We start from the raw sequence: 57671 nt of genomic DNA, 5'->3' as shown, positions 1-57671 counted from the left end.
TTGGATTTGTCTTCAAAGAACAAGTCACGTTCGTTCTCATACACGTCCATACCCAGAGCGCCAATTTTTTGCTGTTTCAATGCATCAATCGCTGCTGAGGAGTCAATCAGGCCACCACGGCTGGTGTTGATGATCATCACGCCATCTTTCATTGCCGAAAAAGCGTCGGTGTTCAGCAAGTGATGGTTTTCCGGCGTCAGCGGGCAGTGCAGGGTGATCACGTCAGACTGTGCGTACAGGGTTTTCAGATCGACATATTCGGCACCCAACTCCAGCGCCTGCTCGCTTGGGTATGGGTCATAGGCCAACAGTTTCATGCCGAACCCTTTGAGAATACGCATGGTGGCGACACCAATTTTACCGGTACCGATTACCCCGGCAGTGCGGTTATGCATATTGAAACCGATCAACCCTTCGAGCGAGAAATTGGCATCACGGGTGCGTTGGTAGGCGCGGTGAATGCGGCGGTTAAGGCACATCATCATCCCTACCGCATGCTCAGCAACCGCTTCTGGTGAATAGGCCGGTACGCGCACCACTTTGATGCCCAACTCTTTGGCGGCATCCAAATCCACATTGTTGAAGCCCGCACAACGCAGAGCCAGGATCTCGACGCCTAATGCTGCCAGCTCTTCGAGGACTTCACGGCTACCGTCGTCGTTGACGAAGATGCAGATGGCTTTACAGCCAGCGGCGTTTTTGGCGGTTTTTTTGCTAAGCAGGAAGTCAAAGAACTCCAACTCATAGCCAAACTGCTGATTCACCAGTTCGAGATATTTACGGTCATACTGTTTAGTGCTGTATATCGCCAATTTCATCGTGGTTTCTCCCGCGTGATTTTGTGATCAATTTAACAGATTTTTGTAAATTCTACAATTGGTTAGCCCGTTTAGGTAACGCTAAAAAGTGGTATGCACCATCACTTGAAGCGGTATCAATTAAAGGTAGCTGGTGACGCTCAAACAGGGAGGATATTCATTGCGTGCAGGAAGGTAAGGGAGGTTGCTCAGCAGAGGCTAAAAAAAATCCCCACGGGGGTGTGGGGAATGGCTTCTCTAGTATAGTTAGCTAGCAGCTGACTTTTGTTAGAATGCTTGCAAGACTATTAATTATCAAAGGTAACGACAATAACAAAAGTCCGAAATAGGTCTCATTCATGTGATGAATATGTAACTAAAACTTACAGTCACCACAGCAATAGCTACAAAAAGGCCGTAAGGGGGTATCTTCGTCGGCCTTGACTTCACCCTATGTCAAATTCATGCCATCATTATTGCTAATTCAGGCATAGACTTACCCTAAACGGCCCTTGGTCCGAAAATAGTGCCTAACTCAGGAATGAAGCAATCATTTAATGACTAAGCGATTGAAAGTATTCATAGGGATTGTGGTGAGCACGCTGATCCTGCTGCTGGCGCTCTGGCAAACGTTGCCGCGTTGGCTACCGCGCGTGCTTTCTCACTGGCTGCCTCAAGGTAGCCAGTTGGTTTTGCAGGGCAAACTGCACTGGCAACAAGGGGCATTGCAGTTGGATGGCGCCCGTTTTTTGGCGCAGGACTGCTTACTTGCCGCCGTCGGACCATCCCGATTGGCTTATCAGCAGGGACGTTGGCAACTGGTCAGCGACAAGCTGACTGTCGATACCGCCTGTTTATCAAAATTGCCTACCAGTGACGCCAACAGTACGCCGCTGGCATTAGACCAATTACAAAAGCAATTACCGCTACTGGATGTCACCATCAAGGATCTTGCCGTGACCCCGTGGCAATACTATGCCGGAAAATTGCAGGTGCGCAGCTCCGCAGAAGGTCAGCATGTCCAGTATCAAGGGCCAAACATCAGCGTTGACGCGTTATTGGACCAACATCAACAATTAACACTCAACGATCTGACCTTGGCTGCGCCCAACAGTCAACAACCACTGCACCTGACCGGTAAGATCGCCATTCCGCTGGATTTGGACAGCATCCCGGCTCAAGGAGCCCTACAGGGCGAGATGCAGACCGGCTATCTGAAAAAACCGTTGCTGTTGGATATGCGCTGGCAACAGCAGCAGGGGGTGCTGACGCTGACGGAAAAGGGAGAAGACAAACCTTTGGCGACGTTGCCGTGGGAAATTAACCCGCAGCAGGTCAGTATTACGCAGGGTGAGTGGCATTGGCCATACAGCCAACAGCCGCTTAACGGTGGGGTGAGCATTGCGCTGCATGACTGGAGCAAAGGGTTTGATGAAACCCAGATCAGCGCTCGTTTGAACGTTATCACCGACGGCCACAACGGCAAAGGCAATGCGGTGCTGACGTTGGGACCGGGCAAGATCGGGCTGATCGACAGCAATCTGCGTTTCCAACTGACCGGTCAGGCGAATCTGGCCGACTTTTCAATGACCGCCTCGATTCCCGGCATCATCAGCGGCACTATCCTTAACCCGACGCTGGTATTACAGCCGGGGTCGTTGTTGCGCCTGTGGGGTAACGCCACGCCAGAAATGAAGCTGGAAGAGGCACGTTTGCCATTGGCTGGCGTAAAAGTCACGGCTGCCGGTATTACGGGGCGTTTGCAGGCCATTATTAACGCCAGTGACAGCTACTGGGGCCGTTTCAAACTGCATCTGGATGGCAAGGCACAAGATTTTTGGCCGGATCACGGCAATTGGCAATGGCGCTACTGGGGCAATGGGCAGTTGCCACCGCTGCAAGCTGCCTGGGATGTCGCCGGCAGTGGCAGTTGGCAGGACAGCACGCTGATTCTTGATCGCCTTTCTACCGGTTTTGATCACTTGAAGTACAGCATCGTGACGGTAGACGCGCCACGCCTTAGTCTCAGCCAACCATTGCGATGGCAGCGTGATGAACAAGCACCTGCGTTCAATGGTGAAGTGCAACTGGTTTCAGGCAAGGTGAGTTTCACCAACGGGGGGTATTTGCCGGCCCCTGTACTGTCACTGCAACTCCAGGGCAAAACGCCGGACAGCTTCCAATTACAAGGAAAGCTGCAAGCGGAGAAAATTGGGCCGATCGCGTTACGTGGCCGCTGGGACGGTGAGCGTCTACGCGGAGAAGGCTGGTGGCCTAAACAATCGCTGAACGTGTTCCAACCGCTGATTTCACCCGATCTGAATATCAAACTGCGCGATGGCGAGTTTTATGCCCAATCTGCATTTTCCGCGGCGCGGGAACAAGGTTTTGAAGCTGGCGGTCACTGGGTGGTGAAAAATGGTGGCATGTGGCTGAAAGACGGCGAGATGAGTGGGCTGGACTTTGTCATGTCTTACCGGCTGAAAAACCATCTGTGGCAGTTGGGTGCCAAGCGACCGGTGATGTTGCGGATCAAATCGTTCAGTAACCTGTTCGATATGCAGAATATCACTGCCGATCTTCAAGGTACCTATCCTTATAGCGATCCCGCGCCGCTGACGTTGAGTAATGTTGGTATGGACGCATTGAATGGGCATATCAGCCTGTCGGCACTGCGAATGCCCCAGCATGACGCTGCGGTGTTGAAGTTAGACAAGGTAGATCTCAGTGCTTTGTTTACCGCGCTGAAGCCAAAACAGTTTGCGATGTCCGGACGTGTTGATGGCGAGTTACCCTTGTACCTGAATCACCCTAAATGGCTGGTACATAACGGTTGGATCGCTAACTCAGGCATGTTGACGCTACGGCTGGACAAGGACATGGCCGATGCGATTGGCAGCAATAATCTGGCGACCGGTGCAGCGATTGATTGGCTGCGCTATATGGAGATCAATCGCTCTCAGGCTCGCGTTGATCTCGACAACCTCGGTGAGTTGACGCTGAAAGCCCGAATTGACGGCGTCAATCCGCAAAAAAGCGCCAAACGAGAGGTTATCCTGAACTATAGCCATCAAGAAAACGTGTTTCAGCTTTGGCGCAGTTTGCGCTTTGGCGACAATTTACAGGAGTGGCTTGAGCAGGCCCTCTCAAAACCTGGGGAACAACCATGAAAATTATTAGCGGACCTTTGCTGGTTGCCGCGCTGAGCATGTCTATGCTGAGTGGCTGCGTGCCGCGCATCGAGGTCGCGACACCTAAAGATCCGATCACCATCAACATGAACGTGAAGATCGAACACGAGATTCACATCAAAGTGGATAAAGATGTAGAGAATCTGCTGAAAGACCAAAGCGGTTTGTTCTAGGAGCCAACATGAAAAAACGTTACTTAGGCTTGATTGGCGCCGGTTGGTTGTTCAGCAGCATGGCGATGGCACTGACACTTGATGAGGCCAAACAGCAGGGGCGTGTGGGTGAAACGCTCAGCGGTTATATCGCACCGGTGAAGCAGGATGCTGAAACACTGACACTGGTGAAAAATATCAATGCCGGGCGCACCGAGAAATACCAGCAAGTCGCGGATGGCAACCATATTGCTATCGACGATGTAGCGCGTATGGCGGGTCAGAAATTGGTGTCGCGTGCCCCCGCTGGGGAGTATGTGCGGGGCATTAACGGCCAGTGGCTGAAAAAATAAAAAAAGCGCGCCATCAGGCGCGCAATAAAATACAGCATTGGATTTTTATGAGGGTAGTGCAGGTTTGACAGGACTTGGGTCATTCTGTTGTAGCTTTGCAGGGGCATAACACCCCTGCGTGGGTCATCAGGCAGCGACAACCTGTGCCAGCACGGCCTTGGCATCGGCTTGCGCTTTAGTCGCGACGTCTGGGCCGTAGGCGATGCCTTCCGCGAACACGAACTCAACGTCAGTGATACCGATAAAGCCCAGGAACAGACGCAGGTAAGGTTCTACCAGGTCAGTTGGTGTACCTTTGTGAATGCCGCCGCGGCTGGTCAGGATGATGGCGCGTTTACCTTTCACCAAGCCTTCAGGGCCATTTTCGGTGTAGCGGAAAGTGACGCCGGCACGGGCAATCAGGTCGAAATAGTTTTTCAGCTGGGTCGGGATGTTGAAGTTGTACATCGGTGCTGCCATAACGATAGTGTCATTGGCCTGCAGTTCAGCGATCAGCTCATCGGACAACGCCAGTGCTTCGATTTGACGCGGAGTCAGCGGCGCATCGGAAGGGCGCAGCGCGCCAACCAGTTCACCGTCCAGCACCGGAATCGGCTGTGCAGCCAAGTCACGCACGGTGATGGTGTCGTTGCCATGGGTATTGGCCCACTGTTCAACGAAGAAATCGGCCAGTTGGTTTGACTGAGAATAGCCCGCCAGGATGCTTGATTTGAGAACCAATACTTTGCTCATCGGTAATTCCTTACGTTATGACAGTGACATCAGGACGAAGCGTCCCTTGCATGCAGTACACTGTATTCACATTTTTTCACCAGTGATAGCGCAATATTTCGAGACCTTTGTTCGATTTTATTGAATAAGCTGTTGAGACATAAACTGCGGGATTATGGGGAGAAAGCGGCTTGTGATATTCTGCGCGGCTAAAGCTGAAAAATGGCTAAAACATCATTATACCGTTGCTAATGCTTGATACAGCAGCGATGAAACAAGGAATACCGAACGTGAAATCTCCGCTCGCGGCATTGTCTGCCCAACTGGGCGAGCTGATGCTCCGTGATCAACAACGCCTGCAACGTCGGCTGCAGGGCGCACGAAAAATCAAAAATCCCGATGCTCAGTTGACGGCGGCTGTTGAAATCGAAAGTGACATAGCCACTGCGCTGCGTAAAGTGCAGTCTCGTGCGGCGACATGCCCAAAAATCACTTACCCGGAAAACCTGCCCGTCAGCCAGAAAAAGCAGGATATTCTGCAGGCCATCCGCGACCATCAAGTGGTGATTGTCGCCGGTGAAACCGGCTCGGGGAAAACCACCCAGTTACCGAAGATCTGCCTGGAGTTGGGGCGTGGGGTGAAGGGGCTGATTGGCCATACTCAGCCACGACGTTTGGCAGCACGTACTGTCGCAAACCGTATTGCCGACGAGCTGGAAACGCCGTTGGGCGGGAGCGTCGGTTATAAGGTGCGCTTTAACGATCAGGTAGGGGAAAATACCCTGGTCAAGCTGATGACCGACGGTATCCTGCTGGCTGAAATCCAACAGGATCGGCTGCTGATGCAGTACGATACGCTGATCATCGATGAGGCGCATGAACGTAGCCTGAACATCGACTTCATCCTCGGTTACTTGCGTGAGTTGTTGCCAAAGCGCCCTGATCTTAAAGTGATCATCACCTCGGCGACTATCGATCCACAGCGATTTTCGCGTCATTTTAATAACGCACCAATTATCGAAGTCTCCGGGCGTACGTATCCGGTGGAGGTGCGTTATCGTCCCGTGGTGGATGACGCAGATGATACCGATCGCGATCAACTGCAGGCGATTTTCGATGCGGTGGATGAGCTCGGCCGCGAAGGACCGGGGGATATCCTGATCTTTATGAGCGGTGAGCGCGAAATCCGCGATACTGCCGACGCGCTGAACCGCCTGAATCTGCCACACACTGAAGTCTTGCCCCTGTATGCTCGCCTGTCGAACAGCGAACAGAACCGAGTCTTCCAGTCGCACCATGGTCGGCGTATTGTGCTGGCGACCAACGTGGCAGAAACCTCACTGACTGTCCCGGGTATCAAGTACGTCATTGACCCGGGCACAGCACGTATCAGCCGCTACAGTTTCCGTACTAAGGTGCAGCGTCTGCCGATCGAACCGGTGTCGCAAGCCTCGGCCAACCAACGTAAGGGCCGTTGTGGCCGCGTATCGGACGGTATTTGTATTCGCCTGTATGCGGAACAAGACTTCCTGTCACGGCCTGAGTTTACCGATCCAGAAATTCTACGTACCAACCTGGCGTCAGTCATCTTGCAGATGACCTCACTCGGGTTGGGCGACATCGCGGCCTTCCCGTTCGTAGAAGCACCGGATAAGCGCAATATTCTGGATGGCGTGCGCCTGCTGGAAGAACTGGGGGCGATTAAAACAGCGGAAAATGGCCATTACCAGCTCACGCCGCAAGGGCGTCAATTGGCGCAGTTACCCATTGATCCACGGTTAGCCCGTATGGTGCTGGAGGCACAAAAGAGTGGCAGCGTGCGCGAGGTGATGATCATCACCGCGGCGTTGTCGATCCAGGATCCGCGTGAACGTCCAATGGACAAACAGCAGGCGTCGGATGAAAAGCATCGCCGTTTCGCTGATAAAGACTCCGACTTCCTGGCCTACGTTAATCTGTGGGACTGGCTGAAAGAGCAGCAAAAAGAACACTCTTCCAGCCAGTTCCGCCGGCTGTGTCGCAATGACTTCCTGAACTACCTTCGGGTACGTGAATGGCAAGATATTTACACCCAATTGCGTCAGGTGGTGAAAGAGTTGGGGCTGCCGGTTAACAGTGAGCCTTCTGATTATCGCAGCGTGCATACCGCGCTGTTGACTGGCTTGCTATCACACATCGGCCAGAAAGATGCTGACAAACAGGAGTTCACCGGCGCCCGCAACGCACGTTTCTCGATCTTCCCTGGCTCAGGCCTGTTCAAGAAACCACCGAAGTGGACCATGGTGGCTGAGCTGGTGGAAACCAGCCGCCTGTGGGGACGTATTGCCGCACGGATCGAGCCTGAGTGGATAGAACCGCTGGCTCAGCATTTGGTGAAGCACAGTTACAGCGAGCCGCACTGGTCGAAATCCCAGGGCGCGGTGATGGCCAGTGAAAAAGTGACGCTGTTCGGCTTGCCGATTGTCGCTGCGCGCGCGGTCAACTACAGCACCATTGATCCTTTATTGTGCCGCGAATTGTTTATCCGCCATGCACTGGTAGAGGGCGACTGGCAAACGCGACATGCGTTCTTTAGTGCCAACCTCAAGTTGCGAGCCGAAGTCGAAGAGCTGGAACACAAATCGCGTCGCCGCGACATTCTGGTGGATGACGAGACCCTGTTCAGCTTCTATGACCAGCGCATCCCGAATGATGTGGTGTCCGGACGCCATTTTGACAATTGGTGGAAAAACGCCAGTAAGCAGAATGCGGATCTGCTCAGCTTTGAAAAAGAGATGTTGATCAAGGACGGTGCCAATCAGGTCAGCGCGCTGGATTATCCGAACACGTGGTATCAAGGCAATCTCAAATTACGTCTGACGTACCAATTTGAACCAGGCACCGACGCCGACGGCGTTACGGTACATATTCCGTTGCCAATTCTTAATCAGGTAGAAGAAAAGGGCTTTGAATGGCAAATTCCGGGTGTTCGCCGTGAACTGGTGATTGCCTTGATTAAGTCGTTACCAAAACCCGTGCGCCGCAACTTTGTACCGGCGCCCAATTACGCTGAAGCCTTCCTTGGGCGAGTAACTGCGCTGGAATTGCCGTTGCTTGATGCGTTGGAGCGCGAACTGCGTCGCATGACAGGCGTGACGGTGTCACGTGAAGATTGGCAATGGGATCAGGTGCCCGATCACCTTAAGATGACGTTCCGGGTTGTGGGTGAAAAACACAAAACCCTGCTTGAAGGTAAAGATCTGACGGCCCTGAAATTGCAATTGAAAGACAAGGTGCAGGAAACGCTATCTGCGGTGGCGGACGATGGGTTGGAACAAAGCAATCTGCATATTTGGAGTTTTGGCACACTGCCGGCGTTTTATGAGCAGAAACGCGGCGGCTATTCGATGAAAGCTTATCCGGCACTGGTGGACGAAAAAGACAGCGTAGCAATCCGCCTGTTCGACAGCGAACAAGAGCAGCAACAAGCAATGTGGCAAGGTACACGCCGCTTACTGTTACTGAATATTCCTTCGCCAATCAAATATCTGCATGAAAAACTGCCTAACAAAGCCAAGTTGGGGCTGTACTTCAACCCTTACGGCAAAGTGTTGGATTTGATCGACGACTGCATTTCATGTGGCATCGACAAATTGATCGCAGAACATGGCGGCCCGGTGTGGCAAGAGGAAAACTTCGCCCGCTTGCAGGAATTGGTGCGCGGTGAGTTGAATGAAACAGTGGTTGGGGTCGCCAAACAGGTTGAACAAATCCTGACTGCGGTGTTTAACATCAACAAACGGTTGAAAGGCCGGGTAGATATATCGTTGGCGCTGGCGCTGTCAGATATCAAAGCCCAGCTTGGCGGCTTGGTGTATCGCGGTTTTGTGACCAACAACGGTTGGAAGCGTTTGCCGGATACGCTGCGGTATCTGCAGGCGATTGAACGTCGTCTGGAGAAGCTGGCTATCGATCCACACCGCGATCGTGCACAGATGATACGGGTGGAGCAGGTGCAGCAGGCTTGGCAACAGTGGCTGAATAAGCTGCCGCCGAAGCGACAGCAGGATGATGAGGTAAAAGAGGTGCGCTGGATGATAGAAGAGCTGCGCGTGAGCTTGTTCGCTCAGCAATTGGGTACGCCTTATCCTATCTCTGACAAGCGTATCTTGCAGACTATCGAGCAGCTTTCAGGCTAAGTGGCGTAAAAAGGCAGCCTGCACAGCAGAGGCATAGCAGGCTGCAGCATAACAGGGTTGCGGCCAGGCTTTGTCCTACGGCGGCTAAAGACAGTCCGGCGCCAATCAACAGATAGTAGAGCAGGCCGAAAACGGCTCCGGCGGTGCCGAGCTGATGCCGGTAACGGTGTAGTGCCTGGCTTAACACGTTGGGGATCGCCAACCCGAAAGCCACGGTGATGAGTGTGCAAGGCAACAGCAGCATCAGACTGTGCTGCCAGAAAACCAAGGCCAGTGCGGCACTGAGCGCCAGCAGACTGCCAAGCAGGATTTGTTTTTTTGCACTGATACTTTTGAACAGTAAATAGCGGTTCAGTAATGCGCCAAGCAGACTGCCTAACGCTAATGCGATGCCAGAGTAGCCGAATTGCTGGCTGCTCAGGCCCAGTTGTTCGAAGATGAACGGTGCCAGGCTGAAGTAGCTGAACACCATGACATTAAAACCGGCGACTAATAACGCGGAATACCAGATATGTTTGTCGCGTAAGATAGCCCAGCCATTGCCCGCCGCTGTTGTCTTGATTGCGACTGCGGTCTGTCGCGTCTCCGGCAGGGCGTACCAGCACCAAACCAATAAAATCAACGCCAGCAACCACTGAGCGGCAAATATCGCCAGACTGCCGCCCCAACCGACGAGCATCCCACCGGCTAACATGCCCAGTACCGGACTGACCGACAAGGCGATACCAACGGTCGAGAAAACATTGCCTAGCGCAGACCCTTGGTAGACATCGCGCAGCATGGTTTGCGTCACGATGGAGCCGACCGCCGCGCCGAAAGCAATGGTAGCGCGAGCGCTCAACAGCCAGGTGAAATGCTGGCTCAGCAACGCGATAACCGCGCCAACAAGATAAATCGCCAAACCCGCCAGCATAGTTATCCTGCGACCAAGTCGATCGCACATTACCCCCCAGAATGCGACACCGAAAGCAAAAGCAAAGAAATAGATCGACAGTGTTTGGCTGGCCTGAGCGGCGCTGACATTGAAATCGACGCGTATTGCCGTGAGCGCAGGGCTGTAGAGGGTTTCGAGCACCTGTGGGGCCATGATAGTGACCACTATCAATGGCAGGGGGAAGCGTGACATGGAAATGAACCTTTGTGGTGAATAATCGCGTCAGTATAGGGAAAGACAAAATGTTCAATTACAATCATAAGAACAAAAAACAACGAAAAAAGGACATCGGTGATGGCATTGATTACCCAGCAGGCTGTTTTTGACCCAGACGCCTGGTTGGCGCCGGTGTTAGGTATCGCGGCGGAGTTAGTCCGGCATGACTCGGAAGATCATGTGCATCAACGTGCGCAGTTGCTGTATGCGCCACGCGGGTGCATGACGGTGACACTGGCCGATCGCTGGTTGATCTTGCCGCCAACGCGCAGTTTATGGATCCCCGGTGGTATCCGGCATCGGGTTCAGCTTCGTGGGCAGGTTGCCTACCGCTCGATCTATCTGGATCCGTCATTGGTGCCGGCTATGCCGCAAGAATGTGCTGTATTGGCGGTCAATCCTTTATTGGCAGCAGTGGTGGAGCGTATAGCCTATTGGCCATTCAATTTGGCTATGGAGTGCCGTACGGCGCAGGACTTGCTGCCGGTCCTGGTGAATGAGCTCCATGCAGCGCGGTTGGAGAACACTGGTCTGATGCTGCCCCGAGACCGACGTCTGGCGCATTGGCTGGAAAAACTTGACGGGTGCGATGAATTGCCGGGGTTGGCGAAATTGGCACAGACGCTAAATCTGCATGCCAAAACGCTGACACGCATTTTCCAACGCGAGAGCGGATTGAGTTATCAGCAATGGAGTCAGCAATGGCGGTTGATGCGAGCGATTGAGCTGTTGGCGGAAATGCCGTCGGTCAGTTCAGTGGCGCAGCGTTTGGGTTTTTCCAGTGACAGTGCTTTTATCGCTTTCTTTCGCCAGTTTACCGGCACGACACCCAAGCGGTTTATGAAAGGAGATGAGAGAGAAGAAACCGGCGTGGGCACCCACGCCGGAGGGGAATAGCTTATTTTCCGGCAGCCAATGCGTCGAGCGCATCACGAATGCCGGTGACTGCCAGTGCTCGGTTATCAGCACGGTAACGATCTTTGGCCGCCGGTGCTGAACTTTGAATGGCAATCAACGACCAACCATCGGCTGTTTTCAGTAGTAACGGAGAGCCGCTATCGCCAGGGAGAGTGTCGCACTGATGCGACAGAACGCCTTGTTGTGCCCAACCCGTCACTTTACAGTTTTGGTGGCTATAAAGGTCATCCAAATGATCTTCCGGATATCCAGCCTGAGTAATTAACCGCTTGGCTTGCTTCATTGCCTGGGTCAGCGCCTTGCTGTCGCCTTGCCACAGTGGCAGCGGTTTAATCGGCAAGGTGTTTTTATCCTTCAAGCGAATCAGCGCAAAATCATAGGCCGCCGCCGCGGGTGGAACGATCCAGCCATCGCCGTCAGGTTTGAGCTTTTTACCCAGTTTGCGGTCAACCAACGTTTCAATATTGCTTGTTTGATATTTCCACGTTTTATTACCAGCAACAAAACGCAGCGCGATAGCTTTGTCCAGTTGGCCCGGTGGTGCCAGTACGCAATGACCGGCAGTGAGTGCCAGATGAGGGGATATTAGCGTGGCAGTACACAGGTTACCGCTGGCGGTTTCCACTTGTCCAATCGCTTGCCACGGCCAACCGTCGGTTTCCGTGACCTTAACGCGTTCATCTTTGCCAAAAAATAGGCGGGTTTGCTCAGCGGCCGACGCATCGGATGGGCTATCTGCCCGAGCTGAGAGGGAGAGTGCGAGCGGAAATGAGCACAGCAACAACAAAACGGTTATGCGCATAAGTTTCTTGCCTGGAAAATACGGGTCATCCATAAACACACTGAATGGTAACTATAGACTGATTTCGTTGCCGTGTGGATGGGCAGTGATTGATTTTTCAATAATTTCTAATCCAGAAAGGCTGTGCAGCTACAGATAAAAAAAGGCGGTGATCAGTCCGCAGAGGATCAGAGTGGCCAGAATAATTTCAAATAAGTAGCGACGCAGCATGATGAGAACCCCCGATGAAAAAACACCCGGCGAACCGGGTGTTGGAAAACTCAAGCCTGGACTGGTGAGGGGAGCCTCACATCAGATTGCTGTTACGCAGCTTTTTTATGGCTGGATTTTTTGTGGTGTTTTTTGGCTGCCTGCGCTTTCTGAGCAGGGGCTTTTTTAGCGGTGGCTTTGTGGTGCTTTTTAGCCGCTTGCGCTTTTTGTACCGGGGCTTTCTTCGCGTGATGTTTTTTCACGTGAGTAGTTTTGGCCGGTGCAGCCATCGTGGTGGTAGTGGTCGCCGCAGGTGCAGTAGTGGTGGTAGTGGCAGCGTCAGCAGCGAAAGCAACAGAAGACAGACCCATTGCAGCGGCAACAACCAGAGCTAATACTTTTTTCATTGTTGATTCCTCAAATTACTCGTCATGTATCGAGCCCACTGCGGGGCCGGTGTTAAGATAGTAGGCAAACAGCGGAATGCTTTCCGTGAGTGATTGGTTTCGGCGTGTAACCTAATGTACATCGTAGGTTTTGAGGTTCTGTGTGGCGGGCAGCCATTCACCGACGTACGTTGTACCGGCAGTGAATAGCGATGATCGTAATGTTGAACCCAGCGTATGGCATGCGCCTTTCAAACTCATTTTAGTTACAACATACATATTGTGAGTAACGACCCAGCACTCTGTAGCTACAGCGTCGCAGGCAGGGGTTGTGCGTTATGGAACAATGAAGGTTAAGCAGGGGGAAAAAGGCACGGGGTTAGCCGTGCCTGGGAAATGGATTATATTACAGGTAGCGGCTTTCCAGATGCTTACGGAAATAACCTGGATTCAAGGGTTCGCCGGTTGCATTCGTGATCAGTGTTTCGGTAGGGAAACGGCTGCCATGACGCCAGATATTCTGTTTCAGCCACTGGAATAGTGGGGTCAGGTTACCTTCGGCGATATCATTGTTCAGTGTCGGTAGCGCTTTACCGATGGTCTGGAAAAGCTGAGCTGCATACATGGCGCCGAGAGTGTACGTAGGGAAGTAACCGAAGGCACCGTCGGTCCAGTGGATATCCTGCATACAACCATTCCGATAATTACCGACAGTATCCAAACCAAGGTAACGGTGCATTTTTTCGCCCCACAGCGCAGGGATGTCTTCTACTTCAATGTCACCTTCGACCAAGGCTTTCTCAATCTCATAACGCAGGATCACGTGGGCCGGGTAGCTCACCTCGTCAGCGTCTACGCGAATCAGACCAGGTTTCACGCGTTGGTTGAGGCGGATGAAGTTATTTTCTTCTAGCGCCGGTTGCTCACCGAATTGTTTGATGATCAGTGGACGCAGAATCTTTAGGAAATCGCTACTGCGGGCCAGTTGCATTTCAAACAACAGACTTTGTGACTCATGAATAGCGGTGGAGCGCGCCTGTGCGACGGGCTGACCCAGCCATTCACGCGGCAGATTTTGCTCATAACGGGCATGGCCGGTCTCATGCACAATACCGAGCAGGGCCGTCAGGAATTCTTTGTCGTTGTAGCGCGTGGTGATACGAACATCTTCCGGAACGCCGCCGCAGAACGGATGTGCACTGACGTCCACACGGCCACCATCAAAGTTAAAGCCGAGCAATTTCATCACGCTCAAACTCAGTTGACGTTGAGTATCGACATTGAACGGGCCTTGCGGAATAAGGCAAGGTTCCTGAGCCTGTTTGGCCACCACTTTTTGCAGCAGATCAGGCAGCCAGGTTTTCAGATCGCCAAAGATACGGTCGATATCACTGCTGCGCATGCCTGGTTCGTACAGGTTCAGCAAGGCGTCATATCGGCTCGTTCCTGCCGCTTCAGCACGGATCTGTGCCTCCTGGCGGCTAAGTTTGACCACTTCACGTAGATTTTCTGAAAAGCCGTCCCAATCATTGGCTGGACGTTGAGCACGCCAGGCGTGTTCACAACGTGCACCTGCCAGCGATTTGGCTTCAACCAATGACTCAGGCACCAGCACTGCGTTGTCATATTGGCGGCGCATTTCTAACAGATTGGCCTGATCTATGTCATCCAGCGTTTCCTGTTGGGCACGTTCAAACAGGCGACCGGTTTTTTCTGCCGTCAAAATTTGGTGTTGCAGGACACTCAGCTCAGCCAGCGCTTCTGACCGTGCTTTACTGCCGCCCGATGGCATCATGGTTTGCATGTCCCAACCGGCAATGGCTGAGAGATGACCGAAGCGTGACAATCGGGTGAAAAGGGCGCGTAGTTCGTCATATGAAGGTGAAGGGTTATGTGCAGATGTCATCGTTTAGCTCCATATTATTGTAATCCGGATAACCCGTTAAGCCTTTCAGGCTGCTGCGTAGGCGGGGTTACACCGGGTCTGCTTTTAAATTGAAATTGGGTTTCACCGGCCAGCAGAAGCGGAAGCAGGCGCCGCCGAGAGAACTGGCATCAACGTAAACCTGGCCCTGATAGGCGACAGCGATAGAGTGGACAATGGCCAGCCCCAGCCCACAGCCACCCGTGGCGCGATCACGGCTTGGATCCAGACGGACAAATGGCTCGAATACCCGCTCTCGCTCTTCCGGCGGAATGCCTGGCCCATCGTCTTCTACCTGCAGACAGGCGTCGTCACCATCAAACCACAGGCCGATACGCAGGCGTTGTTCGGAATAGCGCAGCGCATTGTTAACCAGGTTATCCAGCACCCGTTCCATCAACCGCAAATCCACGCCACCAAAATCACCGGTGTGTGGGATATCCAGCTCGATTTCACGTTCAGGGTGGATTAGGCGCAGATCGTCAGCCTTATCTTCTAGCCATTTGGGCAAATCGAGCGGTTCTATATTGAGTGCGACCTGCGGACGGTCCAGCCGTGCATAGGTCAGCAGCTCGTCGATCAATGATTCCAACTGGCCGATATCACGGTTCAGTGCTTGTTGTTCGCTATCGGACAGGTTTTCACTCATCGCCAATCGGTAGCGGAGCCGAACCAGCGGTGTACGTAATTCATGGGCGATGCCGTCGATCAGCTGCTTCTTGCTGGCGATCAAAGTATTGACGTTATCCGCCATCTGGTTAAACGCCACCCCCAGCCGGTTCAGACTGGACGTCGGGTCAAAATGGGTACGCTCGTCAAGATGTCCCGCACCGAGTCGCTGAGCCGCGTTTTCAAGTTTAAGCAAATCTTGCCAGTGCGGTCGCATCCACAGAAATACCGGTAACGCTAGCGACATGCCAATAAACACCAGCAGCGCCAAATCCAGCAGTCGCATCTGATGCAGATAGAATAAATACGGTATTGGACCGACGACCAGCACGTAGTGGCTACGTGGAATGCGTTGCATAAAGGTGTATTGATCGTCGAGGGCGATGATCTCCCCGAGGCGAAGCCTTTTTTTCAGATCCTCACTCAGATCCTGTTTGCCGAGTGGTTCGATGTGCAGCTTAAACGACAGATTTAAGTCCAGCGTAGCGATGGTTTTATTCCAGTCTTTCAGTGGAATTTCCCGCAGCTCACTGCGCATCAGATACAGCGAGCTTTTCATCAAATCGTCCATCGACTGACGACCGGCGCGTTCGGCGGTGACTTTGTACACCAGCCCCACCAGCATCGCCATCACCAGGAAACACACGAAAAGCAAGAGGAAGAACTGGACAAAGAGCTTTCTCATTGCTGCACGAACTCCCACGCGTTCGGGGCGAAAAGGTAACCTTTGTTACGCACGGTTTTTACGCGGAATGGCTCAAGGGTATTGTCGTACAGCTTGCGGCGCAGGCGCGAAATTGCCACATCTATACTGCGGTCAAGGCCGTCATAGCTCACACCACGCAGGTTTTGCAGCAAGGCTTCACGATCCATTATTTGACCGGCATGGGTGGCTAATTCCCACAGCAGATCAAAATCTGAAGTAGAAAGGGTGATGGTCTCTTCGCCCAACGTCACCTGACGGTTGACCGGATCAATACATAACAGCCCAAAGTGCAACGCATTGTGTTGGGTGATCGGCTGGCTCGACTCTTCCTTGGGTTGATTACTGTGCTGACGCAAGTGCAGTCGCAGCCGCGCCAGTAACACCGCAGGCGGCGTGGTCTTCAGTATGTAATCATTAGCGCCCATTTCCAGGGAGAGGATATGGTTCATGTCGCTGTCGAGTGAGGTCAGCAGAACGATCGGGCCAGGGAAGGTCGGGCGCAGATCGCGACACAGCGTCATGCCGTCCTTACCAGGCAACATAATGTCGAGTAGCACCAAATCCGGCTGTTCTAGCTCGATGCGTGCCTGCGCACTGTCGCCACGCGGCTCAATCAACACTTCAATGTCGTGTTTGCCCAGATAGGCGGCAATCAGTTTGCCGACTTCAGGATCGTCTTCTACAAAAACAATTTTATGCATATTCAGCGGTTTTATCAGAATAACGACGTTCAGCATAACGCGGGGCTCCGCGATACGCCATGCAGATCTTTGTGCTAACGCAGCGGACGTCCGCCATCAACACCATGGGTACGGCCGGTGACATAACGGCTGCTGAGCAAGTAGTTCACCAGGTTAACCACTTCACTCTCGCCGGGGGCGATTTTCATCAGTGATTTTGCCAGTGCTTGCTGGCGATAAGGCTCATCATCACCCGGATTGAAAATAATCAGCGCCGGCGCGATGGCGTTCACTTTGACTTCAGGCGCCAACTTGCGGGCAAATGAGCGAGTCATGTTGTCCAACGCGGCCTTACTGGCAGCATAGGCAATGTGCTTATCGCTACCTTTCTCCACCACATAGTCGGTCAGGTGGATAATATCCGCACCGGCTTGCCCCTGACCTAACAGGCAGGACTCCAGCAATTGATTCAGCAGATAAGGCGTGTAAACGTGAATTTGCAACATTGCCGCCATGACGTGCTCCGGTGGCACTTCTGGCGATTCTGCCTGCCAGGCGCTGGCGTTGTGGATCACGGCACGCAGTTTAGGCGCGATTTGGCGGACTTGCTCGGCGAAACGGTAAATACCGTCGTGCGTTGAAAAATCCCCCTGAATGCAGATTGCTCCCAGTCCTTTTAGCTCGTTCAACGCCGGGTAGTCACTGCGGTAGGCAATAATAACGGGAATATCGCGTTGCAAGAATGACCTGGCCAGTGCCAGACCAATCCGGCGTGCGCCGCCTGTTATCAACACTGGGGCTGAGTTGTGATGTTCCATTGATTAAAGCTCCTGGACAGACTGGCAAACAATAGGGGAATTATGCCATTATACGGCGGAAATTCGTTAAAGCTTCGCATCGATTATCCATTTCAGGATGTAATACATAGGCAATGAGAGGAAGGGATGAACAGCAGTCACCTTGCACCCGTCGCCCGCAGTGAAAAAATCTGCTTTGATTACATGGAATTTCTGTCTGCATCGTGCAAGAAGCACTGGCGCTTTGTTGATGCAATCTATGGTGTGATGCCATTTTTTGGCATGGTATTGAAGTCTCAGGCAAGTGCCACACAAACGCGGAAAGAGCATTTGAAGGCGTTGGCGTTACAGGTCGTGTCCACCCAGGTCAGCGACGAAGCCAATATTGTGCGCCTGATAGATCTGGCTCAGCAGCAGGGTTTGGCGGTATTTGAAATTAAATTGCCGTATGCGTTAGATACGCAGCAATTGGCGACCATTCAACAAGAGTGTGTTGAGGGCGTTATCATTTCTCAGGTTGAAGAACGCATGACCATCAGTCTGCGCATCTCCCAAGGTAATTGACCGGGTGGTCCCACCCGGCCATACACTATTTACTGCAACATAAACCAGCCAGCTGGCACCGTAGCCACCAGTAACAGCAAAATACTGCCTTTCTCCAGTTGATTCAGTAGCTTGACGTCATCATGCCCACGTCTGGCATAGATGAACACCAACAACCCAGGTGCATATAACAGAACCGACATCAGCAAGTGCATCAATCCTGATGCATAAAGCAGCCAAATACCGTACAGGCAGGCGCCTGCCGCAGCGAACATCAAACGTTTATCCTGACGACGGAGTGCCACCTTGAACAGGAAGGCACCGACCAGGAAATACGGCACCAGAATCATTTCTGAGGCGATAGTCAGTAACGAGTTGTAGTTGCTACCCGTCAACCAAATCAATACCAGAGCGAATTGCACCGCAAGGTTGGTCAGCCAAAGGGAAGCTGACGGCGCATGGTTCTTATTTTGCTTACGGAATATTTTGGGGAAGGCGCCATGTTGTGCGGCAAGAAGAGGCACCTCTGCGGCCATAATTGTCCAGCTCAGGTAGGCACCACAGACCGACACGATCAACCCGGCAGCGATGATCACATCACCCCAGGGACCAATCAAATCTACCATCAGCACGGCCATTGACGGGTTGCGCATCTCGGCTAGTTCACTGCGTGGCACCACACCCAATGACAGCAGGGTAACCAGCAAATAGACGGCCAGCGCAGAGACCACCGCCAGCATGGTGGCACGACCGACATCCTTCTTATGCCGTGCCCGCGCCGAAACCACCACGGCACCTTCTACACCAATAAATACCCACAGGGTAATCAGCATGGTATTTTTTACTTGTTCCCACACGGGCTTACCCAGTGCGACGCCATGGAAATCCAGTGTGAAGACATCCATTTTGAACGCTATCGCTGCCAAGACGGCGAACAATCCCAGGGGTAACAACTTGGCTAACGTCGCCACCAGATTGATGCTGGCGGCTGTTTGTACACCTCGCAACACCAATGCATGCACGATCCACAGCAATACAGACTCAGCCAGTAATGCCTGCCAGGTATTACCGTCACCCAGAATGACCTCGCCGCCACGATCGGTGAACAGACTCAGTGCAGCGAACACGATCACCAGATAAGAAACATTGGCGATTACCGCACATAACCAGTAACCCCACGCAGAACAAAAGCCCACCAGCTCACCGAAGCCTTCTTTCGCATAGGTGAAGATACCGCCGTCCAGATCAGGACGTAGACGGGTAAGCAGCAGCATGGCAAATGCTAAGAACAGGATGCCCACGCCGGTAATCGCCCAACCCAGCAACAGCGCGGCCGGGCTGGCGACCTGTGCCATGTTTTGCGGCAGGCTGAAAACGCCAGCGCCCAGCATGGAGCTGAGTACCAATGCCGTTAACGCGGTAAGACCTAGTTTTTTTTCCAATGACGGATCCTGAACGCAGAATAAACAACTGGGAGGGAACTGCTTGGCAGTAACAACGTAATGGCAATTACTGAACAAATAGACAATAGCCCTAAAAATTGGCGCAAATTTTACGGATGGATCGGTGTGGATGCAATGATTGAATATGCGAAATTTACAAAAAACTATTCAATTGGGTGCGGCAACATGCGACAAAAAAAAGGGCAGCTCAATGGCTGCCCGATGGTAAACCCTAAAGTGGAGCTTATTTGAACAAGTCGGCACTGACGGTCAGGTTACCGCCGCTCTTGTTCTGCCACTGGCGAGTTACATGATAGTACTTGGCACCTTTCTCGGCTGCGCGTTTCGCCACTTCGGTGGAGACGTCAGTCATGCTGTTGAAGTGACCAGTGAAGGTCACAGAATCAAACGGCACCATCTGTGCGGCAGTCACGTTGTTCACTTCCTGAATCTTGGTGCCATTTGGCAGCGTGACAGTATAACGTTGACCGGTAGAAGACTGCGTTTCGAAGAAACGGCCTACGTCACGGCTTGGCGAACCTGAAGATGCTACACCCGGAATTTCAACCTTGGCAGCAGCAGCACCACCGGCAGCCAATGCAGCTTTACCGGCTTCAGAGTCGGCAGGGATGGCATCCGGGCTCTGAACGACACGCTTAGGCGCGTCGGCTTTATAGATGTATGCCGTGATGAACTGGTTGCCACCCTGGTTGGCATCAACCTGACGTACGATAAAGAAGGAGGCTGCGCCTTTCTTTTTCGCTTCTTTGGTGATGGCATCATTGATATCTGGTTGGCTGCGGTAGAAACCGCTGACGCTCACTGTATCGTAAGGTTCCAGCAGGAAGGCTTGTTCTTTTGGTAGTTCAGTGACGCCATTAATAACGCGGTACTTGGGCTCTTTGCTCACTTCTGGCGCATCTTTATGATAAAGATCTGCGGTGACGCGCCAGTTGCCGCCATTATTGCTGTTATTGCTATCCTGAATGTAGAAGGAGTCTGCACCCAGCTTGTCTGCACGGCGAGATACGGCATCAACAGCTTCATTGATGGCATTAAAGCGGCCGGTAATCGTGATGCGATCAAACGGCTTCAACGCCGCTGCTTTTTCAGGAGTTAACTCTTGCGCTGCGTGAGCAGACAGGGCAGTGAGTGATAACAAGGCTGATGCGATGATCGTGTTCTTCAGCTTCATAAAAAATCCTTTCGCCTAGCGCATTAACGTTTATAACGTGCTGAACTGTTTAGGTGTAATTCAGCCGCCGATTATTACATGTAATCTCGACCAGTGTCTCAGCATTTTATGTCATCCCATGAGACAAATCCCGCTAAGGATTGTGCCGATTATTTTGTGCAGAATCACCATAAGTTTCAATAATAAAGCCTTTGATGTCATAAGTGTTAATTATTCACAATTTTATAACTTTCATGCGTTCCAGCCGCGCAACGCAAGATGTTGTCCGAAGAGCGATAGTCACAATGTGCCCGTGAAAACGGCATTCCAGCGGGCTTTTTAACTTTAAATTGCGATTTGTCATAACGTTGTCTGGATTTTTATGTAAAAACAGACCTGAATGCGTAAGCAATTATGGATCATCGATCATATTTTCAGTAGGTTATAGATGACGCCTTAATTCGCTGCCGACAAGGTTAAGAAAAAACTTGTCAGCCGGCGCCATCGCTATGGGTTAGAAGATAATAAACATCATCAAAGACAGGTGAGAAGGGAACATTATGCGTATTGGTGTACCAAGAGAACGGTTGGCCAATGAAGCTCGGGTTGCAGCAACGCCGAAAACGGTGGAACAACTGCTGAAGCTGGGCTTTACCGTCGCGATCGAAAGCGGGGCGGGTAAACTGGCAAGTTTTGACGATGTCGCTTACGAAGCCGCTGGGGCGACGATTACCGATACTGCCGATGTCTGGCAGTCAGATCTGATTTTGAAAGTTAACGCGCCGCTTGAGGACGAGATCGCGTTAATGCGTGAGGGCAGCACCCTGGTCAGCTTTATTTGGCCGGCGCAAAATCCTGAATTGATCGCGAAGCTGGCTGCACGCAATGTCACAGCGATGGCGATGGACTCGGTACCGCGTATCTCACGAGCGCAGTCTATGGATGCGTTAAGCTCAATGGCCAATATCGCGGGCTACCGGGCAATTGTTGAGGCCGCCCACGAATTTGGCCGCTTCTTCACCGGTCAGATCACAGCAGCCGGTAAGGTTCCACCTGCCAAGGTGATGATCATCGGTGCTGGTGTCGCAGGTCTGGCAGCCATTGGCGCGGCAGGTAGTCTGGGGGCAATTGTTCGTGCCTTCGATACCCGTCCGGAAGTCAAAGAGCAAGTGCAGAGCATGGGCGCGGAATTCCTCGAGCTGGATTTTGAGGAAGAGGCTGGCAGTGGTGATGGTTATGCCAAAGTGATGTCCGAAGCCTTTATCAAGGCCGAAATGGCATTGTTTGCTGCACAGGCGGCCGAGGTCGACATTATTGTGACCACGGCGTTGATCCCAGGTAAACCTGCACCTAAGTTGATCACCAAAGAGATGGTGGCTTCGATGAAGCCAGGCAGCGTGATCGTCGATCTGGCCGCGCAAAACGGTGGCAACTGTGAGCTGACCGTGGCCGATCGCGTGACAGTGACCGACAACGGCGTGAAAATCATTGGCTATACCGATCTGCCAAGCCGTCTGCCGACCCAATCCTCACAGCTTTATGGCACCAACCTGGTCAACCTGATGAAGCTGCTGTCGAAAGAGAAAAACGGTGAAATCGATGTCGATTTTGACGATACCGTTATCCGCGGCGTGACCGTGGTGCGCAGTGGCGAAGTTACCTGGCCGGCACCGCCAATCCAGGTCTCTGCCCAGCCTAAACAGGCACAGACAGCAGCCCCGATCGCCAAACCCGTGGAAAAACCCGTTTCGCCTTGGCTGAAGTATGGCTTGATGGCGTTGGCGATTATTCTGTTTGGCTGGTTGGCTAATGCTGCACCGAAAGAGTTCCTGTCTCACTTTACCGTGTTTGCGCTGGCCTGCGTGGTGGGTTACTACGTGGTGTGGAACGTCAGCCATGCATTGCATACCCCGTTGATGTCGGTCACCAATGCGATTTCAGGGATTATCGTGGTCGGTGCGCTATTACAGATTGGTCACGGTGGTTGGGTGAGTTTCCTCTCCTTTATCGCCGTACTGATCGCCAGCATCAATATTTTTGGTGGATTCACCGTCACTCAGCGCATGCTGAAGATGTTCCGCAAGAACTAAGGGGTAACACATGTCTGGAGGATTAGTTACAGCTGCATACATTGTTGCCGCTATTTTGTTTATTTGCAGTCTGGCAGGCCTATCGCGCCATGAAACGTCAAAACGGGGCAACCTGTTCGGCGTCGCCGGGATGGCCATTGCGCTGATCGCCACCATCCTCGGGCCGGATTCCGGCAACGTAGGCTGGATCATCATCGCGATGATTATCGGTGGTTCTATTGGCGTCTATCTGGCGAAAAAAGTCGAAATGACTGAAATGCCAGAGTTGGTGGCGGTGTTGCATAGCTTTGTTGGTCTGGCGGCGGTGCTGGTAGGCTTAAACAGCTACCTGGATCACGGTGCACCGATGGAGCCGGTGATGGAAAATATCCATCTGACCGAAGTCTTCCTCGGGATCTTTATCGGTGCAGTGACCTTCACCGGTTCGATCGTCGCGTTCGGTAAACTGCGTGGCATTATCTCATCCAAACCGCTGGCACTGCCAAATCGTCATAAAATGAACCTGGCTGCACTGGTTGTGTCCTTCCTGTTGCTGGTGGTGTTTGTTCGTGCCGACAGCGTGGGCTGGCAGGCTCTGGCATTGGTGCTGATGACTGCCATTGCACTGGCATTTGGCTGGCATCTGGTGGCTTCCATTGGCGGCGCCGACATGCCAGTGGTGGTGTCGATGCTCAACTCCTATTCGGGCTGGGCAGCGGCAGCGGCTGGCTTCATGCTGAGCAATGATCTGCTGATCGTGACCGGTGCGTTGGTGGGGTCTTCGGGGGCCATCCTGTCTTACATTATGTGTAAGGCGATGAACCGTTCGTTTATCAGCGTGATCGCCGGTGGTTTCGGTACTGACGGCTCTTCGACCGGCAATGCGGAAGAAATGGGCGAGTATCGCGAAACCACAGCGGAAGAAGTGGCCGAGCAGTTGAAGAACTCCACTTCGGTGATCATCACTCCAGGTTACGGTATGGCGGTAGCGCAGGCGCAGTATCCGGTGGCGGAAATTACAGAGAAACTGCGTGCTCGTGGCATCAAAGTACGCTTCGGCATTCATCCCGTCGCTGGGCGCTTGCCGGGACATATGAACGTGCTGTTGGCGGAAGCCAAGGTGCCGTACGACGTGGTGTTGGAGATGGACGAAATCAACGACGATTTCGCCGATACCGATACGGTGCTGGTGATCGGAGCTAACGACACGGTGAACCCGGCCGCGCTGGAAGATCCACGCAGCCCAATTGCCGGTATGCCAGTGCTTGAAGTGTGGAAAGCGCAGAATGTCATTGCCTTTAAACGTTCGATGAACACCGGCTATGCTGGCGTGCAAAACCCGCTGTTCTTTAAAGAGAACACTCAGATGTTGTTTGGCGATGCCAAAGAGAGTGTGGAAGCGATACTGCGTGCGTTGCAGGCGTAAGGCCCGTTATTAGGGAGAGCGTGCCGAATGGGGCGTAGCGGCTTGTCCGCCGACCAATTTGCCGGGAGCAAATTGGAACGACTTCCAGTCGGCCCGTAGGGTGGGACACATGGATGTGTCCCATAATGGCCCCTCGGTGCGCCAGACCCAGGTATCTCGGGGTCAAAGGCAGTTTTGTCATCAAAATAAAAACGGGCCTTTCGGCCCGTTTTTTTTATGCGTTAAACATCAATCTTCGTCGTCGTGCTCATCGTCCTCATCAGCTTCGATCGGACAATTGAAGTTGTCGGGTTTAATGACCAACAGATCGCATTTCAGATGGTCGATCACATGTTCTGCCGTGTTACCGATAAAGGCCGCCGAAATGCCGGTGCGACCTAAGGTGCCCAACACCACGACACCCGCCTGTAAGTGCTCAGCTAAATCGGGGATAACCTCTTCAGGCAGGCCTTTTTCAACGTGAGTAAATTCTTCTTTAATGCAGAATTTTTGTCTTAGCGCCTTCATGGCGATCAGATGTTGCCCGCGAATGGCGTCGTTATAAACACTGGGGTCAAAATCAGGCAATTCGATGGCGATATTGATGGGGGTAACAGGGTAGGCACCGACCAAATGAACTTCCGTTTGGTTGACGTTTTGCGCCAGTTCAACCGTTTCTTGTACGAGCTTGATGTTCAACGGATCGTGGTAGGGTTCTTCACTGGCTAGGTTGACGGCAACCACGGCTCTACTGCCGTCCTGCCAGGGTTGATCTTTAACCATCCACACCGGGCAAGGGCATTTGCGTAACAGATGCCAGTCGGTTGGGGTGAAAATGACGGATTCGAGGCGGTCATGTTGGTGCGCCATTTTCAGCAGTAAATCGTGCTTGCCGGCGATCACTTCCTGAATAATCGCCTCATAAGGGCGGTTATGCCAGACCACTTTGATTTCAATAGGAACGCCTTCGTCGAGGTAAAAACGGCATTGCTCGTTAATCCATGCGGCGCGTTGGCTAATAACGCCTTGCCGCATCGCCGTTCTTTCGTCTGGAGAGAGCAGGGTCGTCATTTCGTAAGAGAAGTCGTAAATAGGCAGGAAGGCCTTAATGCGCCCGCCATTCCGTTTTATCAGGTACACCGCGCGACGCAATGCCGGCTGGTCGTCCTGATTGGGGTCAATAGCCACCAGAAGATTCTGATACTTCGCCATAGGGCCTCCTTACAGCTGAAAATCAACAGTCTGTCAATTTACAGAGTAACCCAACATTGAAAAACAGAACAGCAGCAGAGGTTGTGCTGGGTCAATAATTCTGCGGAATTACTAACCCAGCAATAGGATCAGGCGTTTACGGTCACGTTAATACGCGGCGTGCCGGCCAACACCGACAGGGCATCGACGTTTTCGATGGTGATATATTTGCCTTTAACGCTCAGGATCTCGCTTTTCTGGAAGCGCCCCAGCAGGCGACTGATGGTTTCTACCGTCAGGCCAAGATAGTTGCCGATATCGCCACGGGTCATAGTCAGGCGGAACTCACGTGGTGAGAAGCCGCGTTCAGCAAAACGACGTGACAGGTTATAGACGAACGCCGCCAGGCGCTCTTCGGCATTTTTCTTCGACAGCAACAGGATCATGTCTTGGTCGCCTTTAATCTCACCGCTCATCAGACGCATGATTTGTTGGCGAAGGTTAGGCATTTTACCCGAGAGGTCATCCAGCGTTTCGAAGGGGATCTCACAGACCATGGACGTTTCCAACGCCTGAGCGAAGCTCGGGTGTTTTAATCCGCCAATGGCATCAAAACCGACCAAATCGCCTGCCAGATGGAAGCCGGTGATTTGCTCATCACCTTGTTCAGTGATGGTGTAGCTCTTGATTGTCCCGGAACGGATAGCGTACAGCGATTTCAGTTCATCGCCGGCCTTGAACAGGGTCTGGCCCTTCTGGATAGGCTTTTTCCTTTCGATAATGTTGTCGAGCTGGTCTAGCTCATGGGCATTAAGAGTAAAAGGAATACACAGTTGGCTGATACTGCAATCCTGACAATGGATCGCACAACCACCAGACTGGATACGACGAATCACGCGTTTTTCCGGGATCATAGATTACGCTCATTCAATAATTGATATGCGTCAATTTTAACATCTTTTCCTGCAGGTGATAAGGGTAGCATTAATAAGAACGGGGGCATTCTGTGCGAATTTCACACAACCATACCGTCGATTATTCTGTAGTTACCTGAAATATTTTGATTTATTTGTTACTTACACTGGTGGATAGCCGATACGCGGGTGACCGCGGCTCATAGAGAAAGCCTGCTCCACACCGCGTATTTTTAGGTAAGCAATATTTAACCCTGTTCACCCAAGGTGTTTTCCGCCGTATCAAGTCAATATTTGTACACATTTACTGGCGAAAACTGATCGCATTCATCCCAATCGTTGCCACAGATAAAACGCACAGTGGCGTTATCTTGCTCACTATGGGTGCGGTGACAATCAGATTCAGGAGTGAATGATGAAAAAGGTCATGTTATTGATGCTGGCGGCCGGAGCATTAATGTCGGCCAGCGCTGCCTCGTTTGCACACGGCTACTATGGGCATGGTTATTACGGTCATGGTTACTATGGCCACGGATATTATGGGCACGGATACTACGGTCCCAATGTGGTGATTGGCATCCCTTGGGGCCCGCCGCCGGTCTATTATACGCCACCGCCGGTGGTGTATGTAGCACCGCCTCCACCACAGAATTACATAGAAAAGGCTCCCAATTACGCGTACTACTGCCGGCGTCCAGCGGGTTATTACCCGCAAGTGGCACGTTGCCCTGAGGGCTGGATGAAAGTGGTAACAGACGGCCCGACATCTCGGTGACTCTAAGGCGGATCAGTGATGAAATTACTTCCTGTTTTCACGTTGCTGGCTTTGGCTACTGGGCTGGGTGGTTGCGTTTCACCGCCCACCGGTCCGGATGTCATGGCTTTACCGGGCACGGGCAAGAGTTATGAACAGTTTAATCGTGATGAGGCGTTGTGCCGCGGCTACGCGCAAAATAGCGTGAATGGCGGTACCCAAACGGCGGCTAACAATGCCGCAGGCACGGCAGCGGCGGGCACACTGGTTGGTGCGGCAGCGGGCGCATTAATCGGCGCGGCATCTGGCGATGCTGGGCCCGGTGCGCTTATTGGTGCTGGCGGTGGGTTACTGGTAGGCAGTTCAATAGCCAGCAACAGTGCGTCGGGTAGCACGGGCGATTTACAAGATCACTACGATACGGTCTACAGCCAATGTATGTATGCCAAAGGCAATAAAGTACCGGTGCCCTATGGCTATAGCAGCGCGGACATGCAGCAAGCCTCACCGGTACCGCCGGATTATTACCCAACGTCAGCGGACCGTGGGGCGCCTCCGGACTACGTCCCACGCTAATAGCGTCGGGATATCGCACTTTACTGCGATATCCCGACGATTAAAGCAGATCGTTTTGTAAATACCCTTCGTGCTTCAACAGCCACGCTTTGCGCTGAACGCCGCCGGCATAGCCGGTCAATGCACCTTGTGAACCAATCACACGATGACAGGGCACCACGATGCTGATTGGGTTAGATCCATTTGCCATGCCGACCGCACGTGAGGCCGTTGGGCGACCAATGCGCTTTGCCAATTCACCATAGGTAATGATCTCACCGCATGGGATCTGACGCAGCTGTTGCCAAACAGTGCGCTGGAATTCTGTGCCCGCGGTCATTACCGGCACGCTGTCGATCACGTCCAGTTCACCCGAAAAATACCGCTGCATGATGTCAGTCAGGCCACCAGGATTGTGCTTGTCTACCAGTTGAAAACGATCGGCTCGGTAATGCGTATTCAGCAGCTTCATCAGGCGCGCTTCGTGTTCTGTCCAGTCGATGGCGCGTAAGCGATCCTGTTCATCGGCAATCAGAACCAGCTCGCCCACTGGCGTCGCCATACGATCAATAAAAAAAGTCTGCATTTTGATCACTCCTCCCGTTTGATGGGCCGATTATTACACGAAATGCAGTGGAGCGATGGCGGATTCCGGACATGAAGATGGGCAACCGGGGTTGCCCATCTCAACGTAATGATGTGAACAAAACAGGTGTTATGGTGCAAAGTGATAAAATAAATTTATAAAATATAAATATTATTTTATCTGTTAAAAAGGTTTTAATAATAAATGCCACGGTAAATCACTTGTAGCTTATTGTGATATTCTTTAACCGATGATCGTTATTTACCGATTCGGTTGTCACGTTGGAAACTAATTCCGGTGGCATATTGTTTAATGACGTTGTGACAGCACCATTGTTGTTCGATGTCCCTATACCAAAGCAATTGGAAATGAGCCCTTCATTTCTCTGTTTGATAGTACAGGCGGGTGCTGTGATTTCGCCAATAAAGCGAATGGTACCTGATGCCACTGGGTGGCCATGGCCTGTTGCTGCCTGTAAGGTAGCTGGGAGAAAGGCCAATAGTGTGAGTGCCATAAGAGAATACTTCATTATTAACTCCTTTTCTAAAATGAAATAAATAAATAAGTGGTGCCAATTAAATAAAAATCAAGCGGAGGTGTTAATGACGACTCTCGAACAATTATTGCGCATATCAATCTTGAATGACTTATATACTATTCTTAATTCTTCGTGCTAGCGAATTTGATAATAGGGAGGGGGTGTGGCTAAAACCATGATTTAGATCATAGTGAAGGCGGCTTAATGATTAGCAGGCGAACGTGGCGGATGTACTGTGAACTGGGTCACTATAATAACCCCCCTGGCCGCAGTGGCTATTGCCATTGCGACCAGACATGAAGCGTTATTCTGGGTTACAGCATGCCGCTGCTACCGCAAATGCGAATTTTCTCGGCCACCACCTCTTTCATTGCCAGCTTGCCAGGTACGATGTATTTGCGTGGGTCGTTGGCATCTGGGTGCTGGGAGAAATAGCTCTTCACGGCATCGGCAAAGGCGATTTTCAGCTCTGTGGCCACATTGACCTTGCAGACACCCAGTGAAATGGCGCGCTTTACCATAGCCTCAGGAATGCCGGAAGCACCGTGCAGTACCAGAGGGATATCGACCTGCTCGCGGATCAGTGCCAACCGTTCGAAATCCAGTTTGGGTTCACCCTGGTATAACCCGTGCGCGGAGCCAATGGCTACAGCGAGCGAGTCGATACCGGTAGCGGTGACAAATTCCCGCGCGGCGGCTGGATCGGTAAAGAAACTGTCGGTGGAATCGACGATCAAGTCATCCTCCTGGCCACCCAGGCGACCCAACTCTGCCTCCACACTGGCCCCATAGCGGTGACATAACGCTACGGCTTCGGCGACCTTGGCGATGTTCTGTGCGAAGGGCAAGTGCGAACCGTCAATCATCACTGAGCGGATGCCGCTTTTGACCTTGAATTCGATATCATCCATTTCTTCATGATGATCGAGGTGTAGTGCTAAGGGCAGATCGTAACGGTGTGCTGCCGCCTGACAGATGCCGATCAAATAGTCGGTGCCGGCATAGCTAAACGTGCCGGGTGTCCCGGCCATGATCACCGGGGATCGCAGCTCTGCGGCAGTTTCTGCCACCACTTGTACGGTTTCCAGATTATGAACGTTAAATGCTGGCACGGCATAACCCTGGCGCTGCGCTTTTAACAGCATTTCGCGGTTGGATATCAGGTACATAGAGACTCCTTACGCCACAGATGACGGATAGCGGTAAATGGTGACGCCTTTCACCACGCGGTTAACTTCACCGGTCGGACATGGATTATCCGGCGTCAGGCCCAATGCCAGCGAGCTTTCAAATGCCAGCATCTGAGTGAATAGCAAGTAGGGGAACAGCAACCAAACGTCATCTTCGGCAGGGTGCAGGTTCAGTATCATGTCGCTGAGTGGTTGTGCGCTGCCGGTCAAACCAACCATTTGCATTGCCAGACCGTCACGTTGCAGTTCGTTCCACAAATCACGATCGTACTGACGGGCATAATCGCCACTGGAGAACATCAGAAGCACCAACGTCTGGCTATCGACCATAAATTTGGGGCCGTGACGTAAACCGAGCGGCGAGTCGTAGCGAGTAACAATCTGACCGGCCGTCAGTTCCAGCATTTTTAGCGATGCCTCTTCCGCTAGCCCGGTGAAACAGCTTCCACCCAGAGTGATGTAGCGTCTGAAACCACTGGCAGCCAGCGTTTTCACTTGAGGTTGCAGTGTCTCGCGAAGCTCACGACAACGTTCCACCATGGCGGCCAACGGTCGTTGTGTCTCGGCAAGGGAATGTGGGCCAAGCAATAGCGCTGCGGACAGCATCATGCAGCTAAAGCTGGACGTCATGGCGAAGCTCTGATCGTTGGAGCCTTGTGGCATCACCAGGGAGCAGACGTTATCGCGTTGGTGTGCGTACTGCGCTAACTTGCTGTCCGGGTTGCACACCAGCATCAGGTGATAGCTTTCGGGCAGCAGCTGATCGGCCAATTCCACTGTCGCCACGCTTTCTGGGCTGTTGCCGGAACGGGCAAAAGAAACCAGCAGCGTAGGGCGCGTCAAATCGAGGTATTGGTGCGGATTAGCGACAATATCCGTGGTGCCATAAGCCACCACATCACGGCCTGTTTTCTCGCGTAGCCACGGAGCCAGCGCACGACCGGCGAAGGCAGAACTGCCCGCACCGCAAAGCACAATCTGTAAACGAGGATTTGACAGCAACGGGGCAAGGAAAGGTTGCCACTGCGTCTGTTGCGTTTGTAATTGTTGATGCAGGGCAGCCCATAGGTCCGGCTGTTGCCAGATTTCACGTGCGGTATGCAGCGCATGCCGTTGTTCCAACCAGCCCGCATCGTAGGCAAAATAACCATTCATGTTGAAAACTCCTTAAAAAACGTCGGTTAACGGTCGGCGATAATGACGTCGACCCCTAAATGCTTCAGCGCATGCAGGTAGCTTTCCGGAATGCGGCTGTCTGTGACCAATCGTTGGATTTGGCCGATTTCACGGATCATGCAAAAGCTGGTGCGCCCAAATTTGCTGGCGTCTGCGACGGCGATTACTTCGCGTGCTACATCGCACATGGCGCGGTTGAGTTGTGCTTCTCCGGGGTCTGGCGTGGTGATACCACTGAGCAGATCAAAGCCGTCAACGCCGAGAAATAGCTTGTCGAAACGGAACTGACGCATATGCTGCTCTGCCGCGGGGCCATACAGCGACCAGGATTTACGTCGTACGCTGCCACCGACCACCATCAAATCCACCTGTTCGTTGTTGGCCAGTTCGAAAGCGATATTTAATGCATTGGTCATCACCACCAGATCTTTTTTGCCGACTAACTGTTGTGCCATTTGGCTGGTGGTGGAGCCTGAATCGAGAATGATGGCATCGCCGTCATTGACTAATTCTGCTGCCGCGCAGGCAATGGCGAATTTCACGTCGCGATTGATACGGCCCTTGTCCTGCAATGGCCGATCGAAGGCAAATTGCTTATTGAGCATTGCGCCCCCGTAAGCACGCACTGCACAGCCGCTTTTTTCCAGTTGGCGCAGATCACTGCGGATAGTGACGCTGGAAACCGAAAACTGGGCGCTGAGTTGTTCGACGCGCACCGAGCCTTCACGACAAAGCTGGTCGATAATTAATTCCCGTCGTTTTACGGTATTGATCATTAACGCGTGACTCCTGATTTAGCTGTAGTCATACCCGGCCGCGGCGCAATGCGTCGCAGCTAATCTGACAGGAGTGCTTTCAGTTGTTCGTGTCGAATTACAGCAAACGAAACAGTGAAATGCAATCGGTTATTTTATAAAAAATCTTACGTATCAACTGGTTATGCTTGTTTTGTCTTTCGGTTGTCGTCCAACCGAAAGCAACGAATAAATAAAGTGAAAACTCGTAATCCGTTATTAATCAGGCAACAATTCACTGCCTGGTGTCATTTACCAAAAGCAGGATGAAAGCTGTGTCATTCATTTTCTGCTGCCTGCCTTTTCACTGTTTTTTTTATTGCCAGCTTTGACGCAATAACGCGGCACCGCGTACGCCACTGCTGTCACCGTGCACCGGTGGGTAGATCGCTGCCGGTTCAGTGCCGGGTAACAACCAATGACCCATGGCGGGTGGCAGCAGTGCATACAGCTCCCCGACGTTTGACAACCCACCGCCGAGCACGAAGGCGTCCACGTCCAATAACAGTTGTAGCCCGGCTAACGCACTGGCCAGAATATCGACGTACATAAGCATCAGGTGCTGCGCCATGGGTTCACCTTGACGGTAGCTGGCAATCAGCGCCGGTACCGTGTCGGCAGGGTGGCCAAAATGGCGGCTTAACGCCAACAACCCACTGCCGGATACGTAGCGCTCAAAACAGCCAGTCAGACCGCAGTTGCAGGTAAATAGCGGCAAATCATAGCGTTGTGCCAACTGAGCGGAGATCGGTGTATGGCCCCATTCACCGGCCAGCCCATTACGGCCTTTATGCAACTGCTTGTTCATGACCAGACCACCGCCGGCACCGGTACCGATGATCGCGCCGAACACCAATGCCAGATGCTCGGTCTGCGGGGTGCTGGCCTCGGAAAGGGCAAAGCATCGGCAGTCGTTTTCAATTTCAACCGGCCGTGCTAGCTCGTGAGCCAAATCGTCAGCCAGACAGTGACCGGTCAGGCAGGGTACGTTCACGGCCAGTTGCTTACGGCTGCGTGGGTCGGTCACACCGGGTAAACCGATGCCAATACTGCCTTGGGTCTGTAATTCGCGGTCAGCACGATCCACCAATTGGTGGATACAGGACAAGAACTCACGGTAATTGCCCGTAGGAGTACTGACGCGTTGGCAAAACACTTGCTTAAGCTGTCGGTCATAGGCTGCCATTTCGATCTTGGTACCGCCAATGTCGAAGCCGTACCGCATCTGTGATATTTCCACGTATTTACGCTCCGCCCAGGGTGATCACCGCAGATTCACGGCGTGCACGTTCAGCCGCAAACACCATCAAATGGCTTTCCAACGTTTCGGCTGGGCCTGACAGCACTTGTGAAGGATCGTTAGTGCGAATAGCGTCGATGAAATGCTGCATCAGATAGTAATCGCCGCCGCCGTGACCGGACATGGTATGCAGGTCTTCAGCCTCATCGACGTCGTAGACCGTTTCACTGTCATCGACGAATGAGGTAATGCGGATGTAGCGCCCGTCACCCTCGATACAGCCGTGGCTGCCGAAAATGCGGGTTTGGCGATCTTCCAACCGGGTGAATGCCGTCATGGTGAAGGAGGCCGTACGTCCACCGGTAAATTGCATGTTGACCACCTGATGATCGACAACGTTATTGTCACAGCGGTAGACACAGCGGCCATACTGACCATCGCGCAGGGCCGCCAGCAGATGCGGCTGGCTGACTTCTGGGGTTAACACCCTCAGGAAGCCCGGTGTCGCTTTGTGGTCGTCGCCAAGATAGATACGTTTGGCGGAGTAGGGGCAACTGGCTTCCACCGCACAGTCCAGGCAGTTGTCCGCTGCCCCGGCGGGTTGATTTTCTTGGCGAAAATGACGCAAACCGCCGAATGAGCTGATCTGCTCGCAAGGCAGTTCCATGATGTAGCGGATCCAGTCGATGTCGTGGCAGGATTTTTGTAGCAGCATAAAAGCGGCTTCACCGTCATTGCGCCAGTTACCGCGGACAAAGGAGTGGGCCTGGTGCCAGTAACCTACCGGTTCCAGGTGCTGCAGGCTGACAATGTCGCCAATCACGTTATCACGCAGCAGTTGCTTCAGTTTCTGGGTATAACGCGTATAGCGCAACACATGACCAACCGAGAAAATCAGCTTCTGACGTATCACTTCTTCAACGATAGTGCAGCATTCACTGGCATCCGGTGACAGCGGCTTTTCCAGCAGCATGGCGTAACCCTGTTTGGCGAAGGCCAGCGCGGGTTCGAGATGTAGCGTGTCTTGGGTGCAGATCAACACCGCATCGGCCAGTTTGCCGGCGTCGGCAGCCTGCTGCCAGTCAGTGAATACGTTATCTGCCGCTATGCCATGTTGTTCGACAAACTGTTGCCGATAGATATCCCGCGGCTCTGCCACGGCCACCACCTGCATTAAATCCGGATGTGCCAACGCGTAACGTGAGTAAATTTCCCCGCGAGCTCCAGCGCCAATAACCAGTACCTTCACCGGGCGACCGGCATAATCATTTTGTTGAGATGACGACATTGCACATTCTCCGATCTTGTTATTTGAGGTTTTGGCCGCTGATTTCATCAAACAGGTGTGCGCGGGACAGATCGAAAGCCAGGTGGATCTGTTCTCCCAAACGCGGTTCCCAGTCAGGCTGCGACGCCATGCGGAGTACAAACCGCAGCTCAGCCAGTTCGCAGTGCAGCAATTCTTCGTTGCCCATGCGTTCGATGGTGACAATCTTCGCCGGGAAGCAGTTACTGCTGCCGGGAGCACACAACCGCAAGGACTCTGGGCGAATGCCAAGGCATACGCGCGGGTGTGGGTATTTTTCTAATTGCTGTTGCAGCGCCGGTGGCAGGTTAAGTGGATATTCGCTACCGATGCTTAACCCAATCCCCTGAGCTGTGCGGGTAATCGTCATATCGTGCAGATTCATTGATGGGCTGCCGATGAATTCGGCGACAAATCGGTTAGCGGGTTGGTGATACAGGTTGATTGGTTTGTCTACCTGCATGATGGCGCCACGGTTCATCACACAGATACGGTCACCCATGGTCATCGCCTCAACCTGATCGTGCGTGACATAGACCATGGTGGCAGCGGCACCTTCTTGCTTGAGTTGGTTATGCAGTTCGATCAATTGCACGCGCATCGAGACGCGCAGCTTGGCATCCAAATTCGACAGAGGTTCATCGAACAGAAAGACCTTGGGTTTACGCACGATGGCACGGCCGACCGCCACACGCTGGCACTGCCCACCAGATAACTGACCCGGCTTGCGTTGCAGTAGATTGGTGATTTCCAGTTTTTCGGCCGCATCCCGTACACGGCGATCAATTTCAGCTTTGCTTTCTTTGCCGATCAGACCAAATGCCATGTTCTTGTAGACGGTCATATGGGGATACAGCGCATAGTTCTGGAAAACCATCGCGATGCCGCGATCTTTTGGCATGGTGTCGTTGACGCAGTGGTCGTGAATCAGGATCTGACCTTCGCTGACACTTTCCAAACCGGCGATCATCCGCAGCAGGGTGGATTTTGCGCAGCCTGATGGGCCGACAAATACCATAAATTCGCCGTCTTTGATGTCCAGATCGACCCCATGCAAGGCATTAAACCCATTGGGATAGACCTTCTTCACATTGTTTAACTGTATACCGGCCATGTTATTTACCTTGTGTTCGCGGTTAGCCTTTTACCCCAGCGCTGGCGATGCCCTGGATGAAGTAGCGTTGGAAAAGAATGAACAGCATCAGCATGGGGATTACCGCCATCAGTGCGCCGGCCATCAGTAACGGATATTCCACCCCGGCGCGGCTGGACAGCGATGCCAGTCCAACGGGCAGCGTCAGTTTCTCGGTTGTGGTGTTGACGATCAGTGGCCACATCAGATTGTTCCAGCTCCACAGACCGTTGATGATGATGCAGGCGATAATTCCGGGGCGAATCAGGGGCAGCATGATGCGCCAGAAGATAGCGAAGTAGCTGTAACCGTCGATCAGTGCTGCTTCCTCCATTTCCTTTGGTACTGCCAGGAAGAACTGACGCAGCAAGAAAGTGGCGTAAATACTGAAAATACCGGGCAGAACCAGCCCGGTGATGCTGTTCACTAAGCCTAATTTCTGCACCACCAGAAATTGTGGGATCAGAAACGCCTGACCAGGCACCATCAGAATGGAAATACAGACCAGGAACACTGCGTCACGGCCGCGAAAATGCAGACGCGAGAAACCGTAAGCGGCCATGGTGGCGATGACCATTTGTAGTGTGACGGTGAAGAATGTCGCCAACAGCGAGTTCACATAAAAATCAGTAAACGGAATTTCATGCATGATCTTGCTATAGGCCTGCATGCTGGGGTGCGTCGGCAGCAATGTCAGCGGGATCTGGATACTCTCGGCCTGCGTTTTCAGTGAGGTAACCAGCATCCAGATAAAAGGGACGACGGAGGCGAGTGCCGCCAGGGCCATAAACAGATAAACCAGTGTTTTTTTACTTATGCTCATCGTCATGGCTCCTCAGCTGACTTTCAGGCGTTTGCCAATCATCATTTGAATCAGGGTGATCAGCAGGGTGACGGCGAACAACACCACGGTAATGGCAGAGGCATAACCTTTCTCCTGCAGGTAAAAGGCGTATTTGTAGAACAGGTTGGTGACGGTCATCACGTCACTTTCAACCAATGCACGGTCAAACATCAGGAACACCACATCAAAGACTTGCAGGATCTCGATAAAGCTCATTACCGAGACGAAGAACAGCGTCGGTACCATCATCGGCAGAGTGATACAGAAGAATCGGCGCAGGGTGCTGATACCATCAATGTCAGCGGCCTCATACAGTTGGCGTGGAATACTTTGTAATCCTGCCAGCAAAATGATGATTTTCAGCGCCAGTGATGACCAGATAATGATGATGGAAACACTGATACGCACCACGTCTGGATCGGACAGCCAGGCCACCGGTGAAATACCCAAGAAGCCAATCGCCTGATTAATCAGGCCGAAGTCTTTGTTGAACAACCACTGCCAGACCATGGCCACTGCGGCAGGCATGGTGACTGCCGGCAGGAACAGTAAAGTGCGCAGCACCGCTTTGCCGCGGATGTTCTGATTCAAGCCAATTGCCAGCAACAGTGACAGACTCAGGCTGACAGGGACGCACACCACCACGTAGAACAAGGTGTTACCGGCGGCGGTATAAAAGTCGTCGTCTTCGAACAGATTGACGTAGTTATCAACGCTGAGCGTAGTCCAGCGCATAAACTGATTAAGATCGGTAAAGCTGTAAAAGATGTTCTGCAAAAAAGGGATGAAATAGAAAACTATCAACCCAATCAGCAGCGGTAAGATCATTACCCATCCCCAGAAGCGCTCGGCGCGCTCCAGGCGGCTGAGTGCCGGTCGTGGGACACTTTTTTGTTGTTTTAGGGTGACCGTAGCCGTTTCTGCCAGCGACATGTTGCCATTCCTCACCTGTAACTGCTCTGCGGTGTTCCGCAGCCGGTGCGCCTTCGGGCAGGCGCTACCGGCACGGGGTGATTACTGCTCCATGACGCGTTCGATCTTCTTGACCGACTTGTCCATCTCGGCTTTGGCGTCCGCGCCCATAAATATTTTCTTCAGGCTGGCAATCCACATGTTTTGCCATTTCGGCGTATTGGTACCGGCAGTAGGGTAGGCTTCGGTCACGTTAAGGGTGTCAATATAAGGCGTGACATCGACTTTTTTGATCTCCGCCGCCCAGGCTTTGGCTGCCAGTTTGTTGGCCGGGATCACCGCTTTTGCCAACTCAGTCTGTGAGGCTTCAGAGCTCATAAACTCGATGTATTTCCAGGCTTCCGGCTTGTGGGCGCTGTTGGCGGACATGGCAAATGCCAGACTGTGCGCTACGCCGGACTGGCGTTCGATTTTTGGCATCATTACCACGCCGATATGATCATTAATCAGCGGATTGTTGGCGAAGGGCGCCGCCAACCATGAGCCGGCATACACCATCGCCGCGCGGTTGGACTGGAAGATGTTTTCGGTTTTGACTTCACTCATTTGCTGAGCGCTTGGCATCAGCCCGTCTTTCATCATTGATTGCAGCTGCTGATATACCCAGATCGACTTATCATTGGCGATGTCGGTCGGCTGGCCGTCTTTTGGCACAATGTGGTTCCCGTTCTGGAACAACAGGTTCATGTAGCTGTCCTGGCCGTCAATGCTCAGATCCATCACCAAGGGGAAGGCGCTTCCTTTCAAGCCGGCTTTCAGTGCTGCCGCTTTGCTTTTCAGCGTGTCCCAATCCCAGTCGTTGGTGGGGTAGCTGACGCCAGCCTGGTCAAACAGCTTTTTGTTGTACCAGACGGCAATGGAATCTACGTCACGAGGGATGGCCATCTGCTGACCGTCATACTGATACGCTTTTACCGAACTGGTCACGATGTTATTTAAATTAACATTACTGCCGGTAATATAAGGTGTTAAGGGTTGCATTATGCCATTCTTGGCATATTGCACGAAATAAGGCATGTTTATCCAGAATATATCAGGGGCAACGCCGCCAGCTGCAGCTGAATCTAATTTAACAAAGTATTGTGCTGATGGGGTTAATTCTATCGTTATTTTAATGTTAGGGTTTTCTTTTTCAAAGCGCTTGGCAATCTCCTGTTCGGCAGGTAATTGGTTTCTGTCCCATACGGCATAACGTAACGTTATTTGGTCTGCGGCATATAGCATGGTTGGCAATAATAATGCAGCCGCGATGGCAGAGTGCACAAGAAGACGGCCGGTATTTTTTATCGGTGACATTGCTTTCCCCTCGGTGGACGACGAATAAATATTTTCGTAACGTGAATTCTTTCTATCCCTTAACTTTCAATGTGTCAATACACCCTGATCTGCCCAAAAATGGGGCATAAATGTTTCACTGTTGTTAAAATCGAAAGGGTTGAAGTCTAAACCGAAAGCGTCACTTGTTCACAATTCGTTAACCTTTTGAGCCGATTTTAGCCCTGCCGTACGCCATTTACGGCCTGCTGAGGTCATAGGAATAAGTGATAACCCCTGCACCATAATGGGGATTAAAAACATTATTATTGTGCAGGCTTGGCTATCTTTCATTTTTGTGATGCAAATAAACAAAAAAATTGTATATCGCAACATCTGAACAGGCTCATCGTCGATTTTTGATTGAGACTATTGTTTGTGACGATAAAAGGGTTTAGCTTAAAAATCACTCACCGGTATTTTGAAATAAAAGAGAGATTAATGTTATGCGCCTTTCATTGACCTTTACCCATTGTCTGGAAAAAGTATTTCATAGCCGTAATGCACCACAGGTTTCACAGATAAATACACTAAGTGGCTTGAGTAACGAAATAGTTTCCTGGCAAGGGGTCTATTGCTTACACCCGGTAGGTAATGAAACGCGAAGAGAATTAAGATGCCGCCTTGAAGGGCCGCTAGCAGAGTATATCAATGTGCGTCAGGTTCAATCGGTACCCAGTCATTTTCCCTGTTATGCCGAGACCGATGAGAACTACCTGCGTACTGAGCCGGGGTTATTTCCTGATCCGTTGGCGCCTATGGTCGATCGTCGTTTCTTTGCCCCCAGCCATTATTATGGCAGCCTCTGGTTGACCTTTACCCCACCGCTGACACCGGTTGCCGGTGGTGACTATCCGTTAACGCTGACACTGTTTGATGTTGCGACTGATGCTGTGCTGGCAAGTGCGACACTGACGCTGCATATCGTCCCCGCGGCACTGCCACCGCAAACCTTATTGCATACCGAATGGCTGCATTCTGACTGCCTTGCGGACTACTATCACCTCAGGGTGTTCAGCCCCGAATATTGGCTGGCGGTACGTAATTATGTCCGCTGCGCAGTCAGTAGTGGGATAAACATGCTGTTGACACCGATCTTCACGCCGCCTCTTGATACCGCCATCGGCGGTGAGCGCACCACAGTACAACTGGTAGGCGTACAGCGGTCTGCGCAGGGCTACCGGTTTGATTTCCAACGTCTGGCGCAATGGGTGGCAATGGCGCAGGAAGAGGGCATTGAACACTTTGAGATTGCACCGTTGTTTACTCAGTGGGGGGCGGCGCACGCCCCGAAAATTATGGTGGAGATAGACGGCACACTGAGTCCGCTGTTCGGCTGGCAAACCGACGCCCACGCTGAAGAGTATCAACAGTTTCTACAGGCACTGTTGCCGGCGCTGACCGACTGGTTCCGCGAGCGGCAATTACAGCAGCGCGTGTGGTTCCACATTTCGGATGAACCGACACTGGAAAACATAGCCGTTTATCAACGCGCCAGTGCGACGTTACGCCCACTATTGGCGGGGTTCCATACGTTTGACGCCTTATCAGACTATGCATTTTACCAGCAGGGGCTAGTGGAAACACCGGTCGCCGCCACTGATCATATCGCGCCTTTTATTGAAAACCAGGTGCCGGGGTTGTGGGCTTATTACTGCTGTGTGCAAAAAACAGAGGTAGCCAACCGTTTCTTCGCTCAGCCTTCGGCACGTAATCGTATTTTGGGTATCCAGCTTTATTTGTACAACATCACCGGTTTTTTGCATTGGGGTTTCAACTTCTATAACAGCGGCCATTCACGAGAAAAACTGAATCCCTATGCCGTGACGGACTGCCGGAATGCATTTCCGTCCGGTGATGCTTTTGTGGTCTATCCCGGCGATAATCTGGAACCCGTGGAGTCGTTACGCCTCCGGGTGTTGCATCAGGGGTTGCAAGACATGCGCGCTCTACAGCTATTGGAAAGCCTGACCGATCGCACAGCAGTAGAGGCGCTGATTGAACAGGAACTGGGGATGCGCATCACGTTTAAACGCTATCCGCACCAGGCGGATCCACTGCTGCGATTACGTGAAGCGGTCAACAAACGTATCGAAGCCTTGCTGTAGACAGTGGCATAAAATGCGACGCAGGTGGCGCGGTACACACCGTTGCCACCAAGTTTTCAATTATTTGCTATACCTGATAGGTCGAGGGATTTCATTTTTTTGTCATGATACTGACATGTTAGGGTCATAGCGCTGGCTTAAGTTTGCAGCGACTAAGCCAGGAGATAACGCGATGTTTAGCTTGGACTCTCTGTTGCATGATGCATTTCCACACCGCAAAACCCCTGCCTGGCAGCGTAGCCTGCTGAGAACTTTACTCTTCGAAAAAGAATTCAAACAGTTTGCCGCCGACTATCCACACCTGAAGGGGCTGGATTTGATCGAGCAGGTGGTGGACTACTTTAACCTCAGTTGTGAGTTGGTCGATGGTGACCTGGAAAATATTCCGAGCCAGGGGCCGGTGGTGCTGGTAGCCAACCACCCGATTGGTTCGCTGGACGGACTGGTGCTGCTGCGTGCCGTAGCGGCAGTACGCCCGGATGTTAAGGTGGTCGCCAGCCAACTGTTGACCTATATAGAACCACTGCGCAACCTGTTTGTGCCGGTGGACAACGTGGGTAACAAGACCAACCGTAAGCAAATTGAAGGCATGCAGGCCCAGTTGGATAAGCAGGGTGCGTTGATCCTGTTCCCCGCGGGCGAAGTGTCGCGCATGAGCCCGAAAGGCATACGAGATGGTCACTGGCATACCGGTTTCTTGCGCCTGGCGGCTAAGGCGCGAGCGCCGATTGTGCCAATTCACATCAGTGCGCGTAACAGCAACCTGTTTTATTTCACGTCGATGGTTTATCGCCCTCTGTCCACACTCTTGCTGGTGCGGGAAATGTTCCAACAGCAAGGGGGACGCATTAAAATCCGCGTTGGCGGGCGTATTCCGTTCGCCAACTGGCATGATGGGCATACCAGTGCTAAAGATCTGGCGGAACGCTTCCGTCGTCACGTATACCGACTGGGTCAGGGGAAAGAAGGACTGTTTGCCAGTGAATCACCGATCGCCTTGCCGGAAGACCGGTTGGAACTGAAAAAGGCGCTGGCAAACTGTGAACGGTTAGGAGTCACGCCGGACGGCAAAGAGATCTTCCTGTATCGCCGTCAGGATGAGGCTCGTACGCCTATTCTGCGTGAACTGGGCCGCCTGCGCGAAATCGCCTTCCGGGCTGTTGGCGAAGGGTCGGGACGTCGTCGGGACCTGGATAGCTATGACGACGACTATTACCACCTGGTGTTGTGGGACGCGGACGAGTTGGAGATTGTCGGTGCTTACCGCTTTATCCCTACCGCCGAACAGTTAGAGCGTAAAGGGCTGGAAAGCATTTACAGTAATAGCCTGTTCCATTATGACCGCGATATGGCACCGATTCTGGCGCAAGGCATCGAACTGGGCCGCAGCTTTATTCAGCCGGCCTATTGGGGCAAACGTGGGCTGGATTACCTGTGGCTGGGGATTGGCGCTTACCTGGCAAAATATCCGCAGTACCGCTATCTGTTTGGCCCGGTTTCCATTTCCGGTGGCATGCCAGTGACGGCGCGTGACCTGTTGATTGCCTTCTATCGACTGTATTTCTCGCCTAATCATGCGTTGGCGCAGTCTCGTCAGCCTTATCCTGCCTCGTTGCCGCAGGTGTTGGCGCAGTTTGCCGGCGATAACTATCAGGAAGATCTGATCAGGCTGAAAAGCCTGCTGAGCAACATCGGTTGTTCGATACCTACGCTGTATAAACAATATACCGAGCTATGTGAGCCAGGCGGGGTGCAATTTATTGATTTCGGAACTGATCCGGCTTTCAACAACTGCATTGACGGCCTGGTACTGGTCGATCTGACCCGACTTAAACCGGCGCGTTTCCAGCGTTACATTGCGGTACATCAGCCACAGGATGCATGTATAGATTGATTCGCTTCTCATTCATGCATTTTTGATCTAATCCGAGGCTTGGCGCCGGCGGTGGGATATAGCCTAAGATAAGGCTTTGTTCCAGCGTCGGAGTCTTTCATGCCACAGTCGTTTGTCCCGTCTTTATTAACCGTTGATGATCCCGCCGCTGTGGCGGTTGAAACAGCAAAGGGTGTTGCACCCTTTTTATTACTGTGCGATCACGCAGGTCAGGCAATACCCCAACGTTTGGGGGATCTGGGCTTACCACCGGGGGAGATTGACCGCCATATCGGCTGGGACATTGGCGCACTAAACGTTTCACGTCATCTCAGCCGCCAACTGGATACCACACTGATTCACCAGCGCTATTCACGATTAGTGATTGACTGTAATCGTACGCCCGGTATCGCCAGCTCGATCCCTCAGGTGTCCGAGTTGACGCCGATCCCAGGCAATGTCGGTATACAGGCTGAACAAACTTTAGCCCGCGAGCATGAGATTTTTCTGCCCTATCATCGAACCATTGCCGACACCTTGGACGCGCGTCAACGTGCCGGGCTACCGACGGCGATTATTGCGATGCACAGTTTTACGCCGGTATTTAAAGGGAATGCGCGACCATGGCAAGTGGGGTTGTTGTTTAATCGCCAACCGGAGTTCGCCTTGCTGTTGGCCGAGCTGTTGCGAGAAGAAGGGGATTTGGACGTGGGCGTCAACGAACCTTATGCCATGACTGATGCCACGGATTACACTTTGCCGGTGCATGCCGAGCGGCGGCAGCTTCCCTACGTCGGCATTGAGATCCGCCAGGATCTGATTGCGGATCAACAAGGTCAGCAAGACTGGGCAAAACGCTTTGCCAGACTGCTGCCACAGGCTTGGTATCGTTGGCAAATTTGACTTTAGGAATATTCCCAGTGATGATATCTGTAAGGAAAGTGTAAATCGTCATTGGGAAGAGTCAGGAGCGACGAGTGGAGCAAAATGATAACGGATTGTTTATCAAGCAGGAGCGCTTTGAAGTGCTGGCGATTTTGCGCGAAATTTGTAAACAGCGCACGCCACTGCGAGTCGTCAATGAGCGACAACAGTTTCAGAGTCTGTTACTGAGTGTCGGACCGGATAATATCGTGTTCAGTGGCGATGAGGCGGAGACGGTTGTCGATGGCGAATGTACCATTGTGATCGAAAGCCATGATGCGAAGATCGAGTTCTCTGTCGGTCGGGCAGAAACCACCCATCATCAGGGCGTTAATGCATGTTCAACTCAATTGCCGAAGGAACTGGTGTACATCCAGCGCCGTCGTCAGTTTCGCGTGACTACCCCACACTGGCGTGAATTTCTCTGCAGTGGCGAATATGCCGACGGCAGCGAGTACCAGTTGAGGATCCACGATCTCTCTGCTGGTGGCGTCGGTTTGCGCGTGGATGGTCCACTGCCGGAAAACCTCCAGCCCGGGTTCCAGTTCAAAAAGGCGTTATTGGATCTTGGCAGCTATGGCAGCTTCAAGGTCAATATGGAGCTGGTGGTGATCAATGAAGATCAAGAGTTAGATGATGACGACCAATTGGTGCGTTTTTCACGCTTGTCATGCCGTTTCATGAAATTGGGTTTGGCAATGGAAAGAAAAATTCAGAGTGCTGTGTTTGCGTTCGAATTGGATTTCAATAAGAAGAAAAAGCGTTAAGAAGACGAGTGGGGCAGCTGGCTGCCCCGTCACCCCGGCCTATTTCAAGGCACGTAAACTCCCAATTTCCTCCCAACCAAAATGCTCCGCTTCTGCCAACACGTCGCATACCTCGCCACTGGCGGTAACGATGGCGTCGTTGAGATTCTTACCGTGCAGCAAATGGCTGACGAGCAATGCTGTGAACATATCCCCGGTGCCTTTGACCTTCGACTGGATTTTAGGATGGGTATAGCTTTGCACTTCGTGGCGGCTGACCAACAGTAACCCCACTTCATCGTCGTTTTCTGCCACGCCTGGTGCACTGGTTACCAACACCCACTCGGTGGTGTCATTCAACAATGCCTCTGCGGCATGCTGCGTCTGCTCACGGCTGAGCAAAGGGTGTCCGCAAAGCTGCTCTAGCTCAAACCCGTTAGGGGTGAGGCCATTGGCTAATGCCAGAAAGGGTGAACGATAGCAACCGACGATGCGCTCATCGACATAAACGCCTTCACCGTAATCGCCCATCACTGGATCGATATAAATCTTTATCTGCGGATTGATAGCACGCACGCGCTGCAACCAGCTTTCCAGTATGTGGCACTGACTGACATCGCCAAGATAACCAACAATCACGGCCCGGGTGCGCAACATCACACCGCGGGTCAATAAATCTTCCAGGAAACCACGGAACCACTCTGCGGAAATGACACCGCCGCTGGGAGCACCGTAATAAGGCGGGCAACCGAACAGCACGCTGGGTACCTGTAATGCTTCCAGCCCTTTTTTCAGTAAGGTACGGTAAGCGATACCGTTGCCGACGCTACCGTACACCACCTGGGATTGAATGCTGATCACATCAATCTGCGGTGGTTGTAGTTGAGAAATCTGATGCATCTAGGACTTCCTTGGTTCAATTTTATCCAGCCACTGTGCAAATACCTGCCGAGCGCGCTGTTCTAATTCTGTGCCGTAACGAGCAGCCTGTTGGCGTAAACGTTGCGGAAGGATACCCGCTAACTCCAACTCACAGGCATGGCCTACCAGCCAGCGCTCAATGTCGTGGTGATCGGCTTCCAAATGAAACTGTAGCCCAAGGGCAAAATCCTGGTATTCAAACGCCTGATTAGGGCAAATCTCGGTACCTGCCAGACAGGTAGCCCCCTCAGGGATCATAAACATGTCACCGTGCCAGTGCAGCACTGGCGTTGCGCCCAACGATGCCAGCACTGAGTCTTCATTTGCCGTTAAGGTCAGTGGGGCGAAGCCAATTTCTTTCACACCGAGCGAGACGACATCGGCCCCCAAGGCCTGAGCCATCACTTGTGCACCAAGGCAGATGCCGAGTGTAGGCCGTTTTTGCTGCAACCGCTGTGTTACCAGTGCCAGTTCGTCATTGAGAAACGCATAGTGTTGTTGGCCGGCAAAATGTTGCGCGGCACTGATCGGCCCGCCCAGCACCACCAACAGATCGGTTTCCTCATTATTGATGGCGCGGATATCGTCACGACCGGCATCGTAATAATCAATCTGATAGCCACGTAATGAAAGCAGTGAACCTAAAATACCGAGATTTTCGAAATTGACATGTCTGATAGCGACCACTTTCTTCATTGTTGTACCTCTGTGGTGTTGGGATAAGGTTCAAGTTCCAGGGTGTCGCCCAAAATTGTGATGCCGCCGATACCGCTTTGATAAACTATCCGGCGCTCTTTGACTTGGCTGATCTGTAACTGGTAACCCTGTTCGGTGGGAAACAGCGCTTGCGCCTGTTGCAGTTGAGTCTCCGCCCAAGGCGTGAGCATCTGTAAACGGGCGAAAGCTTTCCCGTCATGTTGAATATCGAGTACGTAATGTTTTTCCATCTTTACCCCTTAACTTTTCCGTTCGAAACAGGTAATCTTGTTTGAACTAATACAAAAAGGTTTTATGTATGGGTTCATTGTATGCAAAAGGCGGCAGTGCTGTCCAGATTGCTGAACAGTTCAGCACGCAGATAAAGCAGGGTGATTTGCAACCGGGTGATTTACTGCCACCTGTGCGTCAACTGGCCGGTGAGTTGGGGGTGAACCCCAATACGGTTGCCAGCGCCTATGCCAAGCTACGAGATGCCGGTTTGGTCGCCACCCGCGGTCGGGCAGGGACACAAGTGCTTGAGCAACCATTAATGGCCGTGCGCAATGTTCGTCAAGTACCTGAAGGCATGCGTGATTTGGCCAGCGGCAACCTGGACGCCACACTGTTACCGGTACTGTCGCTGAGTGCAGATGATGCATTCCCACAGCAGAATGGCTATGACGTTAGCGGTGATTTGCCGGCGTTGTGTCAACTTGCTGGCGAATGGTTATCCCAACAAGGGGCATCGTTAGGCGAGGTGTCGGTGTTTTCTGGCGCGCTTGACGCTATTGAGAAGGCACTGCGTAGCCATGCGGCACCGGGAGCCTCAGTGTGGGTGGAAGACCCATGCTGGCCGCCGTTACTGACGCTGTTGCGGCATCTTCGCCTCAAACCGCTGCCTTTGCCGATAGACGCTCAAGGATGTTGCTTGCCGGAGAAAGACGCCAGCAAGCAGGGGTGTGCGGTGATACTGACGCCGCGAGCACAGAACCCGACAGGCATGTCATTAAGCGCCGCACGCGCCAAAAGTTGGCGTGAATTTTTAGCGAAAAATCCTGCTTGTCTGGCGATCGTTGATGATTTCTGGGGGCCGTTGTCACAGCAGCCTTTGCATTTGCCATGTGCCAAGGATAACGGTTTGTACGTGTTGTCTTTGAGTAAGTTTCTCAGCCCGGATCTGCGTATTGCGCTGGCCTGCGGCAAGCCGCAACTGATGCAGGCGATGCGTGCGGATCAATACATTCGCGAGCGTTGGGTCAGCCATATCTTGCAGCAAATTGCCGTTAAATTATGGGCACAAGCGCAGCGTGATGGTTTACTGGTGCGTGCGCAACATGCCTATCAGCAACGGCGTGATGCATTGGCGGAACGGTTACATACGTTGAGCGGCATTCCCTTGCCGCCGGGGGAAGGCGTCCATATCTGGCTGCCGGTACGCTCAGAGGCCGCAGCCAGTCAAATCATGGCGCAGCGCGGATGGTTGGTACAAAGTGGTGAGCCGTTCCGCCTGAAAAGCGGCCCGGCGATCCGTGTTAGTTTGGCTAACCTGATCTCAACACAACTGGAAACGCTGGCGCAGGATCTGATTGTCGCGATCGGTGCGGGTACCGTGGTTAACTGAATAATCCCAGAATCAAGCCTGCGCCAATAGCCGTAAAGAGGTCAGACGGGCAGCGGGCTGGGTTATGGGGGTATCAATCACAAACTCTTCCACACCATATTGCTGGTGCAATTGGTCCAACTGCTGGCGTACTTGCTGAGCGGTGCCCCGCAAGATGTGGCTTTCGCGGGGCTCAATGCGATAATCGGTTGCGCCGGCTTGTTGCACAAAACTCTCTGCCTGTTCCAGGCTGCCGACAGTCACGCTTTGACCACCGGTGACGTGCACACGGTATTGCTGGATCCCCGCCGTCAGTGCATTAGCCTGCTCGGCGCTATCGGCGACGATCACCGCGACAGCCAGCAGGGCTTTGCGCCCGCCGCTTTGCGTGGCGTAATGTGCTAGCGCCCGTTTAATGTCCTCCTGATTGCCATTGAGGTGAGCAGCAAACACAAAGGCCCAGCCGTGTTCGGCAGCCAACTGGGCACTTTCTTCGCTGGCACCCAGCAGAAAACGCTGTGCGGGTTGTGACGGCTGCGGCGTGGCGCTCAGGCCCGGTTGCGCATCATCATTCAAATAAGCGTTGAGCTGGGCGAGTTGTTGAGGAAAATCCGGTTTATTCTGCTGGTCGTGAGCAGCCTGTAGCGCTTGGGTCGAGAGTGGCAGTCCACCCGGTGCTTTGCCCACCCCCAGATCGACTCTGCCTGGCGCCAGTGTCGCCAAGAGATTGAAGTTTTCCGCTACTTTATAGGCACTATAGTGCTGCAGCATGACGCCGCCGGAACCGATGCGGATCTGTGACGTTTGCCCGAGTAAATAGGCAATCAGTACTTCGGGCGAAGGGCAGGCAAGTTGCACGGTGTTGTGATGTTCTGCTAGCCAGAAACGGCGGTAACCCCAAATTTCAGCCTGCTGCGCCAGGTGCAGCGTGCGTGTAAGCGCTTGTGCAGCGCTTTCTCCATCGGCTATCGGACTTTTTTCCAACACGCTCAGGGCATAAGCCATTTTCCTGCTCCTTTATCATCAATTATCCACGACAAATATCATGCCGAACGCCCCGGGCGTAATACTGATTGGGGATAGGATATTCCATTGATAAAAAACGGATTTAGATATGCGCAGAACGGTAAAGAGGCGCGTAATGAACGCGCCCGTATCAGGTCAGGATTCCAGCCAGGTTTTCAGGCGAATGGCATCGCTATAGTGGCCGTAACGTTGCTGTGAACCGAGTAGGATCATTACCACCGGCTGCCCCTTGATCAGTGTCCGCATGACCAGACAATGGCCCGCTTCGTCGGTGAACCCGGTCTTCTGTAATTGGATTTTCCAGGCGGGATTGTTGATTAGCCCATTGGAGCTACGATAAACCAACTGACCTCGGCCAGGGTGTACGATTTGCTGTTTGTCAGTACTAAAACGTCGAATGGTCTGATAACGGTAGGCATGATTAACCATTTTCAGCAGATCGTTGGCGCTGGCAACATTTTTTGGTGTCAGCCCGGTCGGATCGTAAAAGCGGGCATGCTTCATGCCGATGGCACGTGCTTTCTGATTCATTTTCGCCACAAAGGCTTTGCGACCACCGGGATAATTGCGGCTCAGCGCCGATGCTGCGCGGTTTTCCGATGACATCAGGGCGATGTGCAACATATCGCGACGGCTGAGAGTCGAACCTATGGTCAGGCGTGAGTGGGTTTTCTTCAACAGATCACGGTCGGATGGCGTGACCTGCATCCTGTTGCCCAGTGGACGTTTGCTGTCCAGCGTAACCATGGCCGTCATCAACTTGGTCAGCGAGGCAATGGGCTGTACGCGGTTGGCTTTTTTTTGATACAGGATTTTACCGGTACGTTGATTGACTACCAACACCGATGTTGAATGTAGAGCCAGTGGCGCAGCGGCGTGTGCGGCAGGCAGTATGAAAAGCAGAGTAAGAACCAAAATGGCGCCGAAGTGGCGTGCGGGAGTGCGAACGATGGAATTAAATAAAGACATGGCTACCGTAACTATGATCCTGACTGATGAATGAATATCAGTAAGAGTCTGCACAGCAAATGTGGAGAAAATAGGGTGATGATTCAACGGGGCGGCAATCTTGGCGTGACAGAGCTGTGGGTAAGAGGCAGGGAGACGGTGTACCGCCTCCCTATAAGCATCAATACACTTCTGGGACCACCATAGTGTCCGGAACCGGGTGACGGTTGTAATCCGGGCTGCGCTTGCGCGGTGGCAGGGTGATCACGTTGCCTTCCGCTTCTTCGTAAGGTAGTTGCTCAAGCAGGTGACTGATGCAGTTCAGACGCGCCTTTTTCTTGTCGACACCCTGAACTACCCACCATGGCGCCTCAGGAATGTTAGTGCGTGCCAACATGACTTCTTTGGCCTCAGTATAGTCTTCCCAGCGTCGGCGACTTTCCAGATCCATCGGGCTGAGCTTCCACTGCTTCAGTGGATCGTGGATACGACTGAGAAAACGCAACTCTTGCTCATCATCGGTGATTGAGAACCAGTATTTCACTATCTGGATGCCACTGCGTGTCAGCATTTTCTCGAACTCCGGCACGCTGCGGAAAAACTCTTCGTATTCCTCGTCGTTGCAAAAGCCCATTACTTTTTCCACCCCAGCACGGTTGTACCAACTGCGGTCGAACAGCACCATTTCGCCTGCTGCCGGTAAATGGGCAATAAAGCGTTGGAAATACCACTGGGTGCGTTCCCGGTCGTTGGGTGCCGGCAGTGCAGCCACACGGCAGGTGCGCGGATTCAGGCGCTGAGTAATGCGTTTGATCACTCCACCTTTGCCGGCGGCGTCCCGGCCTTCAAAAATAATCACCAGCCGATGACCGGTGCGCATAACCCAGTCCTGCAGTTTCACCAGTTCACCCTGTAGACGCAGCAACTCGCGAAAGTACTGTTTGCGCCAGGCTTTTTTCGGATCGCTGTCCACTTCGGTATCGTCAAAGCGCAGATCGTCCAGTTCCATTTCCAGCTCTTCGTCATAGCTGTCGTAAAATTCTTGCAGCAGGCGCTGGTTGAAGCTGTCGTCGCGGTTAAATTCATGCATAGCCATAATTAATTCTCCGTGTTAGCCCGGTTTAGAAATGGTTGAAAATCCAGTACAACCCAGCGGAAAGCAGCACCGAGGCCGGTAGCGTCAAGACCCAGGCCATCAGCAGGTTGCGCAGAGTGGACATTTGCAGACCGGAGCGGTTGGCTGCCATGGTGCCGGCGATGCCGGATGACAGAACGTGAGTGGTGGAAACCGGCAGCCCAAAAATATCCGCAGCACCTATGGTGGTCATCGCCACCAGTTCGGCGCTGGCTCCCTGAGCATAGGTGAGATGGCTTTTGCCGATCTTCTCGCCCACGGTGACGACGATACGCCGCCAGCCCACCATGGTGCCCAGCCCGAGAGCAATGGCCACAACTACCTTGACCCAGAACGGGATAAAGCGGGTGGCGCTGTCCAGATCGCTTTTCAAGGCATCCAGATTGCGCTGCGAGTCAGCAGGTATGTGAAGTTGTTTTTCCGACTTCAGGTGTTTAATGACCTCAGATGCCAGATACATGTCATTACGGGTATTAGAAACCGCCTGAGCGGGGATCTTGTCGACCGAACCGTATTGCCGGATTTGATCGCCGATGGCGCCAGTCAGTTGGGCCAATGCAGGCACGACTTCAGGCGTCAATTCGTTAGTCCGTACATAACCGGTCAGTACTTCGCGTGGTTGTGCCTGGCTGACGGCCGGAAACTGGTTCAGCAATTGGTTTTTGGTGACTTCTGCCAGTGCAGCGACCCGCGGGATTTGCTCGGGTGGCATTGAGCGGTTGAGTGCGTAGGCAATGGGCATGGTACCGACCAGGATCAGCATGATAAGACCCATACCTTTTTGCCCGTCGTTAGAACCATGAGCAAAAGATACCCCCGTACAGGTGAGGATCAGTAAACCGCGGATCCACAACGGCGGTGGTGAGTCGTTTTTGGGGGCAGTATACAGTTGGCGATTTTTGACGAAGACTTTCAGTGCCAGCAGCAATAGCGCGGCAAACACAAAGCCGATCACTGGCGAAAGCAACAAAGCGTAGCCCACTTTAATCGCCTGTCCCCAGTCCACGCCGCTGGTGCCGGTACGACCGTGAATCAGCGCGTTGGCTACCCCAACACCGATGATTGAGCCAATCAGAGTATGGGATGACGATGCAGGTAACCCGAGCCACCAGGTGCCGAGGTTCCAGATAATCGCCGAGAACAGCAGGGCATACACCATGGCGAAGCCGTTGCCGGTGCCGGCCTGTAAGATCAGCTCAACTGGCAACAGTGAAATGATACCGAACGCCACTACGCCGCTGGAAAGCAACACGCCGAGAAAATTAAAGAAGCCTGACCAGACAACCGCCACCATCGGTGACAATGAATGGGTATAGATAACCGTGGCAACCGCATTGGCGGTGTCATGAAAACCATTAACAAATTCAAAGCCCAGCGCAATCAACAGCGCTAACCCCAATAAAAGGAATGGGACATAGCTGGTATATACTGCACCGGCATCACTCACGTCGTTAAATAAATTAACCCCGGCAAAAGCTATCCCCAGTACTAATAAAAAAACAAAAAAAAGAACAGTGAGTCGACTGTTCTTTTGATAGATTTTTGGCAGGCTGGGTGCAGATGGCGCACCCGCTTGAACGGCGCTGTTTTCGCTCATAAAGGACCTTCCCGATAGACTTCATTAGAATACTGACGGAGCCGTACGCTGTTGCCATCAAAGTATTGGGAAATAATGTGACTTTTTTATGACGCTAATATTAATCATCAGGAAAAGTGAAAATAATTAACGTTGGCATTTAAAGGTTGATATAAAGGCTGGAGCTAATGATTAATTGGTGCGGTTATTCAGGATAAAGAGTTATGGCTCAAACGGTTGCGGAAAAATTACACAAACTTGATTTTGATGATGAAGTCACCGGGCTGATTTACGGTCACGTATTCCGCACGGCAGAGCCACCGCTGCGCGTTTCTTCGCAGCAGGCTTGTCAGGCTTATCAGGCATTGTCGCCGGGTGAGGGGTTTCTCTGGCTGCATCTCAATTTGAATCATGCGGCTGCGGAAAAATGGCTGAAAAATCATTTTGCGATTTCCGACTTTTTCTTCGACGAAATCCGTCATGGCTCGCACACCACACGCATTGAACGGCAGGGAGATGATCTGTTTGCCGTGCTCAACGACGTGATTTTCCACCCGAAAGAAAACAACCCTGAGATCGCGACATTGTGGCTGTACTGTTGCAGCGGGCTGGTGGTCACGGTACGACACAAACCTCTGCGTTTGATCGAACGGCTGCTTAGCCGGTTGGGGCCGCTACAACTGACATCGTCCACCGAATTGCTGGCACATTTGTTGGAAGAACAGGAAGACGTCCTTGAGCAGTTGGTGCGGCAGGCTAACCAATATGTTGATACCATTGAAGACCGTTTATTGAGCAGTCACGTGAAACGTAACCGTACTGAACTGGGGCGTATGCGCCGTATGCTGCTACGTTTTCAGCGTTTGCTGGCACCGGAACCTGCGGCGCTGTTCCGTTTGCTGAACCGGCCACCGGCCTGGTTGAGTCGCGACGTAGTACAAGATTTGCGCCAGTTCACTGAGGAATTTACCGTGGTGTTGAACGATCTCGCCAGCCTGACCGAGCGTATTCGCCTGTTGCAGGAAGAGATTGGTGCCAAGCAGATGGAACAGAACAACCGTACGCTCTACACCCTGACAGTGATCACCGTGCTGGCGCTGCCGATCAATATCGTTGCGGGTTTCTTCGGGATGAACGTGGGGGGGATCCCGCTGGCCAGCAATCACCACGGCTTTATTTTGCTGGTGTTGCTGGTCGGCGGTTTTACGCTGGTGACCGGCTATCTGGCGTTCAGACGCCGGGATGAAAGTTGACTAGAGTCTGGCCCGGTACTCTTCTTCCAGCTTGGCGTGGGTACTCCAGAATGGCTGTGGCTGACGATCGTGCAGGCGATCGACCAGGATATCCAGATGGGTGTGCCAGCCCCCGGCCACACTAAGCATCTCGTCACGGTTGGCCAGACGGCGATGGGTGACCGTCAACAGCACGGCATTGCCCTGTTCTGTGAGTTCAAAAGTGACTTCAGAAGGGCGTGTTTGTCCTTGTTCTGCCCAGGTAAAACTCAGTAGTCGCGGTGGGAAAAGGCAAGTGATATGACCGATGTTGCTGACGCTGCAACTGAGGTTTTTATATTTGGCTGGCGTTTGCTCATGCACGCCAGTCAAATCGGAATTGCGGAACACCAGCTCAACCTGGGCACCATTTTCCAATTTCATATCACCGGCTGCCAGCCAGGTGGCGCGTTTGTCGGATTCCGTCAGATAGGCCCACACCCGCTCGATCGGGCCGGGAAGCAGCCGCTGAATGCGCAGCGTGCCGGTTTCAATAATCATGCCGTAGTCGTTCATAGTTCACTCCTTGGGAGGATTCGGTTCGGGCTGCAGCAGCGCTATTTCCAGCGCGTCCAGCCGCTCTGTCCAGAAATGCTCGTAGGTTTGCAGCCATTGCATGGCTTGTGCCATTGGCTCGGGTTCAAGCCGGCAGATATGGTTTCTTCCCTGCACGGTGCGTTGCACCAGCCCAGCAAGCTCCAGTGCTTTGATATGCTTGGAGGCGCCGGCAAACGACATCTGCAACGGCGCGGCCAGTTCACCAACACTGTGCTCTCCATCGGCCAACGTACGTAATATCGCACGACGCGTTGGATCAGAAAGCGCACGGAAAATGGCGTCCAGCTGTGAGGAAGATAATTTAACCATATGGTTGAATATAGAACAGGCAGGCGAATATTCAACCAGTTTGTTGAATATTTTTTAATGCCCCGACTGACGAGCCGGGGCAGTGCATTCAAGCGTGGGTGTGTGCCAGTAATGCGTTAAGCAGTACGTTGGCACCGGCTGTCGACCATTCGCTGGAGATATTTTCCAGTTCGTTGTGGCTGATGCCCTCTACGCAGGGAATGAAAATCATCGCTGTCGGGGCTACCCGGCTCAGATAGCAGGCGTCATGACCGGCGCCGGAAACCATATCACGATGAGAATAGCCCAGTGTCTGCGCGGCTTGGCGTACGCTGTCGATGCAGCCTTGATCAAAACGTATCGGCTGGTACTGGAAAATACGCTCGGCGTGGGCGCTCAGACCGTCGCTGCCGATCTTGGCAACGGCCGCCAGCAGTCGCAGTTCCATCTGTTCCAGCACCGCCTCTTGCGGATGGCGGAATTCGACGCTGAAAAACACCTTACCGGGCACCACATTGCGAGAATTTGGGGTAATTTGCGCCATGCCTACCGTGGCGCGTGCGTCAGGCATGAAGTCTTTGCCAATGTTATTGACAGCAATGACCATGGCGGCAAAACCGAGCAGGGCATCGCGCCGGCGATCCATCGGCGTGGTACCTGCATGGGCGCTAAAACCGGTGATCTCCAGCTCATACCAACGTTGTCCCTGTGCGGTCGTCACCACGCCAATTTCAATGTTCTCTGCTTCAAGAATCGGGCCTTGCTCTATATGCAGTTCGAAGGCGGCGTGTATCGGCATATTGCCAACCGGATGTTCGCCCGCGTAACCGATTTGCTGCAATGCCTCACCAATACTGACGCCCTGATCATCGCTGCGCGACAGGCCGTACGCCAGGTCAAATACGCCCGCAAATACCCCAGAGGAAATCATCGCCGGGGCGAAGCGTGCGCCTTCTTCGTTAGTCCAGTTGACGACCTCAATGGCGCGTTCGGTGATGATCTGATGATCGTTGAGGGTACGGATCACCTCCAGGCCAGCCAATACGCCATAGATACCGTCGAAACGGCCACCCTTGGGTTGGGAGTCAACGTGGGAACCGGTGATCACCGGTGCCAGCTCTGGGCGAGAACCTTCACGCCGCAAAAACATATTACCCATGCGATCGACCCGCACGCTGCAACCGGCTTCCAGCGCCCAGTCACGCAGTTGGTCACGTGCCAGACGATCTTCTTCACTCAGAGCCAACCGGGTAACGCCATCTTTCGGGATGGCGCCGAACTGTGCCATGTCACGCAGACTTTGCCACAAGCGCTCACCATTCACCCGTTGCGTCATTTCTTCTCTTCCTGTGGTTTGATTGCATAGCGGAAATCACAGCAGGATGCACCGGACATAATGGTTTGAGTACGTTGTAGCTCGACATCCGGCGCATAGCCGACAATAAACTGGCTGTCGCGCGCGCAGGACAGCAGATGACCGATTTCACCCAATCCCATCTGGTGATACATCTCGGCATAGCGGCAACGGGTGACGTTGTAGTCGAAATGCTGTTCGTCCTGGTAGATCACCTTGACCTGCAGCGCATCGTCCTTTTCCCACAGATACTGCAAGGCGGCGAAACTCTGCAAATCTGCGCCATTTGGTTCCTGTGCCGCAAAGTTTTTGCCCGCCTCAATGGCGGCGTTTTCGATGGCTTCACCTATCACCGCCTGTGCGCGTTCCTTGCCAATTTCACGCACCAGAATCTGATAGATCGGTTTGATGATTTCCGCCTCTATGCGCCGTCTGGCCAGAATACCCAACTCGTTTTTTGCATCGCTCATCGCCTTGCTCCTCATTGCCTTACTGATTTTTATTGTGTTTTGGCGCCGCCCAGTACGCTCTGCGGCTGCCATTTGCCGTCAACGACCCGATAAAGGGTGAAGCTCGGCTGTTGCAGGTTGCCCTGCGAATCGAATGCAATAGTGCCAGTGACGCCTTGGTAATGAATGGCCCGTAATTTCGGCAGGTAATCGGCCGGATCGGCAGACTCCGCTTGCTCAATGGCGGCAATCAATACCCGGGTGGCGTCGTAGGCGAACGGCGCATGCAGTTCGATATGGGTTTTGTAACGGTCGCGATAAGCCTGCTCAAAGGCCTTGCCACCTGGCATCTGTTCCAACGGTAAACCCGGTTCCAGTGCGACTACGCCTTCACCTTCTTTTTGGGCCAGCGTCAGAAAGGTCTGGCTGACAAACCCGCCGGCGCCCATCAATGGGGTATTCATCCCCAGTTGTTTGATGCGACGGGCCAGCGGAGCGGCCTGTGAATCAACACCGCCGAAGAAGATCAGATCGGCGTTCTTGCTGCGCACGGTGGTTAATACCGCACTGAAATCGACAGTTTTGTCGTCGACATATTCACGCGCCACCGGCTGTATACCTTGAGCCGCCAGTGACTTGATAAACTCATCAGCCAGCCCTTGGCCAAAGGCGGTGCGGTCATCTATTACCGCAATACGCTTGGCTTTCAGTACCTTGGCTGCATATTCGCCAGCATAATTGCCGCCATCATCGTCATGGCCCATTACGCGGAAACTGGTGTCGAACCCTTGTTGAGTATAGCCATGGCCGGTGGCGACCGGAGCGACCTGGGCAATGCCTGCGTCGTGGTAAATGCGTGCTGCCGGTATGCTGGTACCGGTGTTCCAGTGACCCACCACGCCAGCGACACCTTCGTCCACTAAACGTTGGGCTACGGCAACGGCAGTGCGAGGATCGGACTGGTCGTCCTCGGACAGCAGTTTAAAAATGACCGGCTTGCCTTTCAGCGTGGGTTTTTGGGCATTAGCATCGGCGATCGCTAACTGTGCACCGTTCTCCAGATCTTTGCCGATGCGAGCGGAAGGGCCTGTCAACGGGCCAGCCAGGCCAATCAGAATAGTTTCATCGGCCAGAACCGGTGATGCCGCACTCAGGCTAACTAAAACGGCGGCGGCAAGCCCCAGCGGCTTAAAGCGAGTTATCTTGTTCATGTAAAGCTCCCGGTGTGATTAAAAATAAAAGGTTATTCACCCAAATAGGCTTGTTTGATTTTTTCATCATCCAACATGTCGGCAGAGCGTCCACAATGGCTCAGATTGCCGCTGTCCAGCACATAGGCGCGGTCAGTTGATGCCAGTGCCAGCCGGGCATTTTGTTCCACCAAAAGTAGCGTGACACCGTCACGTGAAAGGTTTTTGATGACCTCAAAAATGGCCTCAACCACAATGGGTGC

Annotated in this window: 55 protein-coding genes (2 of these 55 running past the window's edge); 17 read left to right on the top strand and 38 right to left on the bottom strand. The window is 52.7% G+C overall.

Features of this window, described 5'->3' with window-relative positions; translation table 11 throughout:
- Positions 1-818, bottom strand: partial view of a 2-hydroxyacid dehydrogenase gene (locus SGR01S_RS01710; RefSeq protein ID WP_061806352.1) — the 5' portion only. The gene continues 175 nt to the left of window position 1, outside the view; only the first 818 of its 993 coding nucleotides appear in the window; its start codon is at positions 816-818; its stop codon lies off the left edge, out of view.
- A 536-nt stretch (positions 819-1354) separates the two neighbouring features.
- Here SGR01S_RS01710 and SGR01S_RS01705 point away from each other — a divergent pair.
- From SGR01S_RS01705 to SGR01S_RS01695, 3 genes are read left to right on the top strand one after another with little or no spacing between them, the layout of a single operon-like run.
- Positions 1355-3967, top strand: coding sequence for a YdbH family protein (locus tag SGR01S_RS01705; RefSeq protein WP_061806351.1), 2613 nt, complete (start codon positions 1355-1357; stop codon positions 3965-3967).
- Positions 3964-4161, top strand: coding sequence for a YnbE family lipoprotein (locus SGR01S_RS01700; protein ID WP_061806350.1), 198 nt, complete (start codon positions 3964-3966; stop codon positions 4159-4161). Before SGR01S_RS01705 ends, SGR01S_RS01700 begins: the two co-directional genes overlap by 4 nt.
- Positions 4162-4169: 8 nt before the next feature.
- Positions 4170-4493: a YdbL family probable chaperone protein gene (locus SGR01S_RS01695; protein WP_061806349.1), complete on the top strand. Its 324-nt coding sequence runs from the start codon at positions 4170-4172 to the stop codon at positions 4491-4493.
- Between the two features lie 126 nt (positions 4494-4619).
- On the opposite strand, the gene azoR is transcribed toward SGR01S_RS01695, so the two are convergent.
- A complete protein-coding gene (gene azoR / locus SGR01S_RS01690; RefSeq protein WP_037415646.1) occupies positions 4620-5225 on the bottom strand; it encodes an FMN-dependent NADH-azoreductase in 606 nt (201 codons plus the stop codon).
- 269 nt (positions 5226-5494) lie between these two features.
- On the opposite strand from azoR, the gene hrpA reads away from it, so the two are divergent.
- Positions 5495-9382 (top strand): ATP-dependent RNA helicase HrpA, encoded by a 3888-nt coding sequence (gene hrpA, locus SGR01S_RS01685; protein ID WP_073963399.1) that lies wholly within the window; start codon positions 5495-5497, stop codon positions 9380-9382.
- Here hrpA and SGR01S_RS01680 read toward each other — a convergent pair.
- Complete coding sequence (locus SGR01S_RS01680) at positions 9360-10508, bottom strand: MFS transporter (protein WP_037415643.1); 1149 nt, start codon at positions 10506-10508, stop codon at positions 9360-9362. The two genes, hrpA and SGR01S_RS01680, sit on opposite strands and share 23 nt — an antisense overlap.
- A gap of 102 nt (positions 10509-10610) precedes the next feature.
- On the opposite strand from SGR01S_RS01680, the gene SGR01S_RS01675 reads away from it, so the two are divergent.
- A complete protein-coding gene (locus tag SGR01S_RS01675; protein WP_037415635.1) occupies positions 10611-11429 on the top strand; it encodes an AraC family transcriptional regulator in 819 nt (272 codons plus the stop codon).
- A 1-nt stretch (position 11430) separates the two neighbouring features.
- Here the strand turns inward: SGR01S_RS01675 and SGR01S_RS01670 are convergent, their stop codons facing one another.
- From SGR01S_RS01670 to folM, 7 genes are all read right to left on the bottom strand, one after another.
- Entirely contained in the window at positions 11431-12252 is an 822-nt protein-coding gene (locus SGR01S_RS01670; protein ID WP_061806348.1) for a trypsin-like serine peptidase, read from the bottom strand.
- Positions 12253-12381: 129 nt separating this feature from the next.
- Complete coding sequence (ydgU, locus tag SGR01S_RS24690) at positions 12382-12462, bottom strand: small membrane protein YdgU (protein WP_455431400.1); 81 nt, start codon at positions 12460-12462, stop codon at positions 12382-12384.
- Positions 12463-12554: 92 nt separating this feature from the next.
- Entirely contained in the window at positions 12555-12848 is a 294-nt protein-coding gene (asr, locus tag SGR01S_RS01665; protein WP_037415634.1) for an acid resistance repetitive basic protein Asr, read from the bottom strand.
- Between the two features lie 385 nt (positions 12849-13233).
- A complete protein-coding gene (locus SGR01S_RS01660) occupies positions 13234-14733 on the bottom strand; it encodes a carboxypeptidase M32 (RefSeq protein WP_061806347.1) in 1500 nt (499 codons plus the stop codon).
- 67 nt (positions 14734-14800) lie between these two features.
- A complete protein-coding gene (rstB, locus tag SGR01S_RS01655) occupies positions 14801-16105 on the bottom strand; it encodes a two-component system sensor histidine kinase RstB (RefSeq protein WP_037415630.1) in 1305 nt (434 codons plus the stop codon).
- Positions 16102-16827 (bottom strand): two-component system response regulator RstA, encoded by a 726-nt coding sequence (rstA, locus tag SGR01S_RS01650; protein ID WP_037415986.1) that lies wholly within the window; start codon positions 16825-16827, stop codon positions 16102-16104. Before rstA ends, rstB begins: the two co-directional genes overlap by 4 nt.
- A 74-nt stretch (positions 16828-16901) precedes the next feature.
- Complete coding sequence (gene folM, locus SGR01S_RS01645; protein WP_061806346.1) at positions 16902-17624, bottom strand: dihydromonapterin reductase; 723 nt, start codon at positions 17622-17624, stop codon at positions 16902-16904.
- A gap of 126 nt (positions 17625-17750) precedes the next feature.
- Here folM and SGR01S_RS01640 point away from each other — a divergent pair, with 126 nt between their 5' ends.
- Positions 17751-18167, top strand: coding sequence for a hypothetical protein (locus SGR01S_RS01640; protein ID WP_037415624.1), 417 nt, complete (start codon positions 17751-17753; stop codon positions 18165-18167).
- Positions 18168-18196: 29 nt separating this feature from the next.
- Here the strand turns inward: SGR01S_RS01640 and SGR01S_RS01635 are convergent, their stop codons facing one another.
- Entirely contained in the window at positions 18197-19588 is a 1392-nt protein-coding gene (locus tag SGR01S_RS01635; protein ID WP_061806345.1) for an amino acid permease, read from the bottom strand.
- A 60-nt stretch (positions 19589-19648) separates the two neighbouring features.
- Between SGR01S_RS01635 and SGR01S_RS01630 the strand changes: the two genes are divergently transcribed.
- Positions 19649-19840: a hypothetical protein gene (locus SGR01S_RS01630; protein ID WP_061806344.1), complete on the top strand. Its 192-nt coding sequence runs from the start codon at positions 19649-19651 to the stop codon at positions 19838-19840.
- Here SGR01S_RS01630 and ydgH read toward each other — a convergent pair.
- Positions 19833-20783 carry a DUF1471 family protein YdgH gene (ydgH, locus tag SGR01S_RS01625; protein WP_037415617.1) on the bottom strand — a complete coding sequence of 317 codons (951 nt, stop codon included), beginning with the start codon at positions 20781-20783 and terminating at the stop codon, positions 19833-19835. The two genes, SGR01S_RS01630 and ydgH, sit on opposite strands and share 8 nt — an antisense overlap.
- Before the next feature lie 539 nt (positions 20784-21322).
- Between ydgH and pntA the strand changes: the two genes are divergently transcribed.
- Together pntA and pntB are read left to right on the top strand one after the other, a co-directional pair.
- Positions 21323-22852, top strand: a complete 1530-nt coding sequence (gene pntA / locus SGR01S_RS01620; protein ID WP_037415615.1) for a Re/Si-specific NAD(P)(+) transhydrogenase subunit alpha — start codon at positions 21323-21325, stop codon at positions 22850-22852.
- A gap of 10 nt (positions 22853-22862) precedes the next feature.
- Positions 22863-24257 carry a Re/Si-specific NAD(P)(+) transhydrogenase subunit beta gene (pntB, locus tag SGR01S_RS01615; protein WP_037415613.1) on the top strand — a complete coding sequence of 465 codons (1395 nt, stop codon included), beginning with the start codon at positions 22863-22865 and terminating at the stop codon, positions 24255-24257.
- A 228-nt stretch (positions 24258-24485) separates the two neighbouring features.
- Here pntB and uspE read toward each other — a convergent pair whose 3' ends face one another.
- Both uspE and fnr read right to left on the bottom strand, forming a co-directional pair.
- The gene (uspE, locus tag SGR01S_RS01610; protein ID WP_061806343.1) at positions 24486-25448 is read right to left on the bottom strand and encodes a universal stress protein UspE; all 963 of its coding nucleotides are present in this window, start codon (positions 25446-25448) and stop codon (positions 24486-24488) included.
- Between the two features lie 128 nt (positions 25449-25576).
- Entirely contained in the window at positions 25577-26341 is a 765-nt protein-coding gene (gene fnr, locus SGR01S_RS01605) for a fumarate/nitrate reduction transcriptional regulator Fnr (RefSeq protein ID WP_012145310.1), read from the bottom strand.
- A 457-nt stretch (positions 26342-26798) separates the two neighbouring features.
- Between fnr and SGR01S_RS01600 the strand changes: the two genes are divergently transcribed.
- Positions 26799-27116 carry a hypothetical protein gene (locus SGR01S_RS01600; protein WP_255212209.1) on the top strand — a complete coding sequence of 106 codons (318 nt, stop codon included), beginning with the start codon at positions 26799-26801 and terminating at the stop codon, positions 27114-27116.
- An 18-nt stretch (positions 27117-27134) separates the two neighbouring features.
- Positions 27135-27671 (top strand): glycine zipper family protein, encoded by a 537-nt coding sequence (locus SGR01S_RS01595; RefSeq protein WP_061806341.1) that lies wholly within the window; start codon positions 27135-27137, stop codon positions 27669-27671.
- Positions 27672-27711: 40 nt separating this feature from the next.
- On the opposite strand, the gene ogt is transcribed toward SGR01S_RS01595, so the two are convergent.
- The 11 genes from ogt to SGR01S_RS01540 all read right to left on the bottom strand — a co-directional run bounded on the left by ogt (position 27712) and on the right by SGR01S_RS01540 (position 38724).
- Entirely contained in the window at positions 27712-28236 is a 525-nt protein-coding gene (ogt, locus tag SGR01S_RS01590; RefSeq protein WP_061806340.1) for a methylated-DNA--[protein]-cysteine S-methyltransferase, read from the bottom strand.
- A gap of 217 nt (positions 28237-28453) precedes the next feature.
- Positions 28454-28765: a YmdA family protein gene (locus SGR01S_RS01585; protein WP_061806339.1), complete on the bottom strand. Its 312-nt coding sequence runs from the start codon at positions 28763-28765 to the stop codon at positions 28454-28456.
- Between the two features lie 323 nt (positions 28766-29088).
- Entirely contained in the window at positions 29089-29943 is an 855-nt protein-coding gene (locus SGR01S_RS01580; protein WP_061806338.1) for a tagatose bisphosphate family class II aldolase, read from the bottom strand.
- A gap of 9 nt (positions 29944-29952) precedes the next feature.
- On the bottom strand, positions 29953-31119 hold the full coding sequence (locus SGR01S_RS01575; RefSeq protein ID WP_061806337.1) for an SIS domain-containing protein: 1167 nt from the start codon (positions 31117-31119) through the stop codon (positions 29953-29955).
- 26 nt (positions 31120-31145) lie between these two features.
- On the bottom strand, positions 31146-31916 hold the full coding sequence (agaR, locus tag SGR01S_RS01570; protein WP_037415593.1) for a transcriptional repressor AgaR: 771 nt from the start codon (positions 31914-31916) through the stop codon (positions 31146-31148).
- A 334-nt stretch (positions 31917-32250) separates the two neighbouring features.
- On the bottom strand, positions 32251-33159 hold the full coding sequence (locus SGR01S_RS01565; RefSeq protein WP_037415591.1) for an ROK family protein: 909 nt from the start codon (positions 33157-33159) through the stop codon (positions 32251-32253).
- A 19-nt stretch (positions 33160-33178) separates the two neighbouring features.
- Positions 33179-34462, bottom strand: a complete 1284-nt coding sequence (locus tag SGR01S_RS01560; protein ID WP_061806336.1) for a Gfo/Idh/MocA family protein — start codon at positions 34460-34462, stop codon at positions 33179-33181.
- 19 nt (positions 34463-34481) lie between these two features.
- Positions 34482-35594: an ABC transporter ATP-binding protein gene (locus SGR01S_RS01555; RefSeq protein WP_037415588.1), complete on the bottom strand. Its 1113-nt coding sequence runs from the start codon at positions 35592-35594 to the stop codon at positions 34482-34484.
- Positions 35595-35616: 22 nt separating this feature from the next.
- Positions 35617-36435, bottom strand: a complete 819-nt coding sequence (locus SGR01S_RS01550; protein ID WP_037415585.1) for a carbohydrate ABC transporter permease — start codon at positions 36433-36435, stop codon at positions 35617-35619.
- Positions 36436-36447: 12 nt separating this feature from the next.
- Positions 36448-37389, bottom strand: a complete 942-nt coding sequence (locus SGR01S_RS01545; RefSeq protein WP_037415583.1) for a carbohydrate ABC transporter permease — start codon at positions 37387-37389, stop codon at positions 36448-36450.
- Positions 37390-37470: 81 nt separating this feature from the next.
- Positions 37471-38724, bottom strand: coding sequence for an ABC transporter substrate-binding protein (locus SGR01S_RS01540; RefSeq protein WP_061806335.1), 1254 nt, complete (start codon positions 38722-38724; stop codon positions 37471-37473).
- A 464-nt stretch (positions 38725-39188) separates the two neighbouring features.
- On the opposite strand from SGR01S_RS01540, the gene SGR01S_RS01535 reads away from it, so the two are divergent.
- The 4 genes from SGR01S_RS01535 (at position 39189) to SGR01S_RS01520 (ending at position 44414) form a co-directional block, all read left to right on the top strand.
- On the top strand, positions 39189-40850 hold the full coding sequence (locus tag SGR01S_RS01535; protein ID WP_061806334.1) for a DUF4091 domain-containing protein: 1662 nt from the start codon (positions 39189-39191) through the stop codon (positions 40848-40850).
- Positions 40851-41022: 172 nt separating this feature from the next.
- A complete protein-coding gene (olsF, locus tag SGR01S_RS01530; protein WP_037415567.1) occupies positions 41023-42744 on the top strand; it encodes an ornithine lipid synthase OlsF in 1722 nt (573 codons plus the stop codon).
- Between the two features lie 99 nt (positions 42745-42843).
- Positions 42844-43626: an N-formylglutamate amidohydrolase gene (locus SGR01S_RS01525; RefSeq protein WP_037415564.1), complete on the top strand. Its 783-nt coding sequence runs from the start codon at positions 42844-42846 to the stop codon at positions 43624-43626.
- Positions 43627-43700: 74 nt separating this feature from the next.
- Positions 43701-44414, top strand: a complete 714-nt coding sequence (locus SGR01S_RS01520) for a flagellar brake protein (protein WP_037415561.1) — start codon at positions 43701-43703, stop codon at positions 44412-44414.
- Positions 44415-44453: 39 nt separating this feature from the next.
- Here SGR01S_RS01520 and SGR01S_RS01515 read toward each other — a convergent pair whose 3' ends face one another.
- From SGR01S_RS01515 to SGR01S_RS01505, 3 genes are read right to left on the bottom strand one after another with little or no spacing between them, the layout of a single operon-like run.
- A complete protein-coding gene (locus tag SGR01S_RS01515) occupies positions 44454-45293 on the bottom strand; it encodes a PfkB family carbohydrate kinase (protein WP_037415557.1) in 840 nt (279 codons plus the stop codon).
- Positions 45294-46010, bottom strand: coding sequence for a glutamine amidotransferase (locus SGR01S_RS01510; RefSeq protein WP_061806333.1), 717 nt, complete (start codon positions 46008-46010; stop codon positions 45294-45296).
- Entirely contained in the window at positions 46007-46261 is a 255-nt protein-coding gene (locus SGR01S_RS01505) for a hypothetical protein (protein WP_037415553.1), read from the bottom strand. The genes SGR01S_RS01510 and SGR01S_RS01505 overlap by 4 nt, the downstream gene beginning before the upstream one ends.
- Positions 46262-46329: 68 nt before the next feature.
- Between SGR01S_RS01505 and SGR01S_RS01500 the strand changes: the two genes are divergently transcribed.
- A complete protein-coding gene (locus tag SGR01S_RS01500) occupies positions 46330-47634 on the top strand; it encodes an aminotransferase class I/II-fold pyridoxal phosphate-dependent enzyme (protein WP_061806332.1) in 1305 nt (434 codons plus the stop codon).
- Positions 47635-47646: 12 nt separating this feature from the next.
- On the opposite strand, the gene SGR01S_RS01495 is transcribed toward SGR01S_RS01500, so the two are convergent.
- The 4 genes from SGR01S_RS01495 to SGR01S_RS01480 form a co-directional block, all read right to left on the bottom strand.
- A complete protein-coding gene (locus SGR01S_RS01495) occupies positions 47647-48618 on the bottom strand; it encodes an LLM class flavin-dependent oxidoreductase (RefSeq protein WP_061806331.1) in 972 nt (323 codons plus the stop codon).
- A 156-nt stretch (positions 48619-48774) separates the two neighbouring features.
- A complete protein-coding gene (pbpG, locus tag SGR01S_RS01490) occupies positions 48775-49608 on the bottom strand; it encodes a D-alanyl-D-alanine endopeptidase (protein WP_061806330.1) in 834 nt (277 codons plus the stop codon).
- A gap of 160 nt (positions 49609-49768) precedes the next feature.
- Positions 49769-50683, bottom strand: coding sequence for a polyphosphate kinase 2 (ppk2, locus tag SGR01S_RS01485; protein ID WP_037415544.1), 915 nt, complete (start codon positions 50681-50683; stop codon positions 49769-49771).
- Between the two features lie 25 nt (positions 50684-50708).
- Complete coding sequence (locus SGR01S_RS01480; protein ID WP_061806329.1) at positions 50709-52319, bottom strand: inorganic phosphate transporter; 1611 nt, start codon at positions 52317-52319, stop codon at positions 50709-50711.
- Between the two features lie 203 nt (positions 52320-52522).
- Between SGR01S_RS01480 and SGR01S_RS01475 the strand changes: the two genes are divergently transcribed.
- Positions 52523-53551 (top strand): transporter, encoded by a 1029-nt coding sequence (locus SGR01S_RS01475; protein ID WP_037415542.1) that lies wholly within the window; start codon positions 52523-52525, stop codon positions 53549-53551.
- Here the strand turns inward: SGR01S_RS01475 and SGR01S_RS01470 are convergent, their stop codons facing one another.
- The 6 genes from SGR01S_RS01470 to SGR01S_RS01445 all read right to left on the bottom strand — a co-directional run.
- Positions 53552-54085: an SRPBCC family protein gene (locus tag SGR01S_RS01470; RefSeq protein ID WP_037415539.1), complete on the bottom strand. Its 534-nt coding sequence runs from the start codon at positions 54083-54085 to the stop codon at positions 53552-53554.
- A gap of 3 nt (positions 54086-54088) precedes the next feature.
- Positions 54089-54436, bottom strand: coding sequence for an ArsR/SmtB family transcription factor (locus SGR01S_RS01465; RefSeq protein WP_037415536.1), 348 nt, complete (start codon positions 54434-54436; stop codon positions 54089-54091).
- A gap of 88 nt (positions 54437-54524) precedes the next feature.
- Entirely contained in the window at positions 54525-55751 is a 1227-nt protein-coding gene (locus SGR01S_RS01460) for a Zn-dependent hydrolase (RefSeq protein WP_061806328.1), read from the bottom strand.
- The gene (locus SGR01S_RS01455) at positions 55748-56239 is read right to left on the bottom strand and encodes an L-2-amino-thiazoline-4-carboxylic acid hydrolase (protein ID WP_061806327.1); all 492 of its coding nucleotides are present in this window, start codon (positions 56237-56239) and stop codon (positions 55748-55750) included. Before SGR01S_RS01455 ends, SGR01S_RS01460 begins: the two co-directional genes overlap by 4 nt.
- 29 nt (positions 56240-56268) lie before the next feature.
- Entirely contained in the window at positions 56269-57429 is a 1161-nt protein-coding gene (locus tag SGR01S_RS01450; protein WP_061806326.1) for a branched-chain amino acid ABC transporter substrate-binding protein, read from the bottom strand.
- Between the two features lie 32 nt (positions 57430-57461).
- Positions 57462-57671 carry the 3' end of an ABC transporter ATP-binding protein gene (locus tag SGR01S_RS01445; protein WP_061806325.1) on the bottom strand. It continues 504 nt past the right edge of the window, so the window shows 210 of its 714 coding nt (coding positions 505-714); its start codon lies beyond the right edge, outside the window; the stop codon is at positions 57462-57464.

The sequence above is a fragment of the Serratia grimesii NBRC 13537 genome (assembly GCF_001590905.1).
GTDB lineage: Bacteria > Pseudomonadota > Gammaproteobacteria > Enterobacterales > Enterobacteriaceae > Serratia > Serratia grimesii.
Note: the sequence above shows the minus strand (reverse complement) of the source record. Positions and strands in the feature narration are given on the sequence as shown.

Bases quoted from the DNA above. Each gene is read 5' to 3' on its own strand.
- SGR01S_RS01705 (WP_061806351.1), top strand. From the start codon at position 1,355: ATGACTAAGCGATTGAAAGTATTCATAGGGATTGTGGTGAGCACGCTG.
- SGR01S_RS01700 (WP_061806350.1), top strand. From the start codon at position 3,964: ATGAAAATTATTAGCGGACCTTTGCTGGTTGCCGCGCTGAGCATGTCT.
- SGR01S_RS01695 (WP_061806349.1), top strand. From the start codon at position 4,170: ATGAAAAAACGTTACTTAGGCTTGATTGGCGCCGGTTGGTTGTTCAGC.
- azoR (WP_037415646.1), bottom strand. From the start codon at position 5,225: ATGAGCAAAGTATTGGTTCTCAAATCAAGCATCCTGGCGGGCTATTCT.
- SGR01S_RS01680 (WP_037415643.1), bottom strand. From the start codon at position 10,508: ATGTCACGCTTCCCCCTGCCATTGATAGTGGTCACTATCATGGCCCCA.
- SGR01S_RS01675 (WP_037415635.1), top strand. From the start codon at position 10,611: ATGGCATTGATTACCCAGCAGGCTGTTTTTGACCCAGACGCCTGGTTG.
- SGR01S_RS01670 (WP_061806348.1), bottom strand. From the start codon at position 12,252: ATGCGCATAACCGTTTTGTTGTTGCTGTGCTCATTTCCGCTCGCACTC.
- ydgU (WP_455431400.1), bottom strand. From the start codon at position 12,462: ATGCTGCGTCGCTACTTATTTGAAATTATTCTGGCCACTCTGATCCTC.
- asr (WP_037415634.1), bottom strand. From the start codon at position 12,848: ATGAAAAAAGTATTAGCTCTGGTTGTTGCCGCTGCAATGGGTCTGTCT.
- SGR01S_RS01660 (WP_061806347.1), bottom strand. From the start codon at position 14,733: ATGACATCTGCACATAACCCTTCACCTTCATATGACGAACTACGCGCC.
- rstB (WP_037415630.1), bottom strand. From the start codon at position 16,105: ATGAGAAAGCTCTTTGTCCAGTTCTTCCTCTTGCTTTTCGTGTGTTTC.
- rstA (WP_037415986.1), bottom strand. From the start codon at position 16,827: ATGCATAAAATTGTTTTTGTAGAAGACGATCCTGAAGTCGGCAAACTG.
- folM (WP_061806346.1), bottom strand. From the start codon at position 17,624: ATGGAACATCACAACTCAGCCCCAGTGTTGATAACAGGCGGCGCACGC.
- SGR01S_RS01640 (WP_037415624.1), top strand. From the start codon at position 17,751: ATGAACAGCAGTCACCTTGCACCCGTCGCCCGCAGTGAAAAAATCTGC.
- SGR01S_RS01630 (WP_061806344.1), top strand. From the start codon at position 19,649: ATGGCAATTACTGAACAAATAGACAATAGCCCTAAAAATTGGCGCAAA.
- ydgH (WP_037415617.1), bottom strand. From the start codon at position 20,783: ATGAAGCTGAAGAACACGATCATCGCATCAGCCTTGTTATCACTCACT.
- pntA (WP_037415615.1), top strand. From the start codon at position 21,323: ATGCGTATTGGTGTACCAAGAGAACGGTTGGCCAATGAAGCTCGGGTT.
- pntB (WP_037415613.1), top strand. From the start codon at position 22,863: ATGTCTGGAGGATTAGTTACAGCTGCATACATTGTTGCCGCTATTTTG.
- uspE (WP_061806343.1), bottom strand. From the start codon at position 25,448: ATGGCGAAGTATCAGAATCTTCTGGTGGCTATTGACCCCAATCAGGAC.
- fnr (WP_012145310.1), bottom strand. From the start codon at position 26,341: ATGATCCCGGAAAAACGCGTGATTCGTCGTATCCAGTCTGGTGGTTGT.
- SGR01S_RS01600 (WP_255212209.1), top strand. From the start codon at position 26,799: ATGTCGGCCAGCGCTGCCTCGTTTGCACACGGCTACTATGGGCATGGT.
- SGR01S_RS01595 (WP_061806341.1), top strand. From the start codon at position 27,135: ATGAAATTACTTCCTGTTTTCACGTTGCTGGCTTTGGCTACTGGGCTG.
- ogt (WP_061806340.1), bottom strand. From the start codon at position 28,236: ATGCAGACTTTTTTTATTGATCGTATGGCGACGCCAGTGGGCGAGCTG.
- SGR01S_RS01585 (WP_061806339.1), bottom strand. From the start codon at position 28,765: ATGAAGTATTCTCTTATGGCACTCACACTATTGGCCTTTCTCCCAGCT.
- SGR01S_RS01580 (WP_061806338.1), bottom strand. From the start codon at position 29,943: ATGTACCTGATATCCAACCGCGAAATGCTGTTAAAAGCGCAGCGCCAG.
- SGR01S_RS01575 (WP_061806337.1), bottom strand. From the start codon at position 31,119: ATGAATGGTTATTTTGCCTACGATGCGGGCTGGTTGGAACAACGGCAT.
- agaR (WP_037415593.1), bottom strand. From the start codon at position 31,916: ATGATCAATACCGTAAAACGACGGGAATTAATTATCGACCAGCTTTGT.
- SGR01S_RS01565 (WP_037415591.1), bottom strand. From the start codon at position 33,159: ATGCGGTACGGCTTCGACATTGGCGGTACCAAGATCGAAATGGCAGCC.
- SGR01S_RS01560 (WP_061806336.1), bottom strand. From the start codon at position 34,462: ATGTCGTCATCTCAACAAAATGATTATGCCGGTCGCCCGGTGAAGGTA.
- SGR01S_RS01555 (WP_037415588.1), bottom strand. From the start codon at position 35,594: ATGGCCGGTATACAGTTAAACAATGTGAAGAAGGTCTATCCCAATGGG.
- SGR01S_RS01550 (WP_037415585.1), bottom strand. From the start codon at position 36,435: ATGAGCATAAGTAAAAAAACACTGGTTTATCTGTTTATGGCCCTGGCG.
- SGR01S_RS01545 (WP_037415583.1), bottom strand. From the start codon at position 37,389: ATGTCGCTGGCAGAAACGGCTACGGTCACCCTAAAACAACAAAAAAGT.
- SGR01S_RS01540 (WP_061806335.1), bottom strand. From the start codon at position 38,724: ATGTCACCGATAAAAAATACCGGCCGTCTTCTTGTGCACTCTGCCATC.
- SGR01S_RS01535 (WP_061806334.1), top strand. From the start codon at position 39,189: ATGCGCCTTTCATTGACCTTTACCCATTGTCTGGAAAAAGTATTTCAT.
- olsF (WP_037415567.1), top strand. From the start codon at position 41,023: ATGTTTAGCTTGGACTCTCTGTTGCATGATGCATTTCCACACCGCAAA.
- SGR01S_RS01525 (WP_037415564.1), top strand. From the start codon at position 42,844: ATGCCACAGTCGTTTGTCCCGTCTTTATTAACCGTTGATGATCCCGCC.
- SGR01S_RS01515 (WP_037415557.1), bottom strand. From the start codon at position 45,293: ATGCATCAGATTTCTCAACTACAACCACCGCAGATTGATGTGATCAGC.
- SGR01S_RS01510 (WP_061806333.1), bottom strand. From the start codon at position 46,010: ATGAAGAAAGTGGTCGCTATCAGACATGTCAATTTCGAAAATCTCGGT.
- SGR01S_RS01505 (WP_037415553.1), bottom strand. From the start codon at position 46,261: ATGGAAAAACATTACGTACTCGATATTCAACATGACGGGAAAGCTTTC.
- SGR01S_RS01500 (WP_061806332.1), top strand. From the start codon at position 46,330: ATGGGTTCATTGTATGCAAAAGGCGGCAGTGCTGTCCAGATTGCTGAA.
- SGR01S_RS01495 (WP_061806331.1), bottom strand. From the start codon at position 48,618: ATGGCTTATGCCCTGAGCGTGTTGGAAAAAAGTCCGATAGCCGATGGA.
- pbpG (WP_061806330.1), bottom strand. From the start codon at position 49,608: ATGTCTTTATTTAATTCCATCGTTCGCACTCCCGCACGCCACTTCGGC.
- ppk2 (WP_037415544.1), bottom strand. From the start codon at position 50,683: ATGGCTATGCATGAATTTAACCGCGACGACAGCTTCAACCAGCGCCTG.
- SGR01S_RS01480 (WP_061806329.1), bottom strand. From the start codon at position 52,319: ATGAGCGAAAACAGCGCCGTTCAAGCGGGTGCGCCATCTGCACCCAGC.
- SGR01S_RS01475 (WP_037415542.1), top strand. From the start codon at position 52,523: ATGGCTCAAACGGTTGCGGAAAAATTACACAAACTTGATTTTGATGAT.
- SGR01S_RS01470 (WP_037415539.1), bottom strand. From the start codon at position 54,085: ATGAACGACTACGGCATGATTATTGAAACCGGCACGCTGCGCATTCAG.
- SGR01S_RS01465 (WP_037415536.1), bottom strand. From the start codon at position 54,436: ATGGTTAAATTATCTTCCTCACAGCTGGACGCCATTTTCCGTGCGCTT.
- SGR01S_RS01460 (WP_061806328.1), bottom strand. From the start codon at position 55,751: ATGACGCAACGGGTGAATGGTGAGCGCTTGTGGCAAAGTCTGCGTGAC.
- SGR01S_RS01455 (WP_061806327.1), bottom strand. From the start codon at position 56,239: ATGAGCGATGCAAAAAACGAGTTGGGTATTCTGGCCAGACGGCGCATA.
- SGR01S_RS01450 (WP_061806326.1), bottom strand. From the start codon at position 57,429: ATGAACAAGATAACTCGCTTTAAGCCGCTGGGGCTTGCCGCCGCCGTT.